Consider the following 57,671-nt stretch of genomic DNA (forward strand, 5'->3'; position numbering starts at 1 on the left):
GCAGCTTGTAATCCATGCCCAATTCAACTGCGTTGTTCAGGGTTGTGACAAAGTTATTCCGACAATCCGGATAGCCGGAGAAATCTGTTTCGCTGATACCCGTAATCACAGCCTCAGCGCCTACCTGATAGGCATAAATAGATGCCAAGGTTAAAAACAGAATATTCCTGCCTGGCACGAAGGTGTTCGGTACGCCGCCGTCGGCGCTGTTTGCGCCAGGCACTGGGGTGTTGTCGCGTGTCAGGCTACTGATAGCTAGCTCATTGAGCACTGACACGTCCAGCACTTTATGGGCGGTCACGCCAAGCTGCTTTGCAAGTTCTTGCGCCACTTCAATTTCTGCGCGATGGCGCTGGCCATAGTCAAACGTAATGCAGTGAATTTCGTCGTACATGGGTAACGCATGGATCAAGCAGGTCGTTGAGTCTTGCCCGCCACTGAAAACGATAACGGCCTTTTTTGTCATGGTTCGTTCTTCCCTGGGATGCCCTGACGGGGTGTCTGGGGGGCATTGACCCTACCGGGAAGCTCGAACGCTGGCTGTGGGACGTTTCCGAATTTACGTACTCCGGTTTCCGGTTATGTCATTTCTTTACGGGGAAGTGTTTGTGGCGAAGGAGCTTGCTCCCGCGGGGCCGGGCTGGCGCTCTAGTGCGCAGGGGCCCCAAAAGGGGGCTGCTTCGCAGCCCAACGGGGGCAAGCCCCCTCGCCACATTTGTAGCGTGGGGCTCAAGGCCAGCGCTTGAAAATCAGCGAAGTATTCACCCCGCCAAACGCAAAGTTGTTGTTCATCACGTACCGATTGCTCATCTGTCGAAACTCGCCGCGCAGGTAGTCGAGCTTGCCGCAATGCGGGTCGACTTCGTCGAGGTTGAAGGTGTGGGCGTAGAGGTCGCGGTTCATCATTTCGATGCTGAACCAGGATTCCAGTGCACCGCAGGCGCCGAGGGTGTGGCCGAGGAAGCTTTTCTGCGAGCTGATCGGCATGTGTTCGCCGAACAGGCTGCTGGTGGCCAGGGTTTCGGCGATGTCGCCCTGTTCGGTGGCGGTGCCGTGGCCGTTGACGTAGCCGATGTCCGAAGGTTTCAGCCCGGCATCGTCCAGGGCCAGTTCCATGGCCCGGCGCATGGTGACTTGCTCCGGACGGGTGGTGTGCTGACCGTCGGCGTTGCTGCCGAAACCGACGATCTCGGCATGGATGCGGGCGCCACGGGCCAGGGCGTGCTCCAGCTCTTCGAGCACCAGCATGCCGCCGCCTTCGCCGATCACCAGGCCGTCGCGTGCGCTGTCGTAAGGGCGCGGGCTGCGTTGTGGGGTGTCGTTTTTCAGGCTGGTGGCGTAGAGCGCGTCGAAGACCATGGCTTCGGTCGGGCATAGTTCCTCGGCGCCGCCGGCGAGCATCAGCGGCAGGCGGCCGAACTTGATCGCCTCGTAGGCATAGCCGATGCCCTGGCTGCCGCTGGTGCAGGCGCTGGACGTGGGAATCAGTCGGCCGGTGAGGCCGAAGAAGATGCTGATGTTCGCCGCGGTGGTGTGCGGCATCATCCGCACGTAGGAGTTGGCGTTCAGGCCCTCGGCCACCGAGTTGAGCAGCATGTTGCCGAACGCCTTGATCTCGTCGGTGCTGCCGGTCGAGGAACCGCAGGCGACGCCCATGCGCCCGTCCTTGATCGATTCGTCGCCCAACAGGCCGGCATCGGCCAGCGCCATCTCCGCCGCGCCCACCGCCAGCCGCGAGACCCGGCCCATGCTGCGCAGTTGCTTGCGGGTCCAGTGGCTTGGCACTGTGAAGTCATCGATGGGGGCTGCCAGGCGTGTGTTGAGTTCGGTAAAACGATCCCACTCGTCCATCCGGCGGATGCCGCTGCGGTTGGCCGCGAAGTTGCTGGCGATGGTGTCCCAGTCGCTGCCCAGTGAAGTGATGCCGGCCATGCCGGTGACGACGACGCGCTTCATCAGCACAGGCCTCCGTTGACGGCCAGAACCTGCCGGGTGATGTACGAGGCTTCCGCCGACATCAGGAAATTCACCGCGCCGGCCACCTCTTCAGGGGTGCCCATGCGTTGTGCGGGGATCATTTTCATCAGTTCTTCCACCGGCACGTTTTCGTCGAGCATGGCTGTGTCGATCAGGCCGGGGGCGACACAGTTAACGGTGATTTTGCGCTTGCCCAGCTCGATCGCCAATGCCTTGGCCGCGCCGATCAGCCCGGCCTTGGAAGCGCTGTAGTTGACCTGGCCACGGTTGCCGATCAGCCCGGACACCGAGGTGATGCAGACAATTCGCCCGGCGGCGCGACGCCGGATCATCGGCATCATTACCGGGTGCAGCACGTTGTAGAAACCATCGAGGTTGGTGCGCATCACCACATCCCAATCGTCCTCGCTCAGGGCCGGAAAGGCGCCGTCGCGGGTCAGGCCGGCATTGAGCACTACGCCGTAATAGGCACCGTGGGTTTCCACGTCGGCTTCGAGAATTTCCTTGCAACGGGCGCGGTCGGCCACGTCGAACTGCAGGATGCGCGCGCGGCGGCCCAAGGCCTCGACTTCGGCCTTGACGGCTTCGGCGTCGGCCAGGCCGCTACGGCAATGCAGCACGATGTCGTGCCCGGCCAGGGCCAGGCGCAAGGCGATGGCGCGGCCGATGCCACGGCTGGAACCGGTGACCAGTACGGATTCAGTCATGACTGGACTCCTTCGGGTTCATGAAGATATTGAGCGGCCTGGGGGGGGCGGAACACGTTCAGACGGGCAGTGGCGTGGATACCGTTGCCGTTGATGTGGCACTCGAACACGCCCATGCCGTTGTCGTCCTCCAGGGAGCGAATCCCGTGGAGGGTCAACTCGGTACCGGCCGGGAAGCTTTCCACGTTGCATTCGAATTTGCGGCTGCCGAGCAGGAAGCCCAATTCCACCGCATCGCCGCGCTGACGCGCATGGCAACCGGCAAAGGCGGCAACACTTTGCGCCATCAGTTCGATGCCGACCCAGGCCGGCAGGCTGCCGTCGGGGAGGTTGAACAGGCCATCGGGCTTGACGGTCAGGCGGGTGTGAATCTGCTCTTCATCGAACCCCAGGACCTGATCGATCAGGATCATGTCGCCAGCGTGGGGCAGCAGTTCGGCGAGCGGCCAGTCAATCATGGGGCGTCTCCGATAATCAGGCTGACGTTGTTGCCACCGAAGGCAAAGGAATTGCTCATCAGGTAACGGGGTGCAATGGACGTCAGGCGAGTGGCCGGGGTCACCCATTGCAGCGGCGGCAGTTCGGGATCGGGCTGTCCGTCCCAGATGTGCGGCGGCAGGGCATGCCCGCGATTGTCGGCGCTCAGGCTCAACCAGCAGAACGCCGCTTCCAGCGCCCCGGCTGCACCGAGGGTGTGGCCGGTCATGGGTTTGCTCGATGAGCAGGGCACGCCGGCCGGGAACAGCGTTGCCACGGCCAGGCTTTCCATGGCGTCGTTGTGCTGGGTGGCGGTACCGTGCAGGTTCAGGTAAGCGATCTGCTCCGGTTGCAGGTTGGCGCGGCCCAAGGCTTTGCGCATGGCCTGCAGGGCACCTCGACCGGTCGGCTCGGGGGCGGAAATGTGATGCGCATCGGAGCTGGCGCCGCTGCCGAGCAAGGCAATCGGCTGGCTGTCGCCTGCGTCTCTGGTCATCAGGAACAGCACCGCCGCTTCGCCAATGTTGATGCCATTGCGGTTCAGCGAAAACGGATTGCAACGCTGGTCCGAGACCGCTTCCAGTGCCGAGAAACCGTTGAGGGTCAGCTTGCACAGGGTATCGACACCGCCACACAGCACCGCGTCGCAGACGCCCAGGTCCAACAGGCGCTGGGCACTCATCAGGGCTCGGGCACTGGAGGTGCAAGCCGTGGAAATGACATAGGCCGGCCCGCTCAGTTGCAGCCACTCTGCGAGGAAGTTTGCCGGCGCACCCAGCTCCTGTTGCTGGTAGTCGTACTCGGGCGGGAACTGCTTTTCGCGCAGGTAGTGCGCCAGGCCCTGGCTGGCCTCGTCGATGCCCGAAGTGCTGGTGCCGAGCACGACGCCGATGCGATCGCGGCCGTAAGTCTGGATGGCGCTGTCGATGTCCGCGCGGATTTGCAGCGTGGCTTCCAGCAACAGCTGATTGTTGCGACTGTGATGGCGCGACATGTCGGCTGGAAGGGGTGCCAGGTTGCCCTGGACTGCGCCGACCGGCAGCGTGCGTTGCGGCACCCACCCGGCTTGTTCGCGCATGCCGCCGCAGTCGCCGGCAAACAGGTGGCGGGCAACCTCCTGCTTGTCGCGGCCCAGCGCGCAGACCAGTCCGAGGGCATTGAGGTAAGCCGTCATGGTGCTTCACCGCTCAGGGGCGTGACTTGATAGGTCGCACCGTTCGCAGTCATCAATTCAAAATTCTGCGGTTGTGTGTAGCGGACGTCCCAGCGCTCGGGCAGGGACCGTTGTCTGCCGTGCTGCCAGGCGCCGGGATAGTTGGCCGCCAGTTCATCATTCGGCGTCAGCGCAAACAGTAGCGCCGCGAATAGTTCCCGGGCTTGCGGGTTGGGTGGCAACAGGCCGTCGGCGTGCCAGGTTTTATCGTTCAATAGCTGGCGGGCCTGGGGAATGCCCAGCAGGTCCATCATCGACCAGCGAATGCCCGTCTCTTCGCGCTGGATCACCACGACCCAGTCCAGGCGGTCGTCGGGTTTCAATAGCTGGATATGCAATTGCAGCGGCAACGGCAGATCCGGATTTTTTTCGGGCAATGGCGCCCGGCTGGTGCAGGCGCTTAGCAGCAGGGCCACGGCAAATAGCAGAAATCGCAACACACCGACTACCCCTGTGGGAGCGAGCTTGCTCGCGATGGCGGCGATACATTCAGCATTGATATTGGCTGACCCACCGCTATCGCGAGCAAGCTCGCTCCCACAGGTTGAGTATTCCAGGCGACGGGTAATCGACATCACACAGTTCCTTCAAAAGGTTTGCGCGCCACCACATTGACCAGGGTTTCTTCCCGTTGGCCAAAGGGTTTTGGCTTGCACACACCCAAGTATTCGAGCAGGCCGAAATCTTTGGCGCGACTCCACCACAGGTACGGATAAGACACGTTTTGCGCGGTAAATTCGAAACCCTGTTGTCGGATCATTTGCAGGTATTGCGCCGCGCTTTTCTGCACGTGCATGGGGTGGCGGAACAACCAGCGGATCACCCAAGTATCAATGTAGGCCTCGGTGGACTCGGCGAACAGCAGATAACCGCCCGGCTTGAGCACGCGGTAGAACTCGGCCAGGGCCTGTTCCTGCTGCACCAGGTGATGGAACGTCTGGTGACAGAACAGCAGGTCGATACTGGCGTCCGCCAGCTTGAGGTTCGCGCAGTCGCTGCCGATCAGCTCCACGTCCATGCCCTGGCGGGCTGCTTCTTCGGCGCTCTGGGTGAGGCTCTGCGGGTCGGCATCGATGCCGATCAGGCGAGCGGGCGCAAAGGCCTGGCGCAGCAGCGCGAATGACTTGCCCTGACCACAGCCGGCATCCAGCAGTACCGGGTCGGCAGGCGGCGCTTCGCTGAACAGGCCGCGCAAATCGTTGACCGCCAGCCGCAGCACATAGTGTTGCCAGATCCGGCTGCGCAGGAACCACAAACCGAAACGGGTTTCTTCGACGTAATGGTCGCTCAAATGGTTCATGACGCATCCCTTGCGCAGAACTCCGAAATCACCTTCAACCGGCGCCGGGCTTCGCTGACGAACGGGTTGCGTGGGTCCCAGGCATACCCTGCAAGGATGGAGCTGATCATTCCGCGAATTTCCGGTGAACTGCTCTCATGGAAAATCACATCCTGGAAAGTCCCGGCGTACCAGCCTTCGACGTAGCAACGGAAGGTGTCGACGCCGCGCTTGAGCGGCTCGGCGAATTCGGTTTGCCAGTCGACGGCTTCGCCTTGCAGCTGGCGGTGCAATACCCCGGCCGCCATGCTCGCCGAACGCATGGCGATGGTCACGCCGGAGGAAAACACCGGGTCGAGGAATTCCGCGGCATTGCCCAGCAGCGCGAAGCCCGGACCGTGCAGGGTTTTGACGTTGGCCGAGTAACCGCCGATGGTGCGGGCCGGGGTGTCCCAGCGCGCGTTGGTCAACACGCCGGCCAGGCTTGGCGTCTCGCCGATAAAGCCGCGCAGGCACTCGTCCAGATTGTCGCTGCGGCCGGCGAAACGTTCCTCGGCGGCGACCACGCCGACCGAGCAGCGTCCGTTGCTGAACGGAATGGTCCAGAACCACAGGTCTCGTTGGGTCGGATGAGTGGTCACGAGGATCTTGCTGCGGTCGAAGGCCGGGTGGTCGATACGGTCTTCGATATGGGTGAACACGGCCTGGCGCACCGGGAAGTTCGACGGCGCCTCGAGGTCGAGCAAGCGCGGCAGCACGCGGCCGTAGCCACTGGCATCGAGCATGAAACCGGCCTCGATGCGGTATTCGCTGCCGTCCTCGCGGCGCACGCCGAGCTGTGGTTTTTCCGGTTCGATGTCGACGCTGACGATCGTTTCGCCATAGCGGATCTCCACGCCTTGCAGCGCGGCCTGATCGGCCAGCAGCTTGTCGAAATCGGCGCGCTGGACCTGAAATGTCGTTGATTTGCCGTGGCTGAACGTCTCGCCGAAATCGAACGCGCTGTAACGTTCGCCCCAGGCAAAGGCGGCACCGGTTTTCACCTGGAAGCCGGCCGCGTTGACGGCGTCGAGCATGCCCGCTTCTTCGACGAAATCCAGGCAATGGGCCAACAGGCTTTCACCGATGGAAAAACGTGGAAAATGCTGACGCTCGATCACCAGCACATCGTGTCCCTTGCGCTTGAGCAACGCGGCGGCGATGGCACCCGAAGGACCGGCACCGATGACCACGACCTGGCGGCATTCCATTTCAACGGTTGGCATGAGGGCTCCTTGCCGGGACAGCGGCTTTCAGGGGGATTCGGTGCATACCGGTCAGGGCTGGCAGCAGTGTAGCGATCAGACCCATCAGCATCAGCGCAAAGTACAGCGGCGGGCTGATGAGTTGCTGTTGCAGCAACAGGTTGAGAAAGACGATCTCGCTCAAGCCGCGGATGTTCAGCAGCACACTTTCCCGCCAGCGGCTGGCGCCCTTGAACGACGCCCCGGCCCAGCCGAGGCCGAGCCAGTTGCCCAGCAGTTTGCTCAGCATCGGCAACAGCAGCAGGGCGACCAGTTGCACCCAGCCGAGGCTGTCCATCGCGCTGTGCACGTTGATCTGCACGATGCCGAACGTGAGGATCAACGGGATGGCGATGTACGTCTGCAAACGGCTCATCCAGATGGCCGGCAACGGCAGCACCAGCGGCGCTTTCAACGCAGCCATGATCAACACATAGCCGATGCCGAAAATCAGTGCATTGAGCTTGTAGTGCTCGGCGACGACCAGCAGGGCGAAAAAACACAGGCTGTAAAGCCAGGTCTGGCGCAAGCCAAGCAGCCGCAGCAGCACCGGCAGGCAGGCGCCGGCCAGAGGCAGCAACAGGCTGCTCAGGTGCAGGCTGCCCTGGGCGAGGCCGAACACAGTCCAGCAGGCGAGGTCGATGAGGATCGCGGTTTGCACCAGGCGCCGGGTGGCGGCGGGCGGGTAATCGATGTGTCGCAGGTACAGGTACAGCACCGGAATCGCGGTGATGGCGAACAACAGGCCGACGGCCAGCGAGCTGATCCAGGGTTGCGCCGGCAACAGCCAGACGGCCGTGGCCAAGCCGCAGGCAAACGGAATGCAAAAGCTCGGCAGGGCGATTTTCAGGCTCTGGCGATCCAGTTGCAGGTCGATCACATCGCTGAGGATGTAGCCCAGTAACAGGGCAAAACTCAGGCTGTAGAGGTTCTTCAGCCAGCCCGGCGACACCAGTTGCGCACCGCTCAGATGCCATTGCGGCTCGACCCAGAAATACATCAGCAGCGGCAAACCGAGGGTTGCCAGCAACAACTGGCTGACGATGGGAATCAGGCCGAAATGCCGGCCGACACGGGTCGCCAGTGCGAACAACGCCAGGGCCATCGCCCAGAACAGAACGATCATCACGTTGCATGCTCCGCGGCTGTGGGCTCGTGCACCTGTCGACCGGCCCAGGGTGCCAGCAGGAAGCTGAAGACCAGGCCGAGGCTCACCGACAATCCGAAGTTGCTCACCGCCGGGGTGCTCGACACCGCCAGCAGACCGAACGACAACCAGGTGGTCAACGCTGCCAGCAGGGTGCCCAACAGGCTCACGGCCGCGCCGCCGACCTGTTCGCGCATCAGGATCGCGTAATCGACGCTGATCGCCGTCACCAGCAGCAGGCCGAACAGGCTGAACAGGGTCAACGGCTGCCCCAGCCAACCGAGGCTGGCCAGGCTGCACAACGCCGCCAGCAGCGGCAGGGAGACGATGCGCAACGCACCGCCGAGACCGAACGGCAGGATCAGCACCAGCACGATCAGCACGCAGGAGGCGAGTTTCAGTTCGGCGGCACTGATTTGGGTGGCGGCGAAGACAGTGTTCAATTCACCCAGTCGATCCACCAGTGTCACGCCGGGTAAGTCCTCGCCCTGGAGCCGCAGCAGGGCCGGGTTGTTGATGCCTTGCAGGCTGACCATCGCGGCCACGCCGTCTTCGGTCGGCCCCAGCCACAGGGGCCGGTAGGGTTCTGCCAGCGGGCCGCTGAGCGCTGCGTCGATGTCCACGGCCGGCAGTGCCTGTAGCTTCGTCAGCTCGGCTTGCAGCGCCTCGGCCGGTACACCGATGTCGAGCAACGGCTGCCAGAACGCCGGCAGTCTGCTCAACGCTTCGCGCACCTGCTGCTGTGCGTTCGGCGGGCTGACCAGTTGATTGAGCGACAGATACCCCTGGAGTTTTTCCAGGCCAATCAATTGATCCAGTCGTTCGCTCAGAGCGGTCTGGCGTTCAAGCAATTGCTGCTGATTGGCGGCGCGTATCAGGAAGAACTGGCTGGTGGGTTGATAGCCGGTGATCTGTGCAATGGTCCGGGCTTCGTCGGTCAATTGTTGCGGTGCGCTGATCCACTGGCGGATGTCGTTTTTGCTGCTCAGCTGCAACAGCCCGCCCACGCAAAAGGCGATCAGCAGCGCCAGCAGGACTGGCGTTTTTACTTGATTGAGCAGTGCTTCACGACAGCCCAGCAAAAGCTCGCAAACGCGCAATGTCCACTGCGCCGGACGTAGCTCCACGCCCTTGAGCAAGGCCGGCAGTAGGCACACGGCGGACAAATAGGCGCCGAGCAAACCGGCGGCAGAGAACACGGCAATCTGGGTCAGCGCCGGGAAGGGTGTCCAGGCCAGGGCCAGGTAGCCGATACCGCTGGTGATCAGGCTCAGGGTCAACCCTGGCAGGGTCAGGCGCAGGGCAGGCCAGCTGTGCCAGGGTTTCAGGCTCCAGCTTTTGGACAGGTAGTGCAGCGGGTAGTCGACCGCCACACCGATCAGGCTCGAACCCAGTACCAGGGTCATCACGTGCATATGGCCGAACAGCGCCACGCAGGCCACCGCTCCGAAGAGCATGCCCACCAGCACCGGCACGAACGCCAGCAACACACGCCAGCGCCGGAAGGCCAACAGCAGCAGCAACAGAATCCCGACGGTGGCACCGCCACCGACCCAGGTCATCTCCCGGGCGGCCTGCTGTTGCCCGTGGGCCGCGTACAGCAAGCCGCTGGCGGCGAGCAGTTGCACCTCGTGCTGCGCAGCTTGTTCGCGGCTGTGCTCGAGCAGGTCGGCCACTTGCAGCGGCAGGTTCATGTCGAAGGCGTTGCCGGTGGTGCGCGCGCGCAGCAGCACCCAGCTTTTGCCATCGGCATCGGCGACCAGGGTGCCACTGCCGATGTCCAGTTGCACCGAACCGCGTTGCGGCTGGCTGTTCTGGATACGCCCGGTCAGGCCCAGCCAGTCATCCTGGCTCGGCACCAGGCTGTAACCGTTGAACGGATCGAACAAGGCTTGCACGCGCTGCTGGATAAAGGTGTCGGGGTGCTCGATCAGCAGTTGTCGGTCCACCGCCGAGAGCATCGCCAGGCGACCTTGCAGCAATTGCGTGCGCAGCGCCGGCAAGTCGGCTTGCAGGGTCCACTGGACCTTTTCGAACAGTCCGCTGGCCTGCCATTGCTCGCCGAGGGTTTGCGCCATGGCAACGGCTTGCTGGCGATCGGTGTGGCCCACCAGCACCAGCATTTCGCGGTTCAGCGGTTCTTGCATGCGTTGTTCTGCGCGCAGTTCCAGGGCGTCGGGCGCCGTGCCGGGCACCAGTTCCATCAGGTTCGCCGACAGTGGCGCGCCGTCACGCCATTGCCAACCCGCGAGCGCCAGCACTGCCAGCAGCAGGATCAGAAACAGGCGTGGCAGTAACCGTTCACTCGGCAAAGTCATGTTGCTCCGCGTCGCTCAACGGTTGCGCGCTGGTGCTGTCCTGCATGCGCAACAACGTACTGTCGCCCTGGGTTTCGAGCAGTTCGATGCTCTGCACCAGTGCTGCGCCGGTAATGTTGATCTGGTTGAACACCTGCTTGAGCAGCATCGAGCGCGGCACCAGCGTGAGCTTCCAGTTCTGTGCGTCGCCGCTCAGGGACAGCTCGAAATCCCGTTGCAGGCCGCTGCTGTCGCCTTGCAGCACAGCGAGGAACAAACGGTTCTGCTCGGCACCGGCGCTTTTGCCCGGCAGCATTTGCCAAACAATGCCGTCACGCCGGGCAATGCCTTTGGCGGTGATGCGATAGTCCTGCTGCAACGGCGTTTTCAGCAGCCACAACAAACCGTGGTTTTTTGCCAGCACGAACGAGCCCTTGCTGGTCAGCGGCTGGGGCAGGGCGCGCAGGTGTTTCTCCTGGATGAAGTTGCCGTGGATCACCTCGGGTTTGGCCAGTTGCTCGCTGAGTTGTTGCAGGTCGAAGGCATGGGCCAGTCCAGGAATACCCAGTAGCACGCAGAACACCGTAGGAGCGAGCTTGCTCGCGAAAAACCTGAGAAAGCCGCGGGGTGTCAGGGGCCCGGTGTCATCGTTAGCGACCATCGCGAGCAGGCTCGCTCCTACAGGGGGGCGGGGGTGGCAGAACATCATGGCAGGGCCCTTTCAACGGCGTCGGTGAACACCTTGGGCGAGGCCAGCTGCATCTCGCGGCTGGCGAGGTCGACGGCGACCTGTACCGTCATGGCCCGGGTCAGGCGTTCACCGGTCTGCAGATCGCTGATCAGGTAGTTGATCTTCAAGCGGTTCTCCCACTCCACCAGGTTGGCGCGCACGTTGAGTTTCTGGCCGAACACCGCGCCGCGTACGTAGCGCAATTGCAGGTCGATCACCGGCCACGCGTAGCCGGATTCGTTCATCGCCGTGTAGTTGTGGCCGATCGTGTCCAGCAGCGCGCAGCGGGCGACTTCCAGGTATTTGACATAATGGCCGTGCCAGACCACGTGCATGCTGTCGACGTCAAAGAAGGGCACGACGATTTCCGTGTCGGTGTGCAGAAGTCCCTTGCTACGCATGCAGCCTCCAGTGTTGTTCAGCGATGCGCTGCAGGCACAGGCGCAACTCGCCTTCCAGCGCGCGGTCTTCGATGACCGGTGGGAAGTCCCCGGTCAAGGCTTCGTGCATGGCGGCCAGTGCGGGTGGCAGTGGTCGCGCATCTTCGGCCTGGCCGCGCAGCCAGACGCCCTGATTGGCCGCCAGCAGGGTGGCGGCTGCCACTTGTTCGGTGAGTTCCAATACGCGGATCGCATCCCGGGCGGCGATGGTGCCCATGCTGACTTTGTCCTGGTTGTGGCATTCGGTGGAGCGCGAGAAGACGCTGGCCGGCATGGTGTTTTTCAGCGCTTCGGCGGTCCAGGCGCTGGTACCGATCTGCACGGCCTTGAAGCCGTGGTTGAGCATGGCGCGGTCAGCCGTGGCGCCGGACAGGTTGCTCGGCAAGCCATGGTTGTAGCGCTCGTCCACCAGCAGCGCGAGTTGCCGGTCCAGCAGGTCGGCGACGTTGGCCACGAGGTTTTTCAGGCTGTCCATGGCGAACGCGATGTGCCCGCCGTAGAAGTGCCCGCCGTGCAGCACGCGCTCGGCTTCGGCGTCGATGATCGGGTTGTCGTTGGCGCTGTTGAGTTCAATCTCGATGAACGAACGCAGCCAGTTCAGGCTGTCGGCCAGCACGCCCAGCACATGGGGCGCGCAGCGCAGGGAATAGCGGTCTTGCAGGCGATGCAAGGGGGCGGTCGGCGCGTCGATGGCCAGATCCTTGCGCAGCCACGCGGCGACCTGCATCTGCCCCGGATGTGGCTTGGCGGCGAACAGGCGCTCGTCGAAGTGCTCCGGGTTGCCCTGCAGGGCGACCACGTTCAGCGCGGTGATGCGCGTGGCCAGTTGCAGCAGGTAATCGGCACGGGCGAAGGCCAGGCAGGCGAGGCCGGTCATTACGGCGGTGCCGTTCATCAGCGCCAGGGCTTCTTTCGGCCGCAACACCAGTGGTTGCCAGCCGAGTTCGCGGTGCACATCGGCAGCCTGCCGGCGTTCGCCGCGGAACATCACTTCGCGTTCGCCGGACAGCGTGGCGGCAACGTACGAAAGCGGCGTCAGGTCACCGCTGGCGCCGACCGAACCTTCCTCCGGAATCAGCGGCAGGATGTCGTGTTCAAGGAACGCCTGCAGGCGTTCCAGCAGCTCCACGCGCACCCCGGAAACACCGTGGCACAGCGACTGCAGACGCGCCGCCAATACCGCGCGGGTGGCCTGGGCGTCGAGCAGTCTGCCCAGCCCGCAGCCGTGGAAGGTGTACAGATGCTGCGGCAGCGCTTCGACGTGATGCAGCGGCACCGCGACCACGCAGGAATCGCCATAACCGGTGGTCACGCCGTAGATCACGCCTTCCTTGTCCAGCAGCGAGTCGAGAAAACGCGCGCCCTTGGCGATGCGCTCGCGGTAGGCGGGATCGCTTTGCAACTGCGCCGGCACCTTGCGGTTGGCCAGTGCCAGCACATCTTCAATGCGCAGAGGGCGTTCGCCGAAGGTTACCGGCTCAAGCGTTGGCGTCGTCATCGGTCTTCCAGAAAGGGTAAAAGTTGAACCATTGTTGGGGCGCTTCGAGGCAATAGTGACTCAGGCGCTCGGCGTAGCGGGACGCCCACTGATGAATGACCTGTTCACGGTCGCTGCGTATCCAGGTGATTGCCTCAGCGAAGGGTTCAATGGTCAGTCGATAGTCGCCATCGGGCTTTTTCAGGCACAGCAGCAGATTGATCGGGCATTTCAGCAGGCCGGCCAGCAACCACGGGCCTTGAGGGAATCTGGCCGGATGGCCGAGAAAGTCCACGGTCACGCTGCGCCCGCCATGCAGTGGCACGCGGTCGCCGGCAATCGCCAGCCACTCGCCGCGCTCCAGGCGCTCGCTCAATTGCAGCATGATCCCCGGGTCCAGTTCGCTGACCTGAATCAGGCGCAAGTTGGTCGCCCCGGCTTCACCCAGCAAACGGTTGAACTGTTCGGCGTGCTTGGTGTGCACCAGCACGTTCATCGTGACCTTTTCGCCGATTTCCGCCAGTGCGCGGCAGACTTCCAGGTTGCCCAGGTGTGCGCCGACCAGCATCTGGCCGCGGGCAGCGCGCAACTGGTCGCGCAGCAGCGCCGGGTCGATGATTTCGATCTGCTCGATGCTCAGCCTGCCGTTCCATACGTCGAGTTTGTCGAGCATGGAGTCGGCGAACGCCATGAACTGGCCGAATACCCGCCAATGGCTTGGGCGCAGTTCGTTGCGCCCGCTCCAGTCGGCCAGGCGTTGCTGGTATTGCCAGGCACTGTGTCGCGCACTGCGCCCGAACAGGAAGAAGTACAGGACGATGCCGTACAACACCGGACTCAGTACTCGACGGCCCAGCACTTTGGCGCCGAATGCGGTGAGCTTCATCAGCCAGAAACTGCCGCGCTCTTCGCGGTCGGCCCAATGTTGTTTGTCGGCACTCATGACCGCCACCGTCGCCAGAGGATCATGGGTGAGCGCAGCAACATGCCGAAGAACAGCCGCGTGTGCATGCTGGAAATCAGCACGTTGTCGTGGAACATCCGAAAATGCGAAACGCCGTCCAGCGGGTAACGGACTTTGGTTTGCAGCCATAACATCGGCTGATTGCGCCAGGCCAGGCGCACCAGGATGTCCGAATCGAAGTCCATGCGCTTGCCGATTTTCGCCGACTCGATCAACGCCAGAACCGGTGGCAACGGGTAAACCCGGAAACCGCACATGGAGTCGCGAATCCGCAACGACAGGGTGTTGATCCAGACCATGACGTGGGTGAGGTAGCGCGCATACAAACGGCCTTTCGGTACGCTGGCGTCATATTGCGGATAACCGCAGATCACCGCCCGTGGGTGGCGGCGTGATTGTTCGATGAAGCGTTTGACGTCCTGCAAATCGTGCTGGCCATCGGCGTCCACCTGCAAGGCATGGCTGAAACCCAGGCGTGAGGCTTCGCGCAAGCCGGTCATGACCGCGCCGCCCTTGCCCTGATTTTCGGCGAGGCGGATCAGGTAAACCATTTCACGCTGGGCCAGGCGGTCCAGAACCCGGGCGCAGCGCGGGCTGCTGGCATCGTCCACCAGGATGCACGGCAGATGGTTGGCGATCAGCGCATCGACCACTGTGGTGATGGCGCCTTCGTGGTTGTACACCGGGACAATGGCGCAGGGGCTATGCATGTTGGTGTACACCTGAGGGACCGTGGTGTCTGTTTCGCGAGCAAGCCCGCTCCCACAGGGGGGCTGTGTCGTTCACCAATCCAGTGTGGGAGCGGGCTTGCTCGCGAATGAGTGCGCAGCACTCACCAAACTTACACATGCGCCGCCTCCAGCAAGATCCGCCCGCTGGAGCAGGTGGCGGTTTCGTTGCGGTAGGCGAAATAGAGTTTGCCGCGCGCCGGGTCGAAGCGCAGGTGCAGCTGGATTTCATCGCCCGGGCGCACCAGTTGCTGGAACTTCAAGACTTCCATGCCGGCGAATTTTTCCGGCAGGTTCATCAGTTGCCGGCCCAGGCTCAGCGCCCAGTCCACCTGCACCACGCCAGGCAATACCGGCGCCTTGGGGAAATGACCGCTGAAATAGGCCAGGTCCGGTGGCACGGCCAGTTGCAGGCTCCACTCGCCATCGCTTTCGACTTGCTCCAGCACCTCCGGGGCTTTGGGGCGCGACGCCAACAGCAGGGCGTCGACGTCGGCTTGGGGCAGTTTGCCCTGAGCGTTCAGTGGCAGTTGTCGCAGCAGGCGCCAGCGTCTCGGCAGAGCCAGGGTTTCGCAGTGTTGGCTCAGGTGTTGGCGCAATTGCTCGGTGAGGCTGCGTCGGCCCAGATTACGCAGAGCATGCAAACCGGCTTCGCTCGGGACCACTAACGCCCCCAGGGAAGCGCGGTTTTCCTGAACCACGCCGAGCCGCGCTTCGCTGACCCAGTCATGGGCCATCAGCGCCTGTTCCAGCATCGGCAGCGAGATGCGTTTCTCTTCCAGTTTGACGATCCGGTCCAGTCGCCCGAGCAATTCGAAGCGACCATCGACGGCGATGCGTGCTGAGTCGGCAGTCTGTTCGACATGACCGTCAGGCAAGTAGGGCGAAGCGATCAGCAGCGCACCCTCACTGTCTTGAGTCAGTGTGACATCGGCAAAGGGTTGCCAGAGTTCGGCGCCCTGACGCCAGGCGATGCCGCCGGTTTCCGAGCTGCCGAAAATTTCCGTTGGCCATTGCCCGAGACGCTCATGCAGGCTCTGTGCGGCCTCGACCGGCAATGCGCCGCCGGAGGAAAACACCCGGCGTACGCAGCTCAAGGCAGGCCAGTCGAGGTTGTCGCCCATGCGCTTGAGCAGCGCCGGGCTGGCCACCCAGGCAAAGGCCGGGTGCTCGCGGCTGGCACGTTGCAGGTCTTCCGGGAACGCCAATTGCTTGCGTACGAACGGACGTCCGGCGCACAACGGCCACAGTACCCGAAACAACAAACCGTAGATGTGCTGGGTGGCGACGCTGCCAATGATGCACGCCGGGCCCAGGCCAGAGCCCCACAGCTGTTCCAGGGCTTCGATTTCATTGGCCAGTTGACGCAGGTTTTTTTCGATGCGCTTGGGTTCGCCACTGGAACCGGATGTGCACAGGCTCAGCCGACAGTGATCCAGGTCCAGTACAGCGGCACTGAGCGGTGGCTGTTGGAAATCGCCAAGGTGCATGTCGCCCGGTTGATCGGTCAGCCACAGATCGACGTCATTCGACCAGCGTTGGCGGGTCTGCGGTTGCAGGTCCGAAGGCAGCAGCACGCTGACCCCGGCACGCCAGGCACCAAGCAGGGCAATCGCCAGGTCAGCGGCATCCTCAAGGTGCACGGCCATCTGCCGTACACCCCGGGCTTGCAGGCCGGCGGCCAGGCTCAGCGACAGTTCGCAGAGTCGGGCGTGATCCAGTGCCGGACCGGTCGTGATGGCACGGTCCGGCCGGGCCTTGAGCAGCAGGTGCTCAAGTTTTATCCAATTCATGGGTGGCCTCGTACCCTTAGTCGTATCAGCCATTCAATGGCAAACATCAGGCCTATCAATCCGTAGGAGATCAGGCCGGTGTACAGCGTCCACCAGCTCAGCGGCGCCCAGAGGGTCAGGGCGGCGGCACACAAACCGTTGCATAGAAAAAAGACGCTCCAGGCGATGGTCACCTGGCGGGTATAGCGAATGCCCTCGGCCGGCAATTGCGGCTCGCGTACCCGGGCCAGGCGTTCAACGATCGGTGGGCCGAATGTCAGGCTCGAGCCGAACAGCACCAACATGAAGACGCTGATCAACACCGGATACCAGCGCAACAGCGCCGGGCTGTCGAACAGTGCCAGCAACAGGCAGAACACCATGGCCACCGTCGCCATCCACAGGCTGCCGGGCCGACGTTTGCCGGTCAGCGCCCGGGCCAGCCACAGTCCGCCCAGCAGCAGGCCGAACTGCCAGGGGGCGAAGTGCTCCATGCCGAAATACACCGCAAAGGGATACAAAAGGCCCGCCAGCAGCAGGCCGAGGCCGATCACTCGACTCATGCGGCCGGTTGAACCAGACGGTAGACCGCCTCGACCACGTCACTGACGGTACGCACCGATTTGAATTCTTCGGCGGCGATTTTCTTGCCCGTCTGACGTTTGATGTGATCGATCAGGTCGACCGCGTCGATGCTGTCGATTTCCAGGTCCTGATACAGGTTGGATTCCAGACTCACACGCCCGGGGTCCAGTTCGAAGAGTTCGACCAGGGCATCGCGCAGGGTGTTGAAAATGTCGTCACGAGTTTGCATGGTCCGCTCTCAAGCTGCCTGTTTTGCGGTGACGAACGCCGCAAGGCTCGCCACGTTACTGAAGTGATTACGAGTGTCTTTGGCATCGGCATCGATTTTGATGCCGTACTTTTTCTGGATGGCCAGGCCCAGTTCCAGGGCGTCCACCGAGTCCAGGCCCAGGCCTTCGCCGAACAGCGTCTGCTCGTTGCCGATGTCTTCGGCGCTGATGTCCTCGAGGCCCAGGGCTTCGATGATCAGCTCTTTGATTTCCAGCACCAGGCTATGGGTGTTCCGATCGCTCATCTTCGGCGAGCTCCTTGATGAAGTAAGAATGCAAATAATCGTTGAGCTTGCGCGAGGCTTGCGGAGCCGGCCCCAGCGAGGCGAAGACCTGTGGGTCTATATCGGCCCCAACCCGAAAACTGAAGTGCACGCGGCGTTTGGGGATGCGATACCAGGGCTCGGCCTTGGTCAATGTGGTCGGGTTGACCTTGATAATGACCGGGGTGAGGATTTTCGCACCCCGCACGGCGATTGCCGCCCCGCCCCGATGAAAGGCCGGTGCCTGCCCGGGCCGGGTGCGCGTGCCTTCGGGGAAAATGATCAGGGTCTGGCCGTCTTTCAGCGCATCGGCAGCCGTGTCGAGCATGTCCATGCTGCCGTCGTTGCTGATGTAATCGGTGCAACGCAGCGGTCCGCGGGTGAACGGATTTTCCCAGAGGCTTTGCTTGACCACGCAGTTGGCGTGACGCACCAGGCCGATCAGAAACACCACGTCGATCAGCGAGGGGTGATTGGCAAGGATCATTTGCCCGGGACGACCGAGTTTTTCCGCGCCTTCAATGTCGTAGGTCAGCACCCCGGTACGGGCCATGAAGCGCACAAAAATCCAGAAACAGCGGCTGACGGTTTGCCGGGCCCGCAGCCGATGGGTGCGGGCGTCGCCGGGCAGGCAGTTCAGCACAGGAAAAACCACCAGGCGCAGGCACAGGCCGCCCAACCCGAACAGGGCAAAGCTCGCGGCGGTGGCCAGCAAGCGCCAGTAATAGGCGTCGCGGTTTTTCTCGGTCACGGGTTGCGTTGCCAGGTCCATACACGATTTTTCCAGGCATGTTGGCAGGTGGTTTGCTGGCCGAGCAGCATACGCAACAGATTCAGCGCGTGGGGCCAGCGGGATTTGGACAACGCATCCGAGGGGCTGTTCAGGGACAACTGCCAGTCGGTGCCTGGTGTGATCAGCAGGCCGACGGCATAAGGGAACGGCACGTCGTCGATCCAGGTCGAGTAAGCCTCGGGCGGCCGCTCTTCGGTCACCACCAGCAGTACCGCGCCAGCGCCTTCGGCCAGCAGCGCGGCCGCTTCGAGCATGCCGTGCTCCAGGCCATCGCCTGCGGCAGCCAGGGCCGTCATTTCGCTGGTTTCACCGCGCATGATCGACCACAAGCCAATAATCGCGTTATGCACAGACAAGCTGAACCGGGTCGGCGACAGCGGCTGATCGGCGGCCAGATCACTGAGAATGTCGACGGTGTGCGGGGTTTCGCCGTGACGGGAAACAAAGACCAATGGCAGATCCTGCCGGCCTTCGGCCAATGGCCAGCCGACACTGAATGCCATCCGTGCCAGGCGGCTGAGCCTGCGGCGCTGCATGGCCGGCAGAAAGGAAACGTCGGGAGCGGCATCGCTGTCCGGCAGCACGACGGGTTGCCGGCTCCAGGCCTGCCAATCGTTCACGCTCTCAAGCCCCGGGGCCCAGGCGCGCCATTGGGCGATGTTGAAGTTGATCACAGACATTCATCCCGCCCTCACGGGCTTACTTGACGCGGGGAGTGGCCGAGAGCCGAGACTCACCCTGCGCGGCGTTTGCCGCCGAGTGGCGCGCATTATCCCGGTGCCGGGAACGTGTAGCAAATGCTGGTTACATTTTGCTCAACAAGATGCAGCGACTGGCTCGCAAAAACTGAGCGATTGGTAATTATTCACACAATCACTACTCCGTCTGTCGGCTCCTGCGTCAAACCATCGGGCCGTTCACGGCTTTTCATGCAAGAGAAGGCAACTGACTGTGTAGTCCCTGTGCCGACAAGGTAGCGAAGCAACGCCGTGCACCACTACACTCGGTCATTCTTTGATACACGGAGGTTTTGACATGCGGCGCGTGGTGTTCAATCAGAAAGGTGGCGTTGGCAAATCCAGCATTGCCTGCAATCTGGCGGCGGTCAGTGCCAGCGAGGGTTTTCGCACCTTATTGGTGGATCTCGATGCCCAGGCCAACTCCACTCAGTACCTGACGGGTCTCACCGGTAGCGACATCCCGATGGGCATCGCCGATTTCTTCAAGCAGACGCTGTCTTCCGGGCCGTTCTCCAAAAAGAATCAGGTCGACATCTACGAAACCCCCTTCGATAACCTCCACGTTATTACCGCCACCGCCGAACTGGCGGACTTGCAGCCAAAGCTTGAAGCAAAGCACAAGATCAACAAGCTGCGTAAGTTGCTTGAGGAACTGAGCGAAGACTACGACCGGATTTACCTCGATACCCCGCCAGCGCTGAATTTTTATGCGGTTTCTGCATTGATTGCCGCCGATCGCGTGCTGATTCCCTTCGATTGCGACAGTTTTTCACGCCAGGCACTCTACGGTCTGATGGCGGAAATCGAAGAGTTGAAGGACGACCATAACGAAGGCCTGGAAGTCGAAGGCATCGTCGTCAACCAGTTCCAGGCCCGCGCAAGCCTGCCCCAGCAAATCCTCGACGAACTGATCGCCGAAGGCCTTCCGGTGCTGCCGGTGTACCTGGCCAGCTCGGTACGCATGCGCGAATCCCACCAGGCCAACACGCCGCTGATCCATCTCGACCCGCGACACAAGCTGACCCAGCAGTTTGTCGAGCTGCATAACCTGCTGGAAAACGCCTGATCTTCCAGGCGAAACAAAACACTGTGGGAGCGAGCTTGCTCGCGATAGCGGACTGACAGTCAACATTATCTTCGACTGACACATCGTCATCGCGAGCAAGCTCGCTCCCACAGGGGCTGTGTTGCTTCAGATACCCTGGCTACGCAGCCAGGCCATCAACTGCGGCAACGGAAAAGCCCCGCTCTGCCGGGCGATCTCCCGGCCGTTCTTGAACAGGATCAGGCTCGGGATCGAGCGAATCCCCAGCTGCGCCGACAACTGCTGGTTTGCCTCGCTGTCCAGTTTGGCCAACCGGCACTTGCCCGCCAGTTGCCCGGCCGCCTGCTCGAACACCGGAGCAAACGACTTGCACGGCCCGCACCAGTCCGCCCACACGTCTACCAGCAGCGGCAGATCGCCCTTGATCTGGCTGGCGTAGTCGCCTTGTTTCAATTCAAACGGCTTGTTCAGCAGGACTTCGGCCTTGCAGCGTCCGCATTTCGGGTGGTCGTTGAGGCGCTCGGCGGGGATGCGGTTGAGGCCGTTGCAATGGGGGCAGGGGATGAGGAGAGGGTCGGTCATGAGCAAGATCCAATGGGGAGCTGATAACACCTAGTTGGAGACGTTTGCTCATGTTTTCAATCGCGCAGTGTCCGACGATAAAACTAGGCTGAATGGTGCTGAGCCAGACCGCTGGTCTGTCTAGGATTATCGCAACTTGCGATATTTTTGATCTGTGATTTACTCACCATAGCAAAATGCGATAAGGATGTTGCATGCGAGTGTTTTCCGAAAAACGAATTTGGGACGCCAAGGAAAAGTGGCCGCAGGTAGCCAGCGCACTGGACCAGTGGTATCGAATGGTAAAGCGCGTCAAACCAAGTGATTTTGCGGCAATGAAATCGTCATTTCCCGCAACCGACAAGGTCGGTGAGTTTCACGTTTTCGATATCGGCGGTAACAAATTACGGCTGATTGCCTATGTTCGGTATCAGCATCAAAAGATCTACATCAAGCATGTGCTGGATCACCGCGAATATGACCGCGGTAAATGGAAGGAGGGAAGAGCATGAGCGTTCTGATCAAAAACGCGGCCGAGCATTGGGAATTCGTATCGCCATTGCTACGCAAACCCAAAAACGAAGACGACTATGACACGCTGGTGCAGGCACTCGACGAGTTACTCGAGATGACCGGAGTTGACGAGTCGCATCCTCTGATGAGTCTGGTGGACATCATCGGTGACTGGATTGAGGAATGGGATCACAAACATCACCCTATGCCCGAAGCCACAGGTGCCGAAGTGCTTGGTTACATGATGCGCGAACATGGATTGACTCAAAGCGACCTGCCTGGCGTCGGCCCTCAGTCGGTCGTTTCCGAAATCCTGAGCGGCAAGCGCCAGCTCAACCTGCGGCAGATCCGCTGGTTGGCCGAGCGATTCAATGTGCCAGTAGACGTTTTTATCTGACCCGCCTCACGACGAACAACTGATCTCCAGATGCTTACCCCATTCCGGCGGCCTCTCGGCGTAGCTTTCCATCCCCGGTTGTTCCTCGAACGGATTGCTCAGCACCGCATGCAGTCGTCGAACTTCTGAATAGTCGCCGCTCTCTGCCGCATCGATGGCCTTTTGCGCCAGGTAATTGCGCAGGATGTACAGGGGGTTGACCGCGTGCATCCGATGGCGGCGCTGCTCTTGATCAAGCGCGCCTTCACGGGCGACCCGGGCGACGTAGCGCTCGCCCCAGGCATCAAAGCCCTTGAGGTCGACGAAGTCGTCGCGCAAGCGGGTGATGGCCTGTTCCGGTGCTTCATCACCCAAACGGCGGAAAAACAGGCTGTAGTCGACGCCGCTGTTTTGCATCAGTTGCAGCAGGTTCTCCAGCAGTTTCTGGTCGTCATCCTCCGCGGTGGTCAGGCCGAGGCGGCGGCGCATCAGGTCCAGGTAATGAGCCTGGAACAGCGGCAGGTAGAGGCCGAGGGTTTCGCGCAGGGCTTCGACGCTGATGAATGGCGTCAGGGCCTGCGCCAAGGCGCTGAGGTTCCACTGGCCAACCGGCACCTGGTTGCTGAAGGAGTAACGGCCCTGGTCGTCGGAGTGGTTGCAGATGAAGTTGGCGTCGAAGTCGTCGAGGAAGGCGAACGGGCCGAAGTCGAATGTAATCCCGAGGATCGACATGTTGTCGGTGTTCATCACCCCGTGGCAGAAGCCATAGGCCTGCCATTTGGCGATCAGTTCGGCGTTGCGCTCGACCACTTCGCGGAACATCGCCAGGTACGGCTCCGGTTGTTCCAGGCACTGCGGGAAGTGCATGGCCAGCACGTGATCACCCAGCACTTTCTGCTGCTCGGGGCGTTTGGTGTAGTAGAAGTATTCGAAGTGGCCGAAGCGCACATGGCTTGGCGCCAGGCGCAGGACCATGGCCGCGCGCTCCTGCTTTTCGCGCCACACCGGGGTGTCGGAGCCGATCACGCACAGGGCGCGGGTGGTCGGGATATTCAGGGCGTTCAGGGCTTCGGAAGCGAGGAACTCGCGGATTGACGAGCGCAGTACCGCCCGGCCATCGCCCATGCGTGAAAACGGCGTCTGGCCGGCGCCCTTGAGGTGCAGGTCCCAGTGTTCGCCGGCCTCGTTGTACACCTCGCCGAGCAACAGGCCGCGGCCATCGCCCAGTTGCGGGTTGTAGGAACCGAACTGATGTCCGGAATAGACCATCGCCCTCGGAATCGCATCGGCCCAGAGCTTGTGGCCGCTGAACAGTTCGGCGAACTCCGGGGTTTCGGCCACGGCCGGGTCGAGGTCCAGCAGGGCCATGGCGGCGGGGCTGGCCACGACCAGGCGTGGATTGTCGATGGGCTCGGGCAGCACATGGGCGGAAAACGCGTCGCCCAGGCGGTCGAAGCGATTATCGAAGGTGAGTTCGTCGAGGGCTTTCAAGGGCCGGCTCCAGCAGAATGTCCGAGCATTCTGCTGGGGAAAGGCCGGTTAGTCGAGTTTGGCGGCGGGCGGTTCTTGCGCCGGCTTGCCGTCGACGATCGGCACGATGGTTTTTGCTTCCGGCTCGATCGGCACCATCTTGTATTCCTGGCCGTGCAGGTTCTTGAGGTAAACCTCCATCTGCCGGAACGAGATGTTGATGTGCTGCTTCTTGAACTCGCGGTTGATGAAGCGGTTGACCTCGTCGAGCACCGGGTTGCGGTCGCCGAGGTCGCGCACGTGCATACGCAACTCGTGGTCGAGGGTGCTTTCGCCGAAATTCAGGAAGTACACATGCGGCTCCGGGTCTTTCAGGACGCGCGGGTTATCCCGTGCAGCCTTGAGCAGCAGCTCTTTCACCAGGTCCAGGTCCGAGCCGTAGTCGACGCCGAGCTTGAGGGTCACCCGGGTGATGGTGTCGGTCAGCGACCAGTTGATCAGTTGCCCGGTAATGAACGTCTTGTTCGGGACGATGATGTCCTTGCGGTCGAAGTCGGTGATGGTCGTGGCGCGGATGCGGATCTTGCTCACCGTACCCGACAGGTTGCCGATGGTGATGGTGTCACCGATCCGCACCGGACGTTCGAACAGGATCATGATGCCGGAAATGAAGTTGGCGAAGATTTCCTGCATGCCGAAACCGAGGCCGACCGACAGCGCCGCCACCAGCCATTGCAACTTGTCCCAGCTCACGCCCAGGGTCGACAGGGTCGAGACGAAGCCGACGCCGGCGATCACGTACGAGAGCAACGTGGTGGTCGCGTAGGCGCTGCCCTGGGCCAGGTTGAGCTTGGACAGGACGAAGACTTCCAGCAGGCCGGGCAAGTTGCGCGCCAGGGCAAAGGTGATGCCGATGATGATCAGCGCACCGAGCATGTCGCCGATGCTGATCGGCACCATGCTCATATTGGCGCCGGTACCGCTGGTGTATTCGTAGAGGGTGATGTTGTCCAGGTACGAGAACACGGTGATCAGGTCGGCCCAGACCCAATACAGCGCCGCCATGAAGCCGCCGAGCAGCGCCAGGCGGATCAGGCGCAGGGACTGTTCGTTGACCTTCTCGATGTCCATGGTCGGCTCTTCGATCACCGCTTCGCCGTCGCCGGCCTCTTTGGCGGCCAGGCGCTTGGCCAGGGCGCGCTGGTAGGCCAGTCGCCGGGCCGCCACGCTGAGGCCGCGCACGAAGGTGGCTTCGATCACCAGCCAGAACATCAACAGGTACAGGGTATTGATCAAGCGGTCGCTGAGCTTCAGCGCGGTGTAGTAGTAGCCGAAGCACACCGCCACGAACAGCGCGACAGGCAGGGCGGTGAACAGGATCCCCACCAGTTTGCGGAACAGCGAGGCATTCTCGTGGGTCGGGCTGCTGCTGAGCAAGCGGCTGAGCAGCAAGGTCATCAAGGCGTAGCAGATCAGCACCACCGGCATGCCGAGCACGTCATCGGCCAGTGCCGCCGGTTGCAGTTCGGCAACGGCGACAACGGTCACCAGGGCCATGACCACGATGCCGAGGCGGCGGATCCATCTGCGCAGGAACTCTACCTGGGGCTTTTCCCAGCGGAAATGCAGTTCTGCCACGCCACCCGGCGCGAGGATCCGGTAGGCGGTGTAGAACACCAGCCAGGCCCCGGCCATTTGCAGCAGCGCCGCGCCCATATTGGCGTTCTGCCCACGGGCGTCGATTTGCAGGGCCAGCCCGCACAAGGCGAGGCCCAGGGAAACCGGCATCGCCAGCAGGACATTGATCAGAATCGCCTGCGGGGTGTGCCACTGGCTATCGCGCTTGAAGTGACCGATGTCCTGGTGAACCTTGTTCAGTCGTGCGTACAGACTCTTGCGCCGCCACAGCAGCGCACCGATCAGCAGCGCCAATGGCAGGAACAGCAGCGGGCGCTGGGTCAGGCCATCGGTCAGTTCGCTCAGGCTTGACAGTACCGGCAGCGAATCGAGCTGACGCTGCAGGCGGTCCGGCACGCTGTGAATCCACTCCAGGTCCAGCGGCTTGTTGCTGGGAATCCAGAACATCTGTTCATCGAGCGTCGCCCGCAGGCTTTGCGCGGTGCTGAGCAGTTGCTTCTGGTTCAGTTGCAGGGTGATGGATTCATTGAGCACTGCGCTCAGTTCGCGATTGAGCCGCTCCAGCAGGTCGGCGCGGGTGGTGGCCAGTTCCATCAGGCTTTTGCGCAACTGCGGCGTGACTTGCTCGGGGGGCTGGGTCGACAGCAGGTTTTCAACGTAGGTGGTCGGGTTGCTCAGCAGTTCCCGTTGCTGGCTGACTTCGAACTGATACAGGCGAATGTCAGCGATCTGGTCGGCCAGGTTGCGGTCGAGCCGCAGGCGCGGCAACGCCTGTTTCTGTTTGTAGAGAATCTTCGAGAGCAGCAGGCTGCCTTTGAGCACGTTGATTTGCTCGTCCAGCGCCGCATCGCTCTGGGTCAGGCTATCCAGCTGTTGCTTGGTCTGCAGATTCTGCTGGGTGACTTCGTTGAGGCGGTCGGTGCTTTTGAGCAAGTAGTCCGAGAGCTTCAGGTTGGCCGCGCTTTCGGTGGCCAGCAGGCTGCTGCCGCCAGCCTTCTGCGCTTCGATGGATTGCTGGGTGACTGTTTCCTGGGACAACGCCAGACGCTTCTGATTGATCAGGGTTTGCAGGTCCTGGATTTCCTTGTCCAGGCGGTCGGATCGCTCCGACAACAGGTCATGCTGGCTGTTGCCGAGGTCTTGCAATTGGGTATTGCCGGCCAGTTCCTGGCGACGCAGCGGGATCAGGGCGTTCAGTGCCGCCAGTTCGGCATTGAGCTGGTCGCGCTGCTCGGCGCTCAGGGTCTTGCCGGCGTCCTTGCCGTTCTTGAGGATATTGTTGATCTGCTGAATGCGCGTCTGGCTGCTGGATATCTCCGCCTGGGCGCGCTCGGGGCGGGTCTGGGCAGTGATGGTCAGGCTGTTGGCATCACCCAGGGCTTTTTGCAGGTCGCTTTGCTGGGTGGAGCGCTCAGTGAGCATTTGCTCCAGCTGCTGGATCGACTCTTTGGCGAAGCGCTGCGCCACCGGCACCACAGGGCTGGCCTTGAGGCGGGTCAGTTCGCGCTGGTTCTCGATCGTCTGCTTGGGTGCAGAACTCAACGTTTGCTTGAGCTCGATCAGCTTCTGCTCGTAGTCACGCTTGTTGTTGAGCTGGTTCAGCGTGCCTTGCAGGACGGATTGCAAAGCCTTCTGATCGGCTTCCGGCAGTTTGCGGTCGGCAATCTTGTCCAGGCTCGCTTGCACGGCTTCGCTGGAGGGCGGTTCGGCCGCTTGCGCCGCTTGTGAAAAACCAAGGGGGCCGACAGAGAGACTCAAGCCCAGAAGGGCAATGGCGAAAAGGGAGCGCAGGTTAGGCATAAAGACCGGTCAAGCAAGTGAGAGTGGAAGCAGTTTAGAGGAAGAGTCCGGGACCCGGGCGACTTCCTTCGGGGAATCTGACGCCCACTTTGCCGATCTTGTTCCCGTCCATGACCGCCACGGTCCAGATGGTGTTGTTCCATTCCACCTGGTCACCCACCACCGGCGCGCCGCCGACTTTCTGGGCAATGAAGCGGCCAAGGGACATGTCCGGATCGATGCCTTCGACCTTCAGCCCATACAGGGCCGCAACCGCGGCCAGCTGGGCGTCTCCTTCGAGTACGAAGTCGCCGAAGAAGCGCAGATCGAGGCCCCGTTGTGGCGCCTGGCTGAAGAGTTTTCCGAGGGCCGGCAGGTTGTGTTCGTGGCCGATAACACACAGCAAATCATCGACTTCCAGCACCGTACTACCCGACGGATGGAGCAATTGTTGACCACGAAACAGGGCGGCAATACGGGTGCCTTCGGGCATTTTCAGCTCACGCAGGGGTGAACCGATGCACCATTTTTCCGCGCCGAGGCGATAAACGAACAGCTCCCACTCGCTGGTGACATGCACTTCCAGGGCTGAGCGCGAGATGGGTGCAGGCTCCGGGGGCACCGTCACCTTCAGCAGCTTGGCGACCCACGGCAGGCTCGTGCCCTGAACCAGCAGCGACACCAACACGATAAAGAAGGCGAGGTTGAAGTACAGCTGGGCGTTGGGCAGGCCGGCCATCAGCGGGAACACCGCGAGAATGATCGGGACCGCGCCACGCAGGCCGACCCAGGAAATGAACGCTTTCTCACGACCATGGAATGCCTTGAACGGCAGCAGGCCGACCACCACCGACAGTGGCCGGGCAAACAGAATCATCCACAGCGCCAGGGCCAGTGCCGGCAAGGCGATTGGCAGCAGGTCGTGAGGTGTGACCAACAGCCCCAGCACCAGGAACATGCCGATCTGCGCCAGCCAGGCCATGCCGTCGAGCATGTGCAAAATGCCGTGGCGGCTGCGCACCGGACGGTTGCCGATCACCAGGCCGCACAGGTACACGGCAAGGAAGCCGCTGCCGTGCAGGGCGTTGGTCAGGGCAAACACCACCAGGCCGCCGGCAATGACCAGGATTGGATAAAGACCGGTGGCCAGGTTGATGCGGTTGACCAGTTGCAGCATGAGCCAGCCTCCGCCCAGGCCGATGACGCCACCGATGCCGAACTCGCGCAGCAGGTGGGTCAGCAGACTCCAGTGCAGGCCGGTCTGGCCGCTGGCGAGCATGTCGATCAGGGTGACGGTGAGGAACACCGCCATCGGGTCGTTGCTGCCGGATTCGATTTCAAGGCTGGCGGTTACCCGTTCGTTCAGGCCTTTGCCACCCAATAGCGAGAACACCGCCGCGGCGTCGGTGGAGCCGACGATGGCGCCGATCAGCAGGCCCTGGATCAGGTTCAGGTCGAACAGCCAGGCGGCCGCCATGCCGGTCAGCCCGGTGGTAATCAGCACCCCGACCGTGGCCAATGAGAGCGCCGGCCATAACGCCACGCGGAAACTCGAGACCCGGGTACGCAAGCCGCCATCGAGCAGGATCACTGCCAGTGCGAGGTTGCCGACCAGGTAAGCCGTAGGGTAGTTGTCGAAGATAATGCCGCCGCCATCGACACCGGCCGCCATGCCGACGGCCAGGATGATCACCAGAATCGGGATGCCGAGGCGCGATGAAAGGGAACTCACCAGAATGCTCGCACCTACCAGCAACGCGCCGATCAAGAACAGGCTGTTGATGGTCGTCGCATTCAAAGGCAGTACTCCAGAAAGCTGAAAGGCGGGCACAAACTGACCATGCAGTCTGCGTGCCAGCGATTCTAACCTGTTGAAATGTGATGCTGTCAAAAAGGTTTTGCAGATCAAAAGATCGCAGCCTGCGGCAGCTCCTACATTAGGGAAATGGGAGATCTGCGTGTAGGAGCTGCCGCAGGCTGCGATCTTTTCGGCACCACTCTGTTACAGAGCAAAGGATTCGGCGACGAATTGCAGGAACCAGATTGGCTTATCACAGTCTTTAAAACTCGCGAGGAAGGTCACCCGTCAGCAAAATCAAGGCTTTGCGCCTGTATAACCCTGGCATCCACGGTGACTTTTCTTTATCGTACGCGCCCTTTGAAAAAGCCCGGAAAATCAAAATGTTGGAAGCATCCCTAAGCCAATTGGAACAACTGGTCAGCGACCTGGTGCAGCAGAACCAGACCCTGCTCGGCACCAACCAGACCCTGACTGCAGAACTGGCCCAGGCCAAGGATGAAAACGAAAGCCTGCAACTGAGCCTGATGGAGCAGGAAGAGAAACAAGGCGCCACGGCGGCTCGCATCCAGGCCCTGGTTGAGCGCGTCAGCGCAGGCCCTGTCAGCGCATGAGTTACAACGCCGCAGGGGTAAAAGTCGTCTCGATCCTGGGGGAGGACTATTCGATCAAGGCACCGGCCGGGGAAGAACAGACCCTGCTGGACGCCGCGATGATGTTGAAGGCAGCCCTGGCCGAAACCAAGAGAAAGTACCCGACACTGATCGGTGACCGACTGCTGGTGCTGGCGGCGATGAATCTGTGCTCCCAGCAGATTGAAATGCAGAAGCAGCACAAGCTCGAACTCGACCGTTACCAAGAGCAAGTCAGCGCCACGGTTGAAGTGATCTCCAAGACGATCAATCAGGCCTGATCGGCTTTGCGCACAACCAAAGAATAGATTGTCGGTTGGTTTGTATACAATCGGCACGGCTGTTGCAGTGTTTCAGCCTCTTATTCTTTGGGGGTGCTCCATGCAGTTTTGGCGACGCAGTATTCAATGGCAGTTGATCCTGAGCATGGGCACCGCCCTTCTGGTCAGTATCCTGATCGTGGTTGGCATTTATACCCTCGTGGTCAACCGTCTCGCCCAGAGCTATCTGGTCGAGCAAGCCTTGCCTTCGAGCATCGAAGCGATGCGCAACGACATCGAGCGGATCCTCGTGCAGCCCCTCACCGCCGCCAAGGACATCGCCAGCAACAGCATGGTGCGCGACTGGTTGGCCGGGGGTGAAGACAGTGCCCAGGCCGGCACGTTTACTACCTATCTCGAAGGCATTCGCGCCGAGCACAAAGCCTTTACCGCGCTGATTGTCGGCACCGCGACCAACCACTACTTCACCGAAAAAGGCCTGGACCGCACCCTCAGCCGATCCAATCCGAAAGATGCCTGGTTCTACGCGTTCCTCGACAGCAATCAGCCGCGCACCCTCAATATCGATAACGACACAGCCACCGGAGAATTGGCGCTGTTCATCGACCTCAAGGTCGAACAGGCCGGCAAAGTCGTGGGCGTTGCCGGGCTTGGCCTGAGCATGAAAGAGCTGTCGGAGCTGATTCACAACTTCAGTTTCGGGGAGCGCGGCAAGGTCTATCTCGTGCGTTCCGACGGTTTGATCCAGGTCCATCCCGAGGCGCAGTTCAGCGGCAAACGCACCTTGGCTGAGCAGATTGGTGCTACGGCGGCGCAAGCGCTGATGAGTCAAAAAGCCGCCACCAGCAGCGGCTTCCAGCGCGACGGCGAAGACTTCCTCGCCTTGAGCTTACCCCTGCGCGATCTCGGCTGGACCCTCGTGGCCGAAGTGCCGCAATCGCAGATCTACGCCGAAGCCCGCCGCGCCATGTGGATGAGCAGCGGCATCGGCCTGGCGGTGGCGCTGGTGTGCCTGTTGCTGGTGGTGTTGCTGGCCCGAGGGCTGGTGCGACCGATTCGCCAGGTAACAGCGGCGCTGGTGGCCATCGGTAGCGGTGGTGGAGATTTGACCCACCGGTTAGATTCCAGTCGCGCCGATGAGTTGGGTGATCTGGCGCGTGGCTTCAATCGCTTCCTGGATAGCCAGCGCGACATGATCGGCGAAGTGCTGACCACCAGCGAGCGCCTGCGCACCGCTGTCGACCAGGTGGCGCGGGTGGTGGACAACACCGCAGAACGCTCTGGTCGTCAGCAGGAAATGACTGACATGGTCGCCACCGCTGTTCACGAAATGGGCCTGACCGTGCAAGACATCGCGCAGAATGCCGGCAACGCGGCGTTCGCGTCACAAACCGCCCGTGACGAAGCGATGCAGGCGCGGGAAGTGGTGGGTGGTTCGATCCGCCATATTGAAAGCATGTCCCGGGAAATCGGCGTCGCGGCCACGGCGGTGGCCGAGCTGGCTCATCAAGTGGCATCCATCGATCAGGTGCTGGCGGTGATTCGCGGGATTTCCGAGCAGACCAACCTGCTGGCGCTCAACGCGGCTATCGAAGCGGCGCGCGCTGGCGACATGGGGCGTGGATTCGCCGTGGTGGCCGATGAAGTGCGCACCCTGGCGCGGCGTACGCAATCGTCCACCGATGAAATCCAGCAGATGATCGGCAGTCTCAAACAAGGCGCGGAGAACGCGGTGTCGTCGATGCATTCCGGGCAAGCTGCGACCGGCACAGGTGTCGAATCGAGCCAGCGTACCGGCACCTCGTTGACCGCGATTACCGGGCAAGTGGAGCGCATCAGCGACATGAACCATCAGGTGGCGACGGCGACGGAAGAGCAGTCGGCAGTCACCGAGGAAATCAATCGCAACGTGCAGGGCATTTCCGATCTGGCGCGGGCGACGGCGGGGGAGGTCAGGGCTTGTCGTGAGGATTGCCAGACGTTGCAGCGGTTGGCGGATGATCTGGCGCGGCAGATGGGTGGGTTCAAGCTGGGGTGATGTGCTGTCTGTGCTGACGCTATCGCGGGCAAGCCCGCTCCCACAGGGTTTGGTGTTGAACACTGGATTAGTGAACAACAGAGACTCCTGTGGGAGCTGGCTTGCCAGCGATTGGATTTCAAAGGCTACACAAGGCCGGGATCAAAACCACTCATCCTGCATCCCCAGGCAAACATCATCCCGTGCCTCAAGAATCGCCAACTCATGGTGACACCCTGGCACTTCCCATGTCAGGAAGTAGCGGGCTGCCTGCAACTTGCCTTTATAGAAGCTCACATCCGCTGCATTGCCCTTGCTCAACCCTTCCTCAGCGCGAATCGCCTGTTCTAGCCAGCGCCAGCCAATGACGGTGTGTCCGAACACCTTCAGGTACAGCGCCGAGTTCGCCAGGCTGCTGTTGACCTTGCCCTGGGCCAGGTCGGTCAGCAGGCCGATGGTCACCGTTTGCAGGCGCGCCACCAGTTTCTCCAGCGGCTCGCGTAGCGCCGTCAGCGACTCGAACGTCTGGGCACGTTCAGCGGTGTCGGCGATCAGGCGGATCAGTTGCTTGAGCCCCGCGCCACCGTTCTGCGCCAGTTTGCGGCCCAGCAGGTCCAGCGATTGAATGCCGTGGGTGCCTTCGTGGATCGGGTTCAGGCGGTTGTCACGGTAGTACTGCTCCACCGGGTATTCACGGGTGTAGCCGTGGCCGCCGAGGATCTGGATCGCCAGTTCGTTGGCCTTCAGGCAGAACTCCGAGGGCCAGGATTTGACGATCGGCGTCAGCAGGTCCAGCAGTTCATGGGCCTGCTTGCGTTCGGCTTCGGTCTCAAGGGTGGTGGTGTCATCGAACAGTCGCGCCGCGTACAGGCCGAGGTCGAACGAGCCTTCGACGTAGGCCTTTTGCGTCAACAGCATGCGTTTGACGTCGGCGTGCTGAATGATCGCCACCGGCGCGGTGTTCGGGTCCTTGCTGTCCGGCACGCGGCCCTGCGGACGCTCGCGGGCGTACTCCAGTGAATACAGATAGCCCGCGTAGCCAAGCATCACCGCGCCCATGCCGACGCCAATCCGCGCTTCGTTCATCATCTGGAACATGTAGCTCAAGCCATGGTGCGGCTTGCCCACCAGATAGCCGACGCACTCGCCGTTATCGCCGAAATTCAGTGCGGTAGAGGTGGTGCCACGCCAGCCCATCTTGTGGAATAGCCCGGCCAGCAGTACGTCGTTGCGCTGGCCGAGGCTGCCGTCGTCGTTGACCAGGAACTTGGGCACGATAAATAGCGAAATGCCCTTCACACCGGCCGGTGCGTCCGGCAGCTTGGCCAGGACCATGTGCACGATGTTTTCCGACAGCGGATGATCGCCACCGGAAATGAAGATCTTGTTGCCCTTGAGGCGATAAGTGCCGTCGGACGCTGGCTCGGCGCGGGTACGAATATCCGACAACGACGAACCGGCGTGGGGTTCGGTCAGGGCCATGGTGCCGAAGAAGCGGCCATCGATCATCGGTTGCAGGAAACGGCGCTTCTGCTCCTCGGTACCAAAGCTTTCGATCAGGTTGGCCGCGCCCATGGTCAGGAACGGATAAGAGGTCGAGGCGGCGTTGGCCGACTGGAAGTGTGCAAAGCAAGCCTGGGACAACAGTGTAGGAAGTTGCATGCCGCCGGCGTCGAAACTGCGCGCGGCGTTGAGGAAGCCGGCTTCGAGGAAAGCATCCACCGCCGGTTTCACTTCCGGAATCAGAATCGCCTGACCGTTCTCGTAGCGCGGCTCGTTCTCGTCGCCCTTGCGGTTGTGCGGGGCGAAGAACTTCTCGGCGATGCTGCGGGCGGTGCCTATGGCCGCATCGAAGGTTTCGCGATTGTGCTCGGCGAAACGTTCACGCTGAGTCAGGCCCTCGGCATCGAGGACTTCATACAGCTCGAAAGCCAGATTGCGGGAACTGAGCAGCGTCTCGGACATGGCGGCCTACCTTTTGTTGGGATGGGCCGAGTCTAGTCTTGCGAATAGAAGCTGAACAGGATGATTGATAAGGGTGATGTTGGAGCCGCGCAGAAACTTAGCAAGCGCCACAAACCACTGTGGGAGCGAGCTTGCTCGCGATGGCGGCAGATCAGTCAATATTAAAGGTGACTGACAGACCGCTATCGCGAGCAAGCTCGCTCCCACAGGGATTGTTGCTGAACCGGGCACCTGTTGCAGGTGCCCGGATTGTCGGGTTTAGCCGATCGTCATCAAACTGGCATTACCACCCGCCGCAGCGGTGTTGACGCTCAACGCACGCTCGATCACCAATCGCTCCAGCGCAATGTTGGTCTCGCCCTGCGACAGGCCCTGAACCCCGACAATCGCACCGGCACGTTTGGCAACCTGCTGGCAAACCGCGCGCAACTGGTCGGAATGGCCGTGATGCACAACCGCGTCAAACACCACTTCGTCCTTGTTCCAGTCGGAAACCAGCTTGATGCGCGCCTGAATCTCCTTCGGCAGGCGTGCGAACAGCGCCTTGGTCAGTTCACCTTCCGGCCACACCGCCGAACCGCCGACAGCCAGTACCGCCGCCAGTTGAGTCAGCAGGTCGCCTTCGACTTCCGCCAGGCACAGCACGTGTTCCCGTGGCAGGATCGCGTAGCTGTTGCGCTCGCCGGTTGGGCCGGCCAGAACGCGGGTGATGCCGCTTTGCGATTGTGCAGCGAATTGCACGCACAGGGTGCTCAGGTCGGCGAACTTGTGGCTGTCGGCCCAGGCTTTCAGGGCGGTCAGCGGCTTGCTCATGGCGTCGCGCAGACGAACGTCCGGTGCTGCGGCCGCGTCACCGCGAGCGAAGGATTGTTCGATCGCATCCGCAGGGCGGGTCGACAGCAGGCGGTACAGGTACAGCGGACCACCGGCTTTCGGGCCGGTACCCGACAGGCCTTCGCCACCGAACGGTTGCACGCCAACGACAGCGCCAACGATGTTGCGGTTCACATAGACGTTACCGGCATTGACGTTGTCGATCACCTTGGCGATGGTCTCGTCGATGCGGGTGTGCACGCCCAGGGTCAGGCCGTAGCCGGAAGCGTTGATCTGGCCGATCAGTTGATCGATGTCTTTGCGCTTGTAGCGAACCACGTGCAGCACCGGGCCGAAGATCTCCCGCTGCAGTTCGTCGAAGCTTTCCAGTTCGATCAGGGTCGGCATCACGAAGGTGCCGCGTTTGACTTCTTCGGCGTCGGCGATGGCCACCTGGTACACGCTGCGACCTTTGTCGCGCATGGCCTGGATGTGCTTCTCGATGCCAGCCTTGGCTTCGGCGTCGATCACCGGACCGATGTCCACGGACAGGCGCTCAGGGTTGCCGAGACGGCTTTCGGCCATCGCACCCTTGAGCATTTCGATGACGCGGTCGGCGGAGTCTTCCTGCAGGCACAGGACGCGCAGGGCCGAGCAACGCTGACCGGCGCTGTCGAACGCCGACGAAACCACGTCGATCACCACTTGTTCGGTCAGTGCCGAAGAGTCGACGATCATCGCGTTCTGGCCACCGGTTTCGGCGATCAGCGGGATCGGACGACCCTGGCTGTCCAGGCGACCGGCGATGTTGCGTTGCAGCAAGCGCGCAACTTCGGTGGAGCCAGTGAACATCACGCCTTTGACGCGATCGTCGCCGACCAGGCCGGCACCCACGGTTTCACCGCGACCCGGCAGCAGTTGCAGCACGCCCTCGGGAATGCCGGCTTCGAGCAGCAGGCGCACGGCTTGAGCGGCGACCAGTGGAGTCTGTTCCGCAGGCTTGGCCAATACCGGGTTACCGGCGGCCAGCGCAGCAGCCACTTGACCACTGAAGATCGCCAGCGGGAAGTTCCACGGGCTGATGCACACCACTGGACCCAGCGGACGGTGAGCGTCGTTGGTGAAGTCGTTGCGTGCCTGCACCGCGTAATAACGCAGGAAGTCCACGGCCTCGCGGACTTCAGCGATGGCGTTGGCGAAGGTCTTGCCGGCTTCGCGGGCGAGCAGGCCCATCAGCGGCTGGATCTCGGCTTCCATCAGGTCGGCGGCACGTTCCAGGATCGCGGCGCGTTCGGCGGGCGGGGTGGCCTGCCAGATCGGTGCGGCATTGAGGGCGCACTGGATCGCGTTGTCGACGTCTTCGACGGTGGCTTCCTGCACATGGCCGACCACGTCACGCAGATCGGACGGGTTCAGCACGGGAGCCGGGGCTTCGTTGCTGGACGCGCAGCCGAGTATCGGTGCGGCTTTCCAGTGGTTGTGTGCGGTAGCAAGAAGCGCGCAGGACAGGGAGGCCAGGCGATGTTCGTTGGCCATGTCGATGCCGCTGGAGTTGGCGCGTTCGGAGCCATACAGGTCGCGCGGCAATGGAATGCGCGGGTGCGGCAGGCCGAAACCGCCTTCCACGGTCGCCATCTGCTCGATGCTCGCCACCGGATCGGCCACCAGTTCCTGAATCGAGATCGACTGGTCGGCGATACGGTTGACGAACGAAGTGTTCGCGCCGTTTTCCAGCAGGCGACGCACCAGGTAAGCCAGCAGGGTTTCGTGGGTGCCGACCGGTGCGTACACGCGGCACGGACGGTTCAGCTTGCCTTCGGAAACTTTACCTACAACCTGTTCGTACAGCGGTTCACCCATGCCGTGCAGGCATTGGAACTCGTACTGGCCCGGGTAATAGTTCTGACCGGCGATGTGGTAAATGGCCGACAGGGTGTGGGCGTTGTGCGTGGCGAACTGCGGGTAGATGACTTCCGGCACCGACAGCAGCTTGCGCGCGCAAGCGATGTAGGACACGTCGGTGTACACCTTGCGGGTATAGACCGGGTAGCCTTCCAGGCCTTCGACCTGGGCGCGCTTGATTTCGCTGTCCCAGTACGCGCCTTTTACCAAACGGATCATCAGGCGATGACGGCTGCGACGAGCCAGGTCGATCACGTAGTCGATCACGTACGGGCAACGCTTCTGATAAGCCTGGATCACGAAACCGATGCCGTTCCAGCCGGTCAGTTGAGGCTCGAAGCACAGGCGCTCGAGCAGATCCAGGGACAGCTCGAGGCGGTCGGCTTCTTCGGCGTCGATGTTCAGGCCGATGTCGTATTGCTTGGCCAGCAAGGTCAGCGACAGCAGGCGCGGGTACAGCTCATCCATCACGCGCTCGTACTGGGCGCGGCTGTAGCGAGGGTGCAGGGCCGACAGCTTGATGGAAATGCCCGGGCCTTCATAAATCCCGCGACCGTGGGACGCCTTGCCGATCGAGTGGATGGCTTGTTCGTACGAGGCCAGGTACTTCTGGGCGTCGTGCTCGGTGAGTGCGGCTTCACCCAGCATGTCGTAGGAATAGCGGAAGCCCTTGGCTTCGAACTTGCTGGCGTTGGCCAGGGCTTCGGCGATGGTTTCGCCCGTCACGAACTGCTCGCCCATCAGGCGCATGGCCATGTCGACGCCCTTGCGGATCATCGGCTCGCCGCTCTTGCCGATGATGCGGCTCAGGGACGAAGTCAGGCCGGCTTCGTTGTGCGTGGATACAAGCTTGCCGGTCAGCAGCAAGCCCCAGGTGGCGGCGTTGACGAACAGCGAAGGGCTGTTGCCCAGGTGCGGCTGCCAGTTGCCGGTGCTGATCTTGTCGCGGATCAGGGCGTCACGGGTGCCTTTGTCCGGGATGCGCAGCAGCGCTTCGGCCAGGCACATCAGCGCCACGCCTTCCTGGGACGACAGGGAGAATTCCTGCAACAGGCCCTGAACGATGCCGGCACGGCCGCCAGCACTCTTCTGATTGCGCAGCTTTTCAGCAATCGAGGCGGCGAGTTTGTTGGTGGCTTCGGCCATAGGGGCCGGCAGGCGAGCCTGCTCGATCAGCATCGGCACGACTTCCGGCTCAGGGCGGCGGTAGGCGGCAGTGATCGAGGCGCGCAGTACCGACTGCGGCAGGATGCTTTCGGCGAATTCGAGGAAGCACTGGTGGGCGTGATCCAGAGGCGCGTCGACGCTGTCGTCGGAGTCCTTGGTCAAACCGCTCAGCTCGGTCAGGGTTGCACCACCCTCGAGTTTTTCCAGGTAATTGAAGATTGCCTGCTTGATCAACCAGTGCGGCGTGCGATCAATCGAGGTCGCGGCGGCCTTGAGGCGTTCGCGGGTCGGGTCGTCAAGTTTGACCCCAAGGGTGGTGGTAGCCATGTTTTTATCCTCATGTTTGCCACGACTGCGTGGCATCAGCTGGCGGCAAGATTAGCCGTGCGACTGTTGAGGTGCAACCGGGTGCAACCCTTTTTTTGTCGGAATATTAAGCAGCTCGTCAGGAAATAAATTCTGGTACGGGTGTGCCGTATCTGCTTGGTGCTTTTTAACGCGGTTGGCTCTGTTTCTTGCTCCGAAAAGGAGCAAAAACCGGTGTTTGATATTTATTTCCGACTAGGTGCAACTTATTCTCGCGAAACTGGTTGCACCTTATTTGCTTTGTTGAATAGCATTCGCGCCCAAGGTGCAACCCGGAAAAAACCGGGTGCTCCGGCTGATGGCTTTCCTGGGGAAACATCAGTCATAAATGCGCGGGAATCCGGATCGTCTGTCAAACGTATGCGTTTGCGAGCGGTTCACCAGCCGCCGCTACATAAAAACAAAGCCAGGGCGTAACTTAATGAGCGTAAGCAATCCAACCCTGATCACGTTCGTGATCTACATCGCAGCAATGGTGCTGATCGGCTTGATGGCCTATCGCTCCACCAACAACCTTTCCGACTACATCCTGGGCGGTCGCAGCCTGGGTAGCGTCGTGACGGCACTGTCCGCCGGTGCCTCCGACATGAGCGGCTGGTTGTTGATGGGCTTGCCCGGCGCAATCTACATGTCCGGTCTTTCCGAAAGCTGGATCGCCATCGGCCTGATCGTCGGCGCCTACTTGAACTGGCTGTTCGTCGCCGGCCGTCTGCGCGTGCAAACCGAGCACAACGGTGATGCACTGACCCTGCCGGACTACTTCGCCAGCCGTTTCGAAGACAAGAGCGGCCTGCTGCGGATCATCTCCGCCGTCGTGATCCTGGTGTTCTTCACCATCTACTGCGCTTCCGGCATCGTGGCCGGTGCCCGTCTGTTCGAAAGCACCTTCGGCATGTCCTACGAGACGGCGCTGTGGGCCGGTGCTGCGGCGACGATTGCCTACACCTTTATCGGCGGATTCCTGGCCGTGAGCTGGACCGATACCGTACAAGCCACCCTGATGATCTTCGCGTTGATCCTGACGCCGGTCATCGTGCTGCTGGCCACTGGCGGCGTCGACACCACCTTCCTGGCCATCGAAGCGCAAGATCCAAGCAACTTCGACATGCTCAAGGGCACCACTTTCATCGGCATCATCTCGCTGATGGGTTGGGGTCTGGGCTACTTCGGCCAGCCGCATATCCTGGCGCGTTTCATGGCTGCCGACTCGGTTAAATCGATCGCCAACGCTCGCCGCATCTCCATGACCTGGATGATCCTGTGCCTGGGCGGCACCGTGGCTGTGGGCTTCTTCGGTATCGCCTACTTCTCGGCGCACCCGGACGTGGCTGGCGCGGTCTCCGAGAACCACGAACGTGTGTTCATCGAGCTGGCCAAGATCCTCTTCAACCCATGGATCGCCGGCGTCCTGCTGTCGGCCATTCTGGCTGCAGTCATGAGCACCCTGAGCTGCCAGTTGCTGGTGTGCTCGAGCGCCCTGACCGAAGACTTCTACAAGACCTTCCTGCGTAAATCCGCTTCGCAGCTGGAACTGGTCTGGGTCGGTCGTGCCATGGTGCTGCTGGTTGCCCTGATTGCTATCGCACTGGCAGCCAACCCGGAAAACCGTGTACTGGGTCTGGTGAGCTACGCCTGGGCCGGCTTCGGTGCCGCATTCGGTCCGGTCGTACTGATCTCCGTGATCTGGAAAGACATGACCCGCAACGGCGCACTGGCCGGCATCCTGGTCGGCGCGATCACCGTGATCGTGTGGAAACACTTCGAACTGCTGGGGCTGTACGAAATCATCCCGGGCTTCATCTTCGCCAGCCTGGCGATCTACATCGTCAGCAAAATGGGCACGCCGACTGCCGGCATGTTCCAGCGTTTTGCGGCTGCAGAGAATGATTACCGCCTGAACAAGTGATGAGTGATGGGGGGAACGCTTCCCGTCCCTGATAAAAGAACGGCTCGCAGCTTTATGGTGCGGGCCGTTTTTTATTGGGGATCAGTCAAGATCGGCATCAGGCTGATTCAGAAAGATCAGCACGCCCAGTATTGCCATGTAGAACCTGAAGGCTGCGTCCTGACCATTCCAAATGTCGGATTGCCACATCAGAAACCACTCACCTCCAACAACCATGAAGCCGAAAAACCACACGAAAAACCCGGTCGTCAAACCCGCTACGGCCCACTTCCTGGCCTGTCTGAACTCATGCCCACCGGCTGACCGTGAGCGCCAGAGTTGCAGTGCGCCGTAGCCAAGAAGTCCGCAGGTAATGGCTTCGCCAAGGATGATCAGCCAGTAAGCCCCATGCCACACCCAAGGAAGATCAATTGCGCGATACCGGGCGGCGTTGTCAGGGAAGGTGGTATCCATGCTCAGCACATGCCGGACGAAGTTGAAGTTGGAAGCGTAGTCGGTGATGTTGTTGAACACGGTCATGAAGGCGAATGCGGCGAGCGCCAGGGTCATTGCAATCTTTGCGTAGCGAATGGTCATTTGTGCGTCCTTTGCTTTTTTCGACAAAGAACGCTATCACACCGGTTTGCAGGTTCGGGAGTCTTCCTGTTGTGAGGCGTTTCTGAATTTGTCGAGTGATGGTGCGTGCTTATTGCCGCTATGAATGCTCGAAGTGTCCGCTCAGTCGCCAACCCCTGACTTGCCGGCCGGTAAAAGGTAAACTTCCCGGCCTTCGCAGGAGCAACCATGAATTATCGTCACGCCTTCCATGCCGGCAATCACGCCGATGTGTTCAAACACCTGACCTTGACCCGCCTCATCGCCCTGATGTCGCGCAAGGAGCAGCCGTTTGCCTATCTCGACACTCACGCCGGCATCGGTCTGTATGACCTTCAGGGTGACCAGGCCAACCGTACCGGTGAGTACCTGGAAGGCATTGCGCGTTTGTGGGATCAGCCGGATCTGCCGATCCTGACCGCCGATTACATGCAGGTGCTGCACGAGATGAACCCGGATGGCCAGTTGCGCTATTACCCGGGGTCGCCAGAGTTGGCGCGACGTTTGACCCGCCCGCAGGACCGCGTGTTGCTCAACGAGAAGCACCCGGAAGACGGCGTTTTGCTCAAGGACAACATGGCCGGCGATCGTCGGGTCAAGGTGCACCTGGGCGAAGGCTGGCATGTGTCGCGGGCCTTGCTGCCGGTGCCGGAGAAGCGTGCGGTGATGTTGATCGATCCGCCGTTTGAGAAGCTCGACGAGATGCAGCGTTGTGCCGCGTCGCTCAAGGAAGCGATTGGCCGGATGCGCCAGACCGTGGCGGCGATCTGGTACCCGGTGAAGGATCAGCGCGCGCTGCGTCGTTTTTACCAGGACCTGGCCGGTACCGGTGCGCCGAAGTTGTTGCGGGTGGAGTTGCTGGTGCATCCGCTGGATACGCCGAACAGCCTGAACGGCTCCGGGCTGGCGATTGCCAATCCGCCGTGGGGGCTGGAGGAAGAGTTGCGTGAGCTGCTGCCGTGGTTGTCCGAGAAGCTTGGGCAGACCCAGGGTGGGTGGCGGATGGATTGGTTGATTGCCGAGTAATGCTCGGCCTGTAGGAGCCGGCTTGCCGGCGATGGCGGCCTGGAGGTCACCGCTGGACCCACTGCCGCCATCGCTGGCAAGCCAGCTCCAAGTGATTTTGCGTCAGATCAGATCGGGCAGGTCACGCCCGTACCGCCGATCCCGCAGTAGCCTTCCGGATTCTTGGCCAGGTACTGCTGGTGATACGTCTCTGCAAAGTAGACGGTCGGGGCCTGGTCGATTTCGGTGCTGATTTCACCGATGCCTGCCTTGGACAGTTCAGCCTGGTACGCTTCCTTGCTCTTGAGCGCGGCTTCCAGTTGTTCAGGCGAAGTGGCGTAGATCACCGAGCGGTACTGGGTGCCGATGTCGTTGCCCTGACGCATGCCCTGAGTCGGGTTGTGCAGTTCCCAGAACATCGCCAGCAGTTCCTGGTAGCTGACTTTGGCCTTGTCATACACCACCAGCACCACTTCGGCGTGGCCGGTCAGGCCCGAGCAGACTTCTTCGTAGGTCGGGTTCGGCGTGAAGCCGCCGGCGTAACCCACCACGGTGCTGACGACGCCTTCACGCTGCCAGAAGCGGCGTTCCGCGCCCCAGAAGCAGCCGAGGCCGAAGATCGCGAAGTCGACGTCTTCGAAGAACGGGCCGAGCAAGGGGGTGTCTTTAAACACAAAGTGCTTTTCAGGCAGGGTCATTGCGGTTTCGCGACCGGGCAGAGCTTGTTCTTTAGTAGGGAGCACGTTTTTGTTCACCAGAATTTCCGAGCGCAGAACCATGATCAGTCCTCTCAGTCAGGATGGGTTGTAAATAAACAGGCTGTCAGTGTGCCCAATGCCGGCCAGATACGCACTACCCTTGTGGGAGCGAGCTTGCTCGCGATGAGGGCATAACTTTCAGCATCAATGTCGACTGATCCACCGCTATCGCGAGCAAGCTCGCTCCCACAGGTTTTGTGTCTGTCAGGCGATTGGGCCACGCGGGTAGCGTTTGAGCTTTTCGATCAGCTCATTGCCCGGGATCGGACGGTCGAACAGGTAGCCCTGGCCGACGTCGCAGCGGTGACGGCGCAAGAACGACAACTGATCGGCGGTTTCGATGCCCTCAGCCACGACCTTGAGCTTCAGGTTATGGGCCATGGCGATCACCGCGGAGGTGATTTCCATGTCGTCCTGGTTGTCCGGGATTTCGTGGATGAAGCTTCGATCGATCTTGATGATGTCGATGGGGAATTTTTTCAAGTAGCTGAGCGACGAGTAACCGGTGCCGAAGTCGTCCATGGCCAGGGTCAGGCCCAGGCGCTTGAGCTGGTCGAGTTGCAAGTGGGTGTCTTCGGTGGCCTCCAGCAGCAGGCCTTCGGTCAGCTCCAGCTCCAGCAAATGAGCGGGCAGGGCTTCTTCCTTGAGGATGTTGGCGATGGAGGCCACCAGGTCCGGATCGGAGAATTGCTTGGGCGACAGGTTGATCGCCACTTGCAGGTTGCCCAGGCCGGCGGCGGTCAGCGCTTTGCTCATGCGGCAGGCCTGGCGGGCGATCCATTTGCCGATCGGGATGATCAGTCCGGTTTCTTCGGCGACGCTGATGAACTGATCCGGGCGGATCATGCCCTTTTCCGGATGATCCCAGCGCAGCAATGCTTCCATGCCCAGCAAGCGACCGCTGCGCAGGCACAGCTTGGGCTGGTAGAACACGTCGAGTTCGTTCTGGGTCAGGGCGCGGCGCAGGTTGTTTTCGACGAACAGCTTGTAGCTGGCTTCGGCATTCAATGCTTCGGTGAACACTTGCACCTGATGTTTGCCATTGGCCTTGGCCTTGTGCAGCGCCAGCCCGGCGTTGCGCATCAGGGTTTGCGGGTCGCGCCCGTGCAGTGGCGCGCAGGCCAGGCCCACGGAACCCGTGACACTGATCAACTGGTTGTCGACGAACATCGGTTTGTCGAGGGTTGCCAGCAACTGATTGGCCACTTGCTGACCCATCGTGAGGTCACTGTTGTCCAGCAACACGGCGAATTCGTTACTGGCGAATCGCGCCAGGCTGCCGCTCGGGATCAGGCTGTTGCGCAGGCGTCGGGCCAGACTGATCAGCAATTTGTCGCCAGTCTGGTGGCCGAGGCTGTCGTTGATCCGCTTGAAATTGTCGATGTCCACCAGCAACAGGCTGATCGGCGCGTCGCTGTCGCGGGCGAAGCGTTCATCGAGGTTGCGGATGAACGCCGGGCGGTTGCCGAGATTGGTCAGGTTGTCGGTGTAGGCCAGGCGCTCGATACGCTGCTGAGCGAGCTTGGTCTGGGTGATGTCTTCGTAGATGCCGATGTAGTGGGTCAGCTCGCGGTTGTCGCCGTACACCTTGGAGATCGACAACTGGCCCCAGTAAGGTTCGAGGTTTTTCCGGCGGCTCTTGAATTCGCCCTGCCAACTGTTGCTCTTGGCCAGTGCCGAAGGCGCGTCGAACAGCAGTTCGCTGAGGTTCTCCAGGGCCGGCAGTTCCGACAGGCGCTGACCGTGCACTTCTTCGGTGGAGTACTGGGTGATGGCGGTGAAGCTCGGGTTGACGTACTCCACCACGCCGTCGCAGTTGACCAGCAGAAAGGCGTTGGCACTTTGCTCGACCGCACGCTGGAACAGGTGCAGGGCGCTGGTTGCGGTGCGCCGGTTGTGGTTGCTGATGACCTGGGCGAACTGGTCGGCCAGTTCGCCGGCGAAGGCGATTTCATCGGACTGCCAGGCACGGGTCGCACCGATTTGTTCCAGGCACAAAACGCCCACCACCTGGCCATCGACACGGATACTGGCGTCGAGCATCGCGTTGACGTCGCGCGGGCGCAGGCTTTCGGCCATCTCCCGGGTGCGCGGGTCGTGCATGGCGTTATGTGCGTCGATGGCGCGACCGGTGTGCAGGGCGTCGAGGTAATCGGGGAACACGCTGACGTCGATCGGCTGCGGCAGCAGGTATTCCTGATTCGTGCGGTGATAGGCCGAGATCGGCACCAGCATCGAGCCTTCGAGGCTCCACAGGCTGGCGCAGTCGATTTGGTAAATGTCGCAGGCGCTGCGGGTGATCAACTCGGCGGCTTCGCGCAAGGAGTTGTTGCTGCTGTAGCGCTGACGGGTAAGCAGCAAGATCAGGTCCTGCTGGGCACGCACCCGGTCCAGATGCAGCAGTTGCTCCTGTTGGGCGCGCTGATTGAGCTCCAGGGCGATTTGCAGGCGCGAGTTCTGGGTTTCCAGGTCCAGGGCCGGTTGCAGCGGGTCATCCTCGAACAGGCCGTCAATGACCAACAGGTAGCCGCGCAACAGGTGACGATTGTGTTGTTTGTAGGCTTCGCCCAGTTCCAGCAGATTCAGGGAACCCGAGGCCGTGTGCAGGGTGTAGCGGATCAGGTAATGCGTGCTTTCAGTCAGCTGTTGCTGGATCGCATCATGAAGTTGATAGCGCGCTTCCGGCTCCATCAGGCTGGCGTAGGGCGAGCCCACCAGTGCGCACAGCTCCACAGCCGGCAGGCCGAACTGGCGTTCGCAATTGGGATCGAGAAACAGGAGCGCCCAGCTGGGTTCATTAAGCCGTTCGAAACGCAGCATGCCGAGCCGCGAGGGCACAGGCAACTGCGTCACTACCTCGGCCACCATACGGCTGGCGGCATCGGGTTGGCTTTTCATGGAGGGAAACTCGCTTCGAATATGCTGAACGCGCTGGGCTCACGCCCTCTTTACTGTTGCCTGCGGCAAGGTTGCATCATTGCGACACCGACTGACAAGAGAGATGAAGGCTAAGTGCTATAAGAATATGTCGGCAGGCTCGAAGATTTCTGCAGTTTCCGGAAAAAGTATGGCTATTGATCAGATCACGGGCTTGGAGGGCGCCTCGAAGACCGCGATTTTTCTCCATCAGCGCAAATGAATGCCTGTCGATTGCAGCCACTTGCCATCTCGATCGTGGTAATTCACCTGAATGCGTTCTGCATCGATGACCAGGTGCGCGAAGTTATCCTGGCTGATGACTTTGCCGGTCAATTCCTGGCGATATTCGCCAGCAGCGTTCCGTGCCAGCGACCGGTCGAGGATAAAGCTGGATTGACTGGCATAGGGCAGCAGTTTGGTGTTGCACAAAGGTGACGACACGATGGTGTGCACTTCGAAGTCCGGGTCTTCGCTGTGGGTCAGTCGACTGGTCAAGGAGGCGTGGACGTCACCGGAAACGAAAATGACATTCTTCAGTCGGTGCGAACGAATGGTCTCCAGCAACCGCAGTCGTTGCCCGGGAAAACCGGCCCAGGCGTCATTCCCATCCTGTTTGGCGTCGGGAAAGAACATCACGCTGGTAACCACCAGCTTGACTCGGGCGGTACTGTGGATCAGCCATCGGCACAAGGCATGTTCCTGTTCGACATCAAGCATGCGTCGATCATCGGCGGACAAGTTGCGCCGGGTGCGACTGTCGGTGACGAACCATTCGATATCGCCATCAGCGAACTGATACCAGTAGTGATTCGGAATCCGGCCGATCCGGCCATCGTCAAGTAGTTCAAATACCGGGCTGTGGCTGGCTTGATATAACTCATATGCAGTGATGGCGTTTTTGTATAGCGCCTCATCGGCCGATTTTTTCTTGTTCGGCCAGTTATCTTCAATTTCATGATCGTCGAGGATCATGTAAGTCGATATGTTGGCCATTAACCTGGAAATATATGGCTGTGAGAAAGCGGCACGATACTTTGCGAGTATTTGCTGATATTCGCGATCAGGTGCAAAAAAATTCAAGTCGTCGACATAGATCTGGTCGCCAGTCATCAGCATGGCGCTGACCGGTGGGTTGGCTTGCCTTGCCAGTTGAGCCATAGAGGCAAATATCCGGTCACCCTGTTGGGGGGCCGACGGGATGCCGGCGGTCATCCGCAGGTAACGGCATGAGCCGACAAAATAGGCTCGTGGGGTACCGGCCGCACCGGACCGGGTGCGCAAGCGATAGAGCTCTTGCGGCCATTGCAGCGGCAGTTCCTGCAGCGAATCCGCGGTGTGTTCGGTACTCTGGGTGCTGAACCAGCCGGCCTGGTATTCGTATTCGGTATCGGCTGACAGGTTTTTGAGAACAATGACATCGGACATGTCCTGCAGGTTTGTCAGCCTTGCAAAGACACTGTCAAGCCATTGTTCATGCCCGGACTTCCGATAACGAATGCCGGCAAATACGGGGGCATTGTTTTGCGCTTCGCCGCGCACAAAAATACGTGCGTGATCAGTTGTTGTGTGGCCAATAATCGGGCCGACAGTGGGCTTTAGCATGTTTGAGTCCATTCGCTGCCAGTTAATCAGGAAGTTGCTTGTTTCGGATCTAATAGGTATTCAGCCAAGACTAATTATTTGGCCTGAATAAATACTTGGCAGAAATGGATTCAAGTTGTGGGCGATATCAGCCACAAATGTAGGAAGGTGTTCAAACAAGAACTTCAGGCAAAAAAAAGCCCCGCCAAATTGGCGGGGTTGAGGTACGAGCGTGGCGCTCGGAAACGTGGAACGCGATCGGCCCTCCGGTGAAGGAGGGCCGGTCGGTATTACAGGAGCATGGTGCGGATGTCGCCCAGCAGGTCGCTCAGACGCTTGGTGAAGCGTGCAGCAGCGGCGCCGTTGATCACACGGTGATCGTAGGACAACGACAGTGGCAGCATCAGTTTCGGCTGGAAGGCTTTGCCGTCCCAGACTGGCTGGATGGTGGCCTTGGAAACACCGAGGATCGCCACTTCCGGCGCGTTGACGATCGGCGTGAAGCCGGTGCCGCCAATGTGGCCGAGGCTGGAAATGGTGAAGCAGGCGCCTTGCATCTCGTCCGACGAGAGCTTCTTGGTCCGGGCTTTTTCAGCCAGGGAAGCGGCTTCGGCAGCCAGTTGCAGCAGGCTCTTCTGGTCGACGTTCTTGATGACCGGTACCAGCAGGCCATCCGGGGTGTCGACGGCGAAGCCGATGTTCACGTATTTCTTGCGGATGATCGCTTTGCCGCTTGGCGCCAGCGAGCTGTTGAAGTCCGGCAGTTCCTTGAGCAGGTGTGCGCAGGACTTGAGCAGCAACGGCAGGACGGTCAGCTTGACGCCGGCCTTCTCTGCAACGGCTTTCTGGGCAACACGGAACGCTTCGAGTTCGGTGATATCCGCCGAATCGAATTGCGTCACGTGCGGCACGTTCAGCCAGCTGCGGTGCAGGTTGGCAGCACCGACCTGCATCAGGCGGGTCATCGGCACTTCTTCGATTTCACCGAAGCGGCTGAAGTCCACGACCGGAATCGGCGGGATGCCCGCGCCACCGGTTGCGCCAGCAGCAGCGGCCGGCGCTTCCTTGGCCTTCTGCATCATGGCCTTGACGTAAACCTGCACGTCTTCTTTCAGGATTCGGCCGTGCGGACCGCTGGCGCCGACGGCGCTCAGCTCGACGCCGAATTCGCGGGCCAGTTGACGCACGGCAGGGCCGGCGTGAACTTTTGCACCCGGCTTGGCAGGAGCGGCAACCGGGGCAGCAACAGGTGCGGCCGCGGCAGGAGCAGTAGCAGTAGCGGCTGGAGCAGGTGCGCTCGGAGCAGCAGCGGCAGGTGCCGGTGCAGCAGCCGGGGCAGCGCCTTTGACTTTCAGCTTGAGGATCAGGTCGCCGGTGCCGACTTCGTCATCAAGCTTGATGGAAACGCTTTCCACCACGCCAGCGGCTGGCGATGGAATTTCCATGCTGGCCTTGTCGGATTCCAGGGTGATCAGCGACTGGTCGGCCTCAACGGTGTCGCCGGCCTTGACCAGGACTTCGATGATCTTGGCCTTGCCCGCCGAACCGATGTCCGGAACGTGGATGTCCTGGACGCTGTCGGCAACCGGTGCAGCCGGAGCTGCTGCAGGTGCAGGCGCGGCGGCAGCAGCTGGAGCGGCAGCCTGGGCCGGGGCGGCAGCCGGTGCCGCAGCACCTGCCACTTCCAGATCCAGGATCAGGTCGCCGGTGCCGACTTCGTCGTTGAGCTTGACGCTGATGGCCTTGACCACGCCAGCGGCAGGCGACGGGATTTCCATGCTCGCCTTGTCGGATTCCAGGGTGATCAGCGACTGATCAGCCGCGACGGTGTCGCCGACCTTGACCTGGATCTCGATGATCTGGGCCTTGCCCGACGAACCGATGTCCGGCACGTGCACTTGCTGAACGCTGGCGGCAGCCGGCGCAGCAGCAGGAGCGGCGGCAGGGGCAGCAGCCGGTTTGGCTTCAGCCTTGGCAGCCGGCGCAGCGGCAGCCGCAGGGGCTGGCGCAGCGGCACCTTCGACTTCCAGCTCCAGCAGTTCGTCGCCTTCTTTCAGGCGATCGCCCAGCTTCACTTTCAGGCTCTTGATGATGCCGGCCTTCGGCGCAGGCACTTCCATGCTCGCCTTGTCCGACTCAAGTGTCAGGATGCTCTGGTCGGCTTCGATACGGTCGCCGACCTTCACAAACAGTTCAATTACTTCACCTTCACCGCTGCCGATGTCAGGTACGCGAATGAGTTCGCTCACAGAATCTCTCCTCAGCAGTCCAGTGGGTTGCGTTTTTCCGGGTTGATACCGAACTTGGCGATGGCCTCGGCCACAACCTTAGGTTCGATGTCACCACGGTCAGCCAGTGCTTCCAGGGCTGCCAACACCACGAATTGACGGTCGACTTCGAAGAAATGACGCAGTTTCTTGCGGCTGTCGCTGCGGCCGAAACCGTCGGTGCCCAGGACTTTGAATTCCTTGGACGGTACCCACTGACGGATCTGCTCGGCGAACAGTTTCATGTAGTCGGTAGAGGCAATGACCGGACCCTTACGGCCGTTCAGGCACTCTTCGACATAGCTCAGCTTAGGCTTTTGGCCAGGGTGCAGACGGTTGCTGCGCTCAACGGCCAGGCCGTCGCGACGCAGTTCGTTGAAGCTGGTAACGCTCCACACGTCGGCGCCGACGTTGAACTCTTCACGCAGGATCTTCGCGGCTTCACGGACTTCACGCAGGATGGTGCCGGAGCCCATCAGCTGAACGTGGTGCGCCGCTTCGCGGTTGTCTTCCTCGAGCAGGTACATGCCTTTCTTGATGCCTTCTTCGGCACCGGCCGGCATGGCTGGCTGCTGGTACGACTCGTTCATCACGGTGATGTAGTAGAAGACGTCCTGTTGCTCTTCGGTCATCTTCTTCATGCCGTCCTGAATGATCACCGCCAGCTCGTAGCCGTAGGTTGGATCGTAGGTGCGGCAGTTCGGGATGGTGGCAGCCAGCAGGTGGCTGTGACCGTCTTCGTGTTGCAGGCCTTCACCGTTCAGGGTGGTACGGCCGGCGGTGCCGCCGATCAGGAAGCCACGGGTGCGGCTGTCGCCAGCGGCCCAGGCCAGGTCGCCGATACGCTGGAAGCCGAACATCGAGTAGAAGATGTAGAACGGCAGCATCGGCTGGTTGTGGCTGGAGTACGAAGTACCGGCAGCGATGAAGGAGCTCATGGCGCCCGCTTCGTTGATGCCTTCTTCGAGGATCTGGCCCTTCTGGTCTTCCTTGTAGAACATCACCTGGTCTTTATCGACTGGCTCGTAGAGCTGGCCGACGGAGGAGTAGATGCCCAACTGACGGAACATGCCTTCCATACCGAAGGTACGGGCTTCGTCCGGGATGATCGGTACGATGCGCGGACCGATTTCCTTGTCCTTGACCAGTTGCGCGAGGATCCGCACAAAGGCCATGGTGGTGGAGATTTCACGGTCGCCCGAGCCGTCCAGGATCGCCTTGAGGGTGTCCAGCGGCGGAGTCGGGATGTTGAAGCTGTGAGCGCGACGCTGTGGCACGAAACCGCCCAGTGCGGTACGGCGCTCGCTCAGGTAACGGGCTTCGGCGCTACCTTCTTCCGGTTTGAAGAACGGCAGGTTTTCCAGCTCGTCGTCCTTGACCGGGATGTCGAAGCGATCGCGGAACAATTTCAGGCTTTCGACGTCGACTTTCTTGGTGTTGTGCGCGGTGTTCTTCGCTTCGCCGGCACCGGTGCCATAACCCTTGATGGTCTTGGCCAGGATGACGGTCGGTTGTTCCTTGTGGTTGACCGCTTCGTGGTACGCCGCGTAGACCTTGTACGGGTCGTGGCCGCCACGGTTGAGTTTCCAGATCTCGTCGTCGGACAGGTCTTCAACCATCGCCTTGAGTTCCGGCGTGTTGAAGAAGTGTTCACGCACGAACGCGCCGTCTTTGGCTTTGTAGTTCTGGTACTCGCCGTCGATGACTTCGTCCATGCGGCGTTGCAGGATGCCGTCGACGTCCTTGGCCAGCAGTGGGTCCCAGAAACGGCCCCAGATGACTTTGGTCACGTTCCACTGAGCACCGCGGAACACGCCTTCGAGTTCCTGGATGATCTTGCCGTTGCCGCGAACCGGGCCGTCGAGGCGCTGCAGGTTGCAGTTGATGACGAAGATCAGGTTGTCCAGCTTCTCGCGGCCGGCCAGGGAGATCGCGCCCAGGGATTCCGGCTCGTCGCACTCGCCGTCGCCCAGGAAGCACCAGACTTTCTGTTTGCCTGGCTGGATGAAGCCGCGGTGTTCCAGGTACTTCATGAAGCGTGCCTGGTAGATCGCCTGGATCGGGCCCAGACCCATGGATACGGTCGGGAACTGCCAGAAGTCAGGCATCAGCCAAGGGTGCGGGTAGGACGACAGGCCCTGACCGTCGACTTCCTGGCGGAAGTTGTTCATCTGGTCTTCGGTGATGCGGCCTTCCATGAATGCGCGGGCGTAAACGCCTGGCGAGGTGTGGCCCTGGAAGTAGATCAGGTCGCCGCCGTGTTCGTCGGTCGGGGCCTGGAAGAAGTAGTTGAAGCCGATGTCATACAGGGTCGCACTGGAAGCGAAGCTGGAGATGTGACCGCCGAGGTCAGAATCTTTCAGGTTCGTACGCATCACCATGGCCATCGCGTTCCAGCGTACCAGCGAGCGAATGCGGCGTTCCATGAACAGGTCGCCAGGCATGCGTGCTTCGTGGGTAACGGGGATCGTGTTGCGGTAAGGCGTGGTGATGGCGTAAGGCAACTGCGAACCGCTGCGGGTCGCCAGTTCACCCATACGGGTCATCAGATAGTGAGCACGGTCTTCGCCTTCTTTGTCGAGAACCGATTCCAGGGCGTCCAGCCATTCCTGGGTTTCGACGGGATCGAGGTCTTGCATGGCTTGCTCCAGGGCGGAAAGGCTACCAGAATCGGTTGCCTGAGTTAGCGACTGGCCTTGTGGGCAGACGTTATGAATTCTTGGATTGCCGACAGGTTGTTCCGGCGGCGTGTAGTTTTACTACAAATCTTCCGGCATTTCAGCCCGTCTAATGTATATACGAGTAGTAAAACTACAGATGAGCGGCTTGTGGCCCCCGGCTGCGTTGTGAGAATAATCGTTAAGGTTGGTCTTTTTCCAACTACAAAAGGTAAAAGCTTGATGCTGGCTGCCAAAATAAAAGAAATTTCAGCTATTTCTAACTTTTGTTCGACACTCCTTCAGGTAGTGGGTTTTCGCAAACCACTACATGCAGTCCGTTGTACGCCGATCAAGGATAGACCATGAGCCTCCCTTCGCTTGCCGAACTGCCTGCCATTCTCCAGCCGTTTGTCACCCGCGCCGAGCAGTCGTTCCGGGCTGCCGTCGCCACTCTGGACGATGATCACGGGCTGTCTGCCTGGTCGCCAGAGCGCTGGGCGCAATTTGCCCGCGTCACCGCCGCCAGCGATTTCGTGATTGAACAGTCTGTTCGTGACCCTTTGATGTTGCTGCAGCTGGTGCAGTCCGGTGAGCTGGACCGCAGCTACGCGCCCGGTGAATTGTGCGCGCAGATCGCGGCCGCCGTGAGCACGGCCGAGACCGACGATCTGCTGGGCCGTGCCCTGCGCCGCCAGCGCGCGCGCCATCAGGTGCGGATCATCTGGCGCGACCTGACCCGCCAGGCCGATTTGATCCAGACCTGCCGCGACCTCTCGGACATGGCCGATGCCAGCATCGATCAGGCCTATCAGTGGTTGTACGTGCGGCATTGCCAGCAGTTCGGCGTGCCGACCGGGCGGCGCAGTGGCGAGCCGCAGCAGATGGTCATCCTCGGCATGGGCAAGCTTGGCGCTGTGGAGTTGAACCTGTCGTCGGACATCGACTTGATTTTCGCCTATCCGGAGGGCGGCGAAACCGTCGGTGTGAAACGCGCGCTGGATAACCAGGAGTTCTTCATTCGTCTGGGCCAGCGGCTGATCAAGGCCCTGGACCCGATGACCGTCGACGGCTTTGTGTTCCGCGTCGACATGCGCTTGCGCCCCTACGGTTCGGCGGGCGCGCTGGTGCTGAGCTTCAATGCGCTGGAGCAGTATTACCAGGACCAGGGTCGCGACTGGGAACGCTACGCGATGATCAAGTCGCGGGTGGTGGCCGGCGACCAGATGGCTGGCGCGCAACTGCAAGAGATGCTGCGGCCGTTCGTTTACCGGCGTTACCTGGACTTCTCGGCCATCGAAGCGCTGCGCACCATGAAGCAGTTGATCCAGCAGGAAGTGCGGCGCAAGGGTATGGCCGACAACATCAAGCTCGGCTCTGGCGGCATTCGTGAAGTCGAGTTCATTGCCCAGGCGTTCCAGCTGATCCACGGCGGCCGCGACCTGAGCTTGCAGCAGCGCCCACTATTAAAGGTGCTGAGCACTCTGGAAGGTCAGGGTTATCTGCCGCCGGCCGTGATCAGCGAGCTGCGTGAAGGCTACGAATTCCTGCGTTACACCGAACACGCGATTCAGGCGATCGCTGACCGCCAGACGCAAATGTTGCCCGATGGCGAGCAGGATCAGGCGCGCATTGCCTTTATGCTGGGCTTCGCCAACTGGACGGCGTTCCACGAACAACTGATGTACTGGCGTGGCCGCGTAGCCTGGCACTTCGGGCAGGTGATCGCCGATCCCGACGAAGAGCAGGGTGCCGAAAGCGAAGTGGTGGTCGGCGGCGAGTGGTTGCCGCTGTGGGAAGAGGCTCAGGACGATGAGGCCGCTTGCCGTCAACTGGAAGAGGGTGGTTTCAAGGACGCGCCCAAGGCCCTGAAAGCCTTGGCCGGCTTGCGCAGCAGTCCGCAATTGCGGGCGATGCAGCGTCTGGGGCGCGAACGTCTCGATGCGTTTATTCCGCGTTTGCTGGCGCAGGCCGTGGAGCATGCCAATCCGGATCTGGTGCTGGAACGCGTGTTGCCGCTGGTTGAAGCCGTGGCCCGTCGCTCCGCGTACCTGGTGCTGCTGACCGAGAACCCTGGCGCCTTGCGGCGTTTGCTGACGCTGTGCGCCGCGAGCCCGTGGATCGCCGAGCAAATCACCCGTTTCCCGCTGCTGCTCGATGAATTGCTCAACGAAGGTCGACTGTTCAAGCCGCCACTGGCACCAGAACTGGCCGCCGAGTTGCGCGAGCGCCTGACGCGGATTCCCGAGGACGACCTCGAACAGCAAATGGAAGCGCTGCGTCACTTCAAACTGGCGCACCGCTTGCGGGTGGCCGCTTCGGAAATCGCCGGCAGCCTGCCGCTGATGAAAGTCAGCGACTACCTGACCTGGCTCGCCGAAGCGATTCTGGAACAGGTGCTCGCACTGGCCTGGCGACAGACCGTGGCCAAGTACGGCACGCCCCTGCGCACCGATGGCACCTTGTGCGATCCCGGCTTCATCATTGTCGGTTATGGGAAAGTCGGCGGCCTGGAACTCGGGCATGGTTCGGACCTGGACCTGGTGTTCATCCACGACGGTGATCCGCAAGCTGAAACCGATGGGCCAAAACCCATCGACGGCGCGCAATTTTTCACCCGGCTGGGGCAGCGGATCATTCACCTGCTGACGGCGCAGACCAACTCCGGGCAGTTGTATGAAGTGGATATGCGTCTGCGGCCGTCCGGTGCGTCAGGTTTGCTGGTGAGTTCTTTGGGGGCGTTTGCCCGTTATCAGGAGAACGAAGCCTGGACCTGGGAGCATCAGGCGCTGGTGCGGGCGCGGGTGTTGGTGGGCAGTCAGGACGTCGGCCAGGCCTTCGAGAAAGTCCGCGCCGCGATATTGGGCAAGACGCGTGATTTGCCGACTCTGCGCCAGGAGGTCAGCGAGATGCGCGCCAAGATGCGCGATAACCTCGGCAGCAAGAGCACGGCGGCCGGCACCGGGGCAAATGCCTTCGAAGCCACGGCGCCGTTCGATATCAAGCAGGACGCCGGAGGTATCGTCGATATTGAATTTATGGTGCAATACGCGGCCCTGGCGTGGTCCGAAACACACCCGCCATTGCTGCGCTGGACCGATAACATCCGCATTCTGGAAGAGCTGGAGCACGAAGGGCTGATGCCCGTCGAAGATGCCAGCCTGTTGCGTGAAGCGTATAAAGCGTACCGTTCCGCCGCCCACCGACAGGCTCTGCAGAAGAACCCGGGGGTGATACCGGCCGACCAGTTCACGGACGAACGGCAGCAGGTCATGCGGATCTGGCGTGAGCTGGGGCTAAACTGACACGGGATTTTTGATACGCCCGATACCCCTGTGGGAGCGAGCTTGCTCGCGATAGCGGAGGCACAGTCACCATTGATGTTCGGATGTGACGCCCTCATCGCGGGCAAGCCCGCTCCCACAGTAGATCTGCAGTGTCATGCCGATCGAAGTACACCAATACCCAATGTGGGAGCGAGCCTGCTCGCGATAGCGGAGTGACAGTCGACAGCAATGTTGAAGGTGATGACCCATCGCAAGCCAGCATGCTCCCGCAGAGATTCTCGAGGCGGGGAGGCGTAGGCCTCCCCGGTTCGTTTATGGAAACCACATGAAAATTCTGATCGTTGGGCCCAGTTGGGTCGGTGACATGGTGATGGCGCAGACACTTTTCCAGTGTCTCAAGCAACGCCACCCGCAGTGCGAAATCGACGTGCTGGCCCCCGAGTGGAGCCGGCCGATTCTTGAGCGCATGCCCGAAGTTCGCCAGGCCTTGAGCTTTCCGCTCGGTCATGGCGTACTGGAGTTGGCGACGCGCCGGCGCATCGGCAAATCCCTGGCCGGCCAGTACGACCAGGCGATCCTGTTGCCCAATTCCCTGAAGTCGGCGCTGGTGCCGTTCTTTGCCGGCATCCCGAAACGCACCGGCTGGCGTGGCGAATTTCGCTATGGCCTGCTCAATGACGTGCGCACGCTGGATAAGGATCGTTATCCGCTGATGATCGAGCGCTTCATGGCCCTGGCCTTCGAGCCGGGCGTCGAGTTGCCGAAACCCTATCCGTGTCCGACGCTGCAGATCGACCCGGTCACCCGCGAGGCGGCACTGGCCAAGTTCGGCCTGACCCTCGACCGTCCGGTGTTGGCCCTGTGCCCCGGCGCCGAGTTTGGCGAGTCCAAGCGCTGGCCGTCCGAGCATTACGCCAAGGTCGCCGAAACGAAGATCCGTGAAGGCTGGCAAGTCTGGCTGTTCGGTTCGAAAAACGACCACGCCGTGGGTGAAGACATCCGCGCGCGGCTGATTCCCGGTCTGCGTGAAGAGTCAGTGAACCTCAGTGGCGGCACCTCGCTGGCCGAAGCCATCGACCTGCTGTCCTGTGCCGATTCGGTGGTGTCCAACGACTCCGGCCTGATGCACGTCGCCGCCGCGCTGAACCGCCCGCTGGTCGCGGTCTACGGCTCGACGTCGCCGGGTTTCACGCCACCGTTGGCCGAGCACGTGGAAATCGTACGCCTGGGCATCGAGTGCAGCCCGTGCTTCGATCGCACCTGCCGTTTCGGCCATTACAACTGCCTGCGCCAACTCATGCCGCAGGCCGTGAACGAAGCCTTGCAGCGGTTGCAAGGCACTGTGGTCGAGGTCAAATAGCTTGCGGGTTCTGTTGATCAAGACATCTTCGCTGGGCGACGTCATTCATGCGTTGCCGGCGTTGACCGATGCGGCGCGGGCGATTCCCGGCATCAAATTCGACTGGGTGGTGGAAGAAGGCTTTGCCGAAATCCCGACCTGGCATCCGGCGGTGGGCAAGGTGATTCCGGTGGCGATCCGTCGCTGGCGCAATAACATCTGGCAGACCATCAAGAGCGGTGAGTGGAAGCGCTTCAAGCAAAGCGTTCGCGCCACGAAGTACGACTTGGTGATCGACGCCCAGGGCTTGCTGAAAAGCGCCTGGCTGACCCGTTACGTCAAGGCGCCGGTGGCCGGCCTCGATAAAAGCTCGGCGCGCGAACCCATCGCTGCGCGCTTTTACAATCGACGTCTGGCCGTTGCCCGCGGGCAGCACGCGGTGGAGCGAGTGCGTCAGTTGTTCGCCATCGCGTTGGGCTATGACTTGCCCAAAGGCATGGGTGACTACGGTCTGAATGTCGAGCGCCTGGTGGAATTGCCGCGCAAGAATCCGTACGTGGTGTTTCTGCATGGTACTACCTGGGACACCAAGCACTGGCCTGAAGCTTACTGGCGCGAGCTGACCGAACGGGTCGGCTACCTTGGCGTCGGGGTCAAGTTGCCTTGGGGCAATGCGCAGGAGAAAGCCCGGGCCGAGCGCATCGCTGCCGGTTTCAAACACGCCGAAGTGTTGCCCAAATTGAACCTGGCCGGTGTCGGCAAGGTGCTGGCCGGCGCGCAAGCCTGCGTGGCGGTGGATACCGGCCTGGGCCATCTGGCCGCCGCGCTGGATGTGCCGACGCTATCGCTGTTTGGTCCGACCAATCCGGGCCTGACCGGCGCCTACGGCAAAGTGCAGATTCACCTGGCCAGCGACTTCCCGTGTGCGCCGTGCCTGCAAAAGAAATGCACCTATCAACCGACGGCCGAAGATGCCCGTCAATTTGACCTGAAACGCGAGTGGCCGTTGTGCTTCACGCGTCTGAACCCCGAGCGTGTCGCCAGCCGACTGAGCACGTTGTTAATGGCTGAGGAGCTGCGCTGATGCAATTGGCATTTGTCCTGTACAAATATTTTCCGTTTGGCGGCTTGCAGCGCGACTTCATGCGCATTGCCCTGGAGTGCCAGAAGCGCGGCCATCAGATTCGCGTCTACACGCTGATCTGGGAGGGCGACGTTCCGCCGGGCTTCGAAGTGCTGGTGGCGCCGGTCAAGGCGTTCTTCAACCATCGACGCAACGAAAAGCTCAGCGAGTGGATGGAGGCCGACCTGGCCAAGCGCCCGGTCGACCGCCTGATCGGCTTCAACAAGATGCCGGGCCTGGACGTCTACTACGCCGCCGACGGCTGCTTCGAAGACAAGGCGCAGAACCTGCGCAACTCGCTGTATCGCCGTTGGGGTCGCTATCGCCACTTCGCCGAATACGAGCGCGCGGTGTTCGCCAAAGAGGCGAAGACCGAAGTGTTGATGATTTCCGAAGTCCAGCAACCGCTGTTCATCAAGCATTACGGCACGCCGCTGGAGCGTTTCCACCTGCTGCCACCGGGTATCGCCCAGGACCGTCGCCGGCCGGCCGATGCCGATGACATTCGCGCCGGGTTCCGTGCCGAATTCGACCTCAAGGACGACGAACTGCTGCTGGTGCAGATCGGCTCCGGGTTCAAGACCAAGGGCGTCGACCGCAGCCTCAAGGCACTGGCGGCATTGCCTGCCGAGCTGAGGAAGCGCACCCGGCTGTTTGTAATTGGCCAGGATGACCCCAAGTTATTCCAGATGCAGAGTGCGACATTGGGGTTGGGTGACAACGTTACGTTCCTCAAGGGGCGCAGCGATATCCCGCGCTTCCTGTTGGGTG

45 protein-coding genes and 1 pseudogene (2 of these 46 only partly in view) are annotated in these 57,671 nt (G+C 61.3%); 13 read left to right on the forward strand and 33 right to left on the reverse strand.

The window, feature by feature from the left end; translation table 11 throughout:
- The 21 genes from queC to KW841_RS11035 form a co-directional block, all read right to left on the reverse strand.
- A protein-coding gene (queC, locus tag KW841_RS10935) for a 7-cyano-7-deazaguanine synthase QueC (RefSeq protein WP_218475886.1) crosses the window boundary here: on the reverse strand, positions 1-466 show its 5' portion. It extends 233 nt beyond the left edge of the window; 466 of the gene's 699 nt are visible here — the first part of the coding sequence; the start codon lies at positions 464-466; its stop codon lies beyond the left edge, outside the window.
- Positions 467-729: 263 nt separating this feature from the next.
- Entirely contained in the window at positions 730-1,956 is a 1,227-nt protein-coding gene (locus KW841_RS10940; RefSeq protein WP_218475888.1) for a beta-ketoacyl-ACP synthase, read from the reverse strand.
- On the reverse strand, positions 1,956-2,684 hold the full coding sequence (fabG, locus tag KW841_RS10945) for a 3-oxoacyl-ACP reductase FabG (protein ID WP_218475890.1): 729 nt from the start codon (positions 2,682-2,684) through the stop codon (positions 1,956-1,958). Before fabG ends, KW841_RS10940 begins: the two co-directional genes overlap by 1 nt.
- Positions 2,681-3,142 carry a hotdog family protein gene (locus tag KW841_RS10950; RefSeq protein WP_218475892.1) on the reverse strand — a complete coding sequence of 154 codons (462 nt, stop codon included), beginning with the start codon at positions 3,140-3,142 and terminating at the stop codon, positions 2,681-2,683. Before KW841_RS10950 ends, fabG begins: the two co-directional genes overlap by 4 nt.
- Positions 3,139-4,335, reverse strand: coding sequence for a beta-ketoacyl-[acyl-carrier-protein] synthase family protein (locus tag KW841_RS10955; protein ID WP_218475894.1), 1,197 nt, complete (start codon positions 4,333-4,335; stop codon positions 3,139-3,141). The genes KW841_RS10950 and KW841_RS10955 overlap by 4 nt, the downstream gene beginning before the upstream one ends.
- Positions 4,332-4,949 (reverse strand): hypothetical protein, encoded by a 618-nt coding sequence (locus tag KW841_RS10960; protein WP_218475896.1) that lies wholly within the window; start codon positions 4,947-4,949, stop codon positions 4,332-4,334. Before KW841_RS10960 ends, KW841_RS10955 begins: the two co-directional genes overlap by 4 nt.
- Positions 4,949-5,674: a class I SAM-dependent methyltransferase gene (locus KW841_RS10965; protein ID WP_218475898.1), complete on the reverse strand. Its 726-nt coding sequence runs from the start codon at positions 5,672-5,674 to the stop codon at positions 4,949-4,951. The genes KW841_RS10960 and KW841_RS10965 overlap by 1 nt, the downstream gene beginning before the upstream one ends.
- Positions 5,671-6,918 carry an NAD(P)/FAD-dependent oxidoreductase gene (locus KW841_RS10970; protein ID WP_218475900.1) on the reverse strand — a complete coding sequence of 416 codons (1,248 nt, stop codon included), beginning with the start codon at positions 6,916-6,918 and terminating at the stop codon, positions 5,671-5,673. The genes KW841_RS10965 and KW841_RS10970 overlap by 4 nt, the downstream gene beginning before the upstream one ends.
- Positions 6,905-8,062: a sodium:proton antiporter gene (locus KW841_RS10975; protein ID WP_218476204.1), complete on the reverse strand. Its 1,158-nt coding sequence runs from the start codon at positions 8,060-8,062 to the stop codon at positions 6,905-6,907. The genes KW841_RS10970 and KW841_RS10975 overlap by 14 nt, the downstream gene beginning before the upstream one ends.
- Positions 8,062-10,401 carry an MMPL family transporter gene (locus KW841_RS10980; protein ID WP_218475903.1) on the reverse strand — a complete coding sequence of 780 codons (2,340 nt, stop codon included), beginning with the start codon at positions 10,399-10,401 and terminating at the stop codon, positions 8,062-8,064. Before KW841_RS10980 ends, KW841_RS10975 begins: the two co-directional genes overlap by 1 nt.
- Complete coding sequence (locus KW841_RS10985; RefSeq protein ID WP_218475905.1) at positions 10,385-11,089, reverse strand: outer membrane lipoprotein carrier protein LolA; 705 nt, start codon at positions 11,087-11,089, stop codon at positions 10,385-10,387. Before KW841_RS10985 ends, KW841_RS10980 begins: the two co-directional genes overlap by 17 nt.
- A complete protein-coding gene (locus tag KW841_RS10990) occupies positions 11,086-11,511 on the reverse strand; it encodes a thioesterase family protein (protein ID WP_007974600.1) in 426 nt (141 codons plus the stop codon). The genes KW841_RS10985 and KW841_RS10990 overlap by 4 nt, the downstream gene beginning before the upstream one ends.
- Positions 11,504-13,048, reverse strand: a complete 1,545-nt coding sequence (gene hutH, locus KW841_RS10995; protein WP_218475907.1) for a histidine ammonia-lyase — start codon at positions 13,046-13,048, stop codon at positions 11,504-11,506. Before hutH ends, KW841_RS10990 begins: the two co-directional genes overlap by 8 nt.
- Positions 13,029-13,970: a glycosyl transferase gene (locus KW841_RS11000; RefSeq protein ID WP_217836985.1), complete on the reverse strand. Its 942-nt coding sequence runs from the start codon at positions 13,968-13,970 to the stop codon at positions 13,029-13,031. The genes hutH and KW841_RS11000 overlap by 20 nt, the downstream gene beginning before the upstream one ends.
- The gene (locus KW841_RS11005; protein ID WP_218475909.1) at positions 13,967-14,701 is read right to left on the reverse strand and encodes a glycosyltransferase family 2 protein; all 735 of its coding nucleotides are present in this window, start codon (positions 14,699-14,701) and stop codon (positions 13,967-13,969) included. The genes KW841_RS11000 and KW841_RS11005 overlap by 4 nt, the downstream gene beginning before the upstream one ends.
- Positions 14,702-14,832: 131 nt before the next feature.
- Positions 14,833-16,512, reverse strand: a complete 1,680-nt coding sequence (locus tag KW841_RS11010) for an acyl-CoA synthetase family protein (protein ID WP_218475911.1) — start codon at positions 16,510-16,512, stop codon at positions 14,833-14,835.
- Positions 16,509-17,054 (reverse strand): hypothetical protein, encoded by a 546-nt coding sequence (locus tag KW841_RS11015; protein WP_218475913.1) that lies wholly within the window; start codon positions 17,052-17,054, stop codon positions 16,509-16,511. Before KW841_RS11015 ends, KW841_RS11010 begins: the two co-directional genes overlap by 4 nt.
- Entirely contained in the window at positions 17,051-17,305 is a 255-nt protein-coding gene (locus KW841_RS11020) for an acyl carrier protein (protein ID WP_007972204.1), read from the reverse strand. Before KW841_RS11020 ends, KW841_RS11015 begins: the two co-directional genes overlap by 4 nt.
- Before the next feature lie 9 nt (positions 17,306-17,314).
- Complete coding sequence (locus tag KW841_RS11025) at positions 17,315-17,590, reverse strand: phosphopantetheine-binding protein (RefSeq protein WP_007972202.1); 276 nt, start codon at positions 17,588-17,590, stop codon at positions 17,315-17,317.
- On the reverse strand, positions 17,568-18,380 hold the full coding sequence (locus KW841_RS11030) for a 1-acyl-sn-glycerol-3-phosphate acyltransferase (RefSeq protein ID WP_218475915.1): 813 nt from the start codon (positions 18,378-18,380) through the stop codon (positions 17,568-17,570). The genes KW841_RS11025 and KW841_RS11030 overlap by 23 nt, the downstream gene beginning before the upstream one ends.
- Positions 18,356-19,081, reverse strand: a complete 726-nt coding sequence (locus KW841_RS11035) for a beta-ketoacyl synthase chain length factor (RefSeq protein ID WP_218475917.1) — start codon at positions 19,079-19,081, stop codon at positions 18,356-18,358. The genes KW841_RS11030 and KW841_RS11035 overlap by 25 nt, the downstream gene beginning before the upstream one ends.
- 355 nt (positions 19,082-19,436) lie before the next feature.
- Between KW841_RS11035 and KW841_RS11040 the strand changes: the two genes are divergently transcribed.
- Positions 19,437-20,207: a ParA family protein gene (locus KW841_RS11040; protein WP_015093167.1), complete on the forward strand. Its 771-nt coding sequence runs from the start codon at positions 19,437-19,439 to the stop codon at positions 20,205-20,207.
- 126 nt (positions 20,208-20,333) lie between these two features.
- Here KW841_RS11040 and trxC read toward each other — a convergent pair whose 3' ends face one another.
- Positions 20,334-20,768, reverse strand: a complete 435-nt coding sequence (gene trxC / locus KW841_RS11045; protein WP_116262929.1) for a thioredoxin TrxC — start codon at positions 20,766-20,768, stop codon at positions 20,334-20,336.
- 194 nt (positions 20,769-20,962) lie between these two features.
- Between trxC and KW841_RS11050 the strand changes: the two genes are divergently transcribed.
- Complete coding sequence (locus KW841_RS11050) at positions 20,963-21,259, forward strand: type II toxin-antitoxin system HigB family toxin (protein WP_218475919.1); 297 nt, start codon at positions 20,963-20,965, stop codon at positions 21,257-21,259.
- Complete coding sequence (locus KW841_RS11055; protein ID WP_218475921.1) at positions 21,256-21,657, forward strand: type II toxin-antitoxin system HigA family antitoxin; 402 nt, start codon at positions 21,256-21,258, stop codon at positions 21,655-21,657. The genes KW841_RS11050 and KW841_RS11055 overlap by 4 nt, the downstream gene beginning before the upstream one ends.
- 6 nt (positions 21,658-21,663) lie before the next feature.
- Here the strand turns inward: KW841_RS11055 and selO are convergent, their stop codons facing one another.
- The 3 genes from selO to KW841_RS11070 are packed head-to-tail and all read right to left on the reverse strand — an operon-like array spanning position 21,664 to position 28,321.
- Positions 21,664-23,127: a protein adenylyltransferase SelO gene (gene selO, locus KW841_RS11060; RefSeq protein WP_218475923.1), complete on the reverse strand. Its 1,464-nt coding sequence runs from the start codon at positions 23,125-23,127 to the stop codon at positions 21,664-21,666.
- Positions 23,128-23,175: 48 nt separating this feature from the next.
- A complete protein-coding gene (gene mscK, locus KW841_RS11065; protein WP_218475925.1) occupies positions 23,176-26,544 on the reverse strand; it encodes a mechanosensitive channel MscK in 3,369 nt (1,122 codons plus the stop codon).
- Positions 26,545-26,578: 34 nt separating this feature from the next.
- Entirely contained in the window at positions 26,579-28,321 is a 1,743-nt protein-coding gene (locus KW841_RS11070) for a potassium/proton antiporter (protein ID WP_102698610.1), read from the reverse strand.
- A gap of 383 nt (positions 28,322-28,704) precedes the next feature.
- On the opposite strand from KW841_RS11070, the gene KW841_RS11075 reads away from it, so the two are divergent.
- From KW841_RS11075 to KW841_RS30050, 4 genes and pseudogenes are all read left to right on the forward strand, one after another.
- The gene (locus KW841_RS11075) at positions 28,705-28,935 is read left to right on the forward strand and encodes a hypothetical protein (protein ID WP_007971835.1); all 231 of its coding nucleotides are present in this window, start codon (positions 28,705-28,707) and stop codon (positions 28,933-28,935) included.
- Complete coding sequence (locus KW841_RS11080) at positions 28,932-29,234, forward strand: cell division protein ZapA (RefSeq protein WP_007981180.1); 303 nt, start codon at positions 28,932-28,934, stop codon at positions 29,232-29,234. The genes KW841_RS11075 and KW841_RS11080 overlap by 4 nt, the downstream gene beginning before the upstream one ends.
- Positions 29,235-29,379: 145 nt before the next feature.
- Positions 29,380-30,408 (forward strand): annotated as a pseudogene (locus KW841_RS30045) (cache domain-containing protein); the annotation flags it as partial.
- 132 nt (positions 30,409-30,540) lie between these two features.
- Entirely contained in the window at positions 30,541-31,272 is a 732-nt protein-coding gene (locus tag KW841_RS30050; protein WP_371319509.1) for a methyl-accepting chemotaxis protein, read from the forward strand.
- A gap of 141 nt (positions 31,273-31,413) precedes the next feature.
- Here the strand turns inward: KW841_RS30050 and KW841_RS11090 are convergent, their stop codons facing one another.
- On the reverse strand, positions 31,414-33,216 hold the full coding sequence (locus tag KW841_RS11090; RefSeq protein ID WP_218475929.1) for an acyl-CoA dehydrogenase: 1,803 nt from the start codon (positions 33,214-33,216) through the stop codon (positions 31,414-31,416).
- Between the two features lie 258 nt (positions 33,217-33,474).
- Positions 33,475-37,425, reverse strand: a complete 3,951-nt coding sequence (putA, locus tag KW841_RS11095) for a trifunctional transcriptional regulator/proline dehydrogenase/L-glutamate gamma-semialdehyde dehydrogenase (protein WP_218475932.1) — start codon at positions 37,423-37,425, stop codon at positions 33,475-33,477.
- Positions 37,426-37,885: 460 nt separating this feature from the next.
- Here putA and putP point away from each other — a divergent pair, with 460 nt between their 5' ends.
- Positions 37,886-39,370 carry a sodium/proline symporter PutP gene (putP, locus tag KW841_RS11100; RefSeq protein WP_218475934.1) on the forward strand — a complete coding sequence of 495 codons (1,485 nt, stop codon included), beginning with the start codon at positions 37,886-37,888 and terminating at the stop codon, positions 39,368-39,370.
- Between the two features lie 81 nt (positions 39,371-39,451).
- Here putP and KW841_RS11105 read toward each other — a convergent pair whose 3' ends face one another.
- A complete protein-coding gene (locus KW841_RS11105) occupies positions 39,452-39,946 on the reverse strand; it encodes a DUF2165 family protein (protein ID WP_218475936.1) in 495 nt (164 codons plus the stop codon).
- A 207-nt stretch (positions 39,947-40,153) separates the two neighbouring features.
- Between KW841_RS11105 and KW841_RS11110 the strand changes: the two genes are divergently transcribed.
- Complete coding sequence (locus KW841_RS11110; protein ID WP_007971823.1) at positions 40,154-40,990, forward strand: 23S rRNA (adenine(2030)-N(6))-methyltransferase RlmJ; 837 nt, start codon at positions 40,154-40,156, stop codon at positions 40,988-40,990.
- A 107-nt stretch (positions 40,991-41,097) separates the two neighbouring features.
- Here KW841_RS11110 and msrA read toward each other — a convergent pair whose 3' ends face one another.
- The 5 genes from msrA to aceE form a co-directional block, all read right to left on the reverse strand.
- Entirely contained in the window at positions 41,098-41,748 is a 651-nt protein-coding gene (msrA, locus tag KW841_RS11115) for a peptide-methionine (S)-S-oxide reductase MsrA (RefSeq protein ID WP_218475938.1), read from the reverse strand.
- Between the two features lie 183 nt (positions 41,749-41,931).
- Positions 41,932-44,625 carry a bifunctional diguanylate cyclase/phosphodiesterase gene (locus KW841_RS11120; RefSeq protein ID WP_218475940.1) on the reverse strand — a complete coding sequence of 898 codons (2,694 nt, stop codon included), beginning with the start codon at positions 44,623-44,625 and terminating at the stop codon, positions 41,932-41,934.
- A 228-nt stretch (positions 44,626-44,853) separates the two neighbouring features.
- Complete coding sequence (locus KW841_RS11125) at positions 44,854-46,248, reverse strand: alkaline phosphatase D family protein (protein WP_218475942.1); 1,395 nt, start codon at positions 46,246-46,248, stop codon at positions 44,854-44,856.
- Between the two features lie 269 nt (positions 46,249-46,517).
- The gene (gene aceF, locus KW841_RS11130) at positions 46,518-48,476 is read right to left on the reverse strand and encodes a dihydrolipoyllysine-residue acetyltransferase (RefSeq protein ID WP_218475944.1); all 1,959 of its coding nucleotides are present in this window, start codon (positions 48,474-48,476) and stop codon (positions 46,518-46,520) included.
- Positions 48,477-48,487: 11 nt separating this feature from the next.
- Positions 48,488-51,133, reverse strand: coding sequence for a pyruvate dehydrogenase (acetyl-transferring), homodimeric type (gene aceE, locus KW841_RS11135; RefSeq protein ID WP_116580741.1), 2,646 nt, complete (start codon positions 51,131-51,133; stop codon positions 48,488-48,490).
- A gap of 383 nt (positions 51,134-51,516) precedes the next feature.
- Between aceE and glnE the strand changes: the two genes are divergently transcribed.
- The 4 genes from glnE to KW841_RS11155 form a co-directional block, all read left to right on the forward strand.
- Positions 51,517-54,456, forward strand: coding sequence for a bifunctional [glutamate--ammonia ligase]-adenylyl-L-tyrosine phosphorylase/[glutamate--ammonia-ligase] adenylyltransferase (glnE, locus tag KW841_RS11140; protein WP_218475947.1), 2,940 nt, complete (start codon positions 51,517-51,519; stop codon positions 54,454-54,456).
- 307 nt (positions 54,457-54,763) lie between these two features.
- On the forward strand, positions 54,764-55,798 hold the full coding sequence (waaF, locus tag KW841_RS11145; RefSeq protein WP_218475951.1) for a lipopolysaccharide heptosyltransferase II: 1,035 nt from the start codon (positions 54,764-54,766) through the stop codon (positions 55,796-55,798).
- A 1-nt stretch (position 55,799) separates the two neighbouring features.
- Positions 55,800-56,861: a lipopolysaccharide heptosyltransferase I gene (gene waaC, locus KW841_RS11150; RefSeq protein WP_218475953.1), complete on the forward strand. Its 1,062-nt coding sequence runs from the start codon at positions 55,800-55,802 to the stop codon at positions 56,859-56,861.
- Positions 56,861-57,671: the 5' portion of a glycosyltransferase family 4 protein gene (locus KW841_RS11155; RefSeq protein WP_218475955.1), read on the forward strand. 314 nt of this gene lie beyond the right edge of the window; 811 of the gene's 1,125 nt are visible here — the first part of the coding sequence; its start codon is at positions 56,861-56,863; its stop codon lies beyond the right edge, outside the window. The genes waaC and KW841_RS11155 overlap by 1 nt, the downstream gene beginning before the upstream one ends.

Source organism: Pseudomonas sp. PDM28 (assembly GCF_019219115.1).
Lineage (GTDB): Bacteria > Pseudomonadota > Gammaproteobacteria > Pseudomonadales > Pseudomonadaceae > Aquipseudomonas > Aquipseudomonas laurylsulfatiphila.

Coding starts and splice junctions, on each gene's coding strand:
- KW841_RS11015 (WP_218475913.1), bottom strand. CDS start 17,054: ATGAGTCGAGTGATCGGCCTCGGCCTGCTGCTGGCGGGCCTTTTGTAT.
- KW841_RS11025 (WP_007972202.1), bottom strand. CDS start 17,590: ATGAGCGATCGGAACACCCATAGCCTGGTGCTGGAAATCAAAGAGCTG.
- putA (WP_218475932.1), bottom strand. CDS start 37,425: ATGGCTACCACCACCCTTGGGGTCAAACTTGACGACCCGACCCGCGAA.
- fabG (WP_218475890.1), bottom strand. CDS start 2,684: ATGACTGAATCCGTACTGGTCACCGGTTCCAGCCGTGGCATCGGCCGC.
- KW841_RS11120 (WP_218475940.1), bottom strand. CDS start 44,625: ATGAAAAGCCAACCCGATGCCGCCAGCCGTATGGTGGCCGAGGTAGTG.
- KW841_RS11050 (WP_218475919.1), top strand. CDS start 20,963: ATGCGAGTGTTTTCCGAAAAACGAATTTGGGACGCCAAGGAAAAGTGG.
- KW841_RS10965 (WP_218475898.1), bottom strand. CDS start 5,674: ATGAACCATTTGAGCGACCATTACGTCGAAGAAACCCGTTTCGGTTTG.
- waaF (WP_218475951.1), top strand. CDS start 54,764: ATGAAAATTCTGATCGTTGGGCCCAGTTGGGTCGGTGACATGGTGATG.
- KW841_RS11105 (WP_218475936.1), bottom strand. CDS start 39,946: ATGACCATTCGCTACGCAAAGATTGCAATGACCCTGGCGCTCGCCGCA.
- KW841_RS10955 (WP_218475894.1), bottom strand. CDS start 4,335: ATGACGGCTTACCTCAATGCCCTCGGACTGGTCTGCGCGCTGGGCCGC.
- KW841_RS10975 (WP_218476204.1), bottom strand. CDS start 8,062: ATGATCGTTCTGTTCTGGGCGATGGCCCTGGCGTTGTTCGCACTGGCG.
- KW841_RS10985 (WP_218475905.1), bottom strand. CDS start 11,089: ATGATGTTCTGCCACCCCCGCCCCCCTGTAGGAGCGAGCCTGCTCGCG.
- KW841_RS11010 (WP_218475911.1), bottom strand. CDS start 16,512: ATGAATTGGATAAAACTTGAGCACCTGCTGCTCAAGGCCCGGCCGGAC.
- aceE (WP_116580741.1), bottom strand. CDS start 51,133: ATGCAAGACCTCGATCCCGTCGAAACCCAGGAATGGCTGGACGCCCTG.
- msrA (WP_218475938.1), bottom strand. CDS start 41,748: ATGGTTCTGCGCTCGGAAATTCTGGTGAACAAAAACGTGCTCCCTACT.
- hutH (WP_218475907.1), bottom strand. CDS start 13,048: ATGACGACGCCAACGCTTGAGCCGGTAACCTTCGGCGAACGCCCTCTG.
- KW841_RS10940 (WP_218475888.1), bottom strand. CDS start 1,956: ATGAAGCGCGTCGTCGTCACCGGCATGGCCGGCATCACTTCACTGGGC.
- KW841_RS11080 (WP_007981180.1), top strand. CDS start 28,932: ATGAGTTACAACGCCGCAGGGGTAAAAGTCGTCTCGATCCTGGGGGAG.
- KW841_RS10960 (WP_218475896.1), bottom strand. CDS start 4,949: ATGTCGATTACCCGTCGCCTGGAATACTCAACCTGTGGGAGCGAGCTT.
- trxC (WP_116262929.1), bottom strand. CDS start 20,768: ATGACCGACCCTCTCCTCATCCCCTGCCCCCATTGCAACGGCCTCAAC.
- mscK (WP_218475925.1), bottom strand. CDS start 26,544: ATGCCTAACCTGCGCTCCCTTTTCGCCATTGCCCTTCTGGGCTTGAGT.
- KW841_RS10950 (WP_218475892.1), bottom strand. CDS start 3,142: ATGATTGACTGGCCGCTCGCCGAACTGCTGCCCCACGCTGGCGACATG.
- KW841_RS11110 (WP_007971823.1), top strand. CDS start 40,154: ATGAATTATCGTCACGCCTTCCATGCCGGCAATCACGCCGATGTGTTC.
- KW841_RS11005 (WP_218475909.1), bottom strand. CDS start 14,701: ATGCATAGCCCCTGCGCCATTGTCCCGGTGTACAACCACGAAGGCGCC.
- KW841_RS10970 (WP_218475900.1), bottom strand. CDS start 6,918: ATGCCAACCGTTGAAATGGAATGCCGCCAGGTCGTGGTCATCGGTGCC.
- KW841_RS11075 (WP_007971835.1), top strand. CDS start 28,705: ATGTTGGAAGCATCCCTAAGCCAATTGGAACAACTGGTCAGCGACCTG.
- KW841_RS10990 (WP_007974600.1), bottom strand. CDS start 11,511: ATGCGTAGCAAGGGACTTCTGCACACCGACACGGAAATCGTCGTGCCC.
- KW841_RS11000 (WP_217836985.1), bottom strand. CDS start 13,970: ATGAGTGCCGACAAACAACATTGGGCCGACCGCGAAGAGCGCGGCAGT.
- KW841_RS10980 (WP_218475903.1), bottom strand. CDS start 10,401: ATGACTTTGCCGAGTGAACGGTTACTGCCACGCCTGTTTCTGATCCTG.
- KW841_RS11020 (WP_007972204.1), bottom strand. CDS start 17,305: ATGCAAACTCGTGACGACATTTTCAACACCCTGCGCGATGCCCTGGTC.
- KW841_RS11035 (WP_218475917.1), bottom strand. CDS start 19,081: ATGTCTGTGATCAACTTCAACATCGCCCAATGGCGCGCCTGGGCCCCG.
- putP (WP_218475934.1), top strand. CDS start 37,886: ATGAGCGTAAGCAATCCAACCCTGATCACGTTCGTGATCTACATCGCA.
- KW841_RS11125 (WP_218475942.1), bottom strand. CDS start 46,248: ATGCTAAAGCCCACTGTCGGCCCGATTATTGGCCACACAACAACTGAT.
- KW841_RS30050 (WP_371319509.1), top strand. CDS start 30,541: ATGGTCGCCACCGCTGTTCACGAAATGGGCCTGACCGTGCAAGACATC.
- glnE (WP_218475947.1), top strand. CDS start 51,517: ATGAGCCTCCCTTCGCTTGCCGAACTGCCTGCCATTCTCCAGCCGTTT.
- KW841_RS11090 (WP_218475929.1), bottom strand. CDS start 33,216: ATGTCCGAGACGCTGCTCAGTTCCCGCAATCTGGCTTTCGAGCTGTAT.
- KW841_RS11040 (WP_015093167.1), top strand. CDS start 19,437: ATGCGGCGCGTGGTGTTCAATCAGAAAGGTGGCGTTGGCAAATCCAGC.
- KW841_RS11030 (WP_218475915.1), bottom strand. CDS start 18,380: ATGGACCTGGCAACGCAACCCGTGACCGAGAAAAACCGCGACGCCTAT.
- KW841_RS11055 (WP_218475921.1), top strand. CDS start 21,256: ATGAGCGTTCTGATCAAAAACGCGGCCGAGCATTGGGAATTCGTATCG.